Annotated in this window: 48 protein-coding genes; 8 read left to right on the top strand and 40 right to left on the bottom strand. The window is 39.5% G+C overall.

What is annotated here, in order from left to right; all coding sequences use genetic code 11:
- Nucleotides 1-182: 182 nt before the first annotated feature.
- The 16 genes from CWR48_RS06945 to mmgD form a co-directional block, all read right to left on the bottom strand.
- Entirely contained in the window at nt 183-482 is a 300-nt protein-coding gene (locus CWR48_RS06945; RefSeq protein ID WP_115772518.1) for an iron-sulfur cluster assembly accessory protein, read from the bottom strand.
- A gap of 172 nt (nt 483-654) precedes the next feature.
- The gene (locus CWR48_RS06940) at nt 655-1,095 is read right to left on the bottom strand and encodes a hypothetical protein (protein ID WP_115772517.1); all 441 of its coding nucleotides are present in this window, start codon (nt 1,093-1,095) and stop codon (nt 655-657) included.
- 127 nt (nt 1,096-1,222) lie between these two features.
- Nucleotides 1,223-3,529, bottom strand: a complete 2,307-nt coding sequence (locus tag CWR48_RS06935; protein WP_115772516.1) for an outer membrane protein assembly factor BamB family protein — start codon at nt 3,527-3,529, stop codon at nt 1,223-1,225.
- A gap of 542 nt (nt 3,530-4,071) precedes the next feature.
- Nucleotides 4,072-4,449 (bottom strand): cupredoxin domain-containing protein, encoded by a 378-nt coding sequence (locus tag CWR48_RS06930; RefSeq protein WP_115772515.1) that lies wholly within the window; start codon nt 4,447-4,449, stop codon nt 4,072-4,074.
- Nucleotides 4,450-4,493: 44 nt separating this feature from the next.
- A complete protein-coding gene (locus tag CWR48_RS06925; protein WP_115772514.1) occupies nt 4,494-5,660 on the bottom strand; it encodes a peptidase associated/transthyretin-like domain-containing protein in 1,167 nt (388 codons plus the stop codon).
- An 87-nt stretch (nt 5,661-5,747) separates the two neighbouring features.
- A complete protein-coding gene (locus tag CWR48_RS06920; RefSeq protein WP_115772513.1) occupies nt 5,748-7,499 on the bottom strand; it encodes a pyrroloquinoline quinone-dependent dehydrogenase in 1,752 nt (583 codons plus the stop codon).
- A 313-nt stretch (nt 7,500-7,812) separates the two neighbouring features.
- Nucleotides 7,813-9,096: a GntP family permease gene (locus CWR48_RS06915; protein WP_115772512.1), complete on the bottom strand. Its 1,284-nt coding sequence runs from the start codon at nt 9,094-9,096 to the stop codon at nt 7,813-7,815.
- Between the two features lie 104 nt (nt 9,097-9,200).
- The gene (locus CWR48_RS06910; protein ID WP_115772511.1) at nt 9,201-9,977 is read right to left on the bottom strand and encodes a 3-hydroxybutyrate dehydrogenase; all 777 of its coding nucleotides are present in this window, start codon (nt 9,975-9,977) and stop codon (nt 9,201-9,203) included.
- A gap of 19 nt (nt 9,978-9,996) precedes the next feature.
- A complete protein-coding gene (locus CWR48_RS06905) occupies nt 9,997-10,677 on the bottom strand; it encodes a CoA transferase subunit B (RefSeq protein ID WP_281270253.1) in 681 nt (226 codons plus the stop codon).
- Between the two features lie 23 nt (nt 10,678-10,700).
- A complete protein-coding gene (locus CWR48_RS06900) occupies nt 10,701-11,396 on the bottom strand; it encodes a CoA transferase subunit A (RefSeq protein WP_115772510.1) in 696 nt (231 codons plus the stop codon).
- 304 nt (nt 11,397-11,700) lie between these two features.
- Nucleotides 11,701-13,065, bottom strand: a complete 1,365-nt coding sequence (locus tag CWR48_RS06895; RefSeq protein ID WP_115772509.1) for a sigma-54 interaction domain-containing protein — start codon at nt 13,063-13,065, stop codon at nt 11,701-11,703.
- Nucleotides 13,066-13,236: 171 nt separating this feature from the next.
- Nucleotides 13,237-14,013, bottom strand: a complete 777-nt coding sequence (locus CWR48_RS06890) for an enoyl-CoA hydratase/isomerase family protein (protein ID WP_115772508.1) — start codon at nt 14,011-14,013, stop codon at nt 13,237-13,239.
- Nucleotides 14,014-14,067: 54 nt separating this feature from the next.
- Nucleotides 14,068-15,036, bottom strand: coding sequence for an NAD(P)H-dependent flavin oxidoreductase (locus CWR48_RS06885; RefSeq protein WP_115772507.1), 969 nt, complete (start codon nt 15,034-15,036; stop codon nt 14,068-14,070).
- A 400-nt stretch (nt 15,037-15,436) separates the two neighbouring features.
- Nucleotides 15,437-16,333 (bottom strand): methylisocitrate lyase, encoded by an 897-nt coding sequence (prpB, locus tag CWR48_RS06880; protein ID WP_115772506.1) that lies wholly within the window; start codon nt 16,331-16,333, stop codon nt 15,437-15,439.
- A gap of 24 nt (nt 16,334-16,357) precedes the next feature.
- Complete coding sequence (locus tag CWR48_RS06875) at nt 16,358-17,794, bottom strand: bifunctional 2-methylcitrate dehydratase/aconitate hydratase (RefSeq protein WP_115772505.1); 1,437 nt, start codon at nt 17,792-17,794, stop codon at nt 16,358-16,360.
- A 30-nt stretch (nt 17,795-17,824) separates the two neighbouring features.
- Complete coding sequence (mmgD, locus tag CWR48_RS06870; RefSeq protein WP_115772504.1) at nt 17,825-18,931, bottom strand: citrate synthase; 1,107 nt, start codon at nt 18,929-18,931, stop codon at nt 17,825-17,827.
- Nucleotides 18,932-19,137: 206 nt separating this feature from the next.
- On the opposite strand from mmgD, the gene CWR48_RS06865 reads away from it, so the two are divergent.
- Nucleotides 19,138-20,007: a LysR family transcriptional regulator gene (locus tag CWR48_RS06865; RefSeq protein WP_115772503.1), complete on the top strand. Its 870-nt coding sequence runs from the start codon at nt 19,138-19,140 to the stop codon at nt 20,005-20,007.
- Between the two features lie 71 nt (nt 20,008-20,078).
- Here CWR48_RS06865 and CWR48_RS06860 read toward each other — a convergent pair whose 3' ends face one another.
- From CWR48_RS06860 to CWR48_RS06845, 4 genes are all read right to left on the bottom strand, one after another.
- Nucleotides 20,079-20,615, bottom strand: coding sequence for a DUF3995 domain-containing protein (locus CWR48_RS06860; protein WP_245976756.1), 537 nt, complete (start codon nt 20,613-20,615; stop codon nt 20,079-20,081).
- Nucleotides 20,584-21,873: a UDP-glucose dehydrogenase family protein gene (locus tag CWR48_RS06855; RefSeq protein WP_115772502.1), complete on the bottom strand. Its 1,290-nt coding sequence runs from the start codon at nt 21,871-21,873 to the stop codon at nt 20,584-20,586. The genes CWR48_RS06860 and CWR48_RS06855 overlap by 32 nt, the downstream gene beginning before the upstream one ends.
- 103 nt (nt 21,874-21,976) lie before the next feature.
- Nucleotides 21,977-22,858: a UTP--glucose-1-phosphate uridylyltransferase GalU gene (gene galU, locus CWR48_RS06850; protein ID WP_115772501.1), complete on the bottom strand. Its 882-nt coding sequence runs from the start codon at nt 22,856-22,858 to the stop codon at nt 21,977-21,979.
- 198 nt (nt 22,859-23,056) lie between these two features.
- The gene (locus tag CWR48_RS06845; protein WP_115772500.1) at nt 23,057-24,145 is read right to left on the bottom strand and encodes a CdaR family transcriptional regulator; all 1,089 of its coding nucleotides are present in this window, start codon (nt 24,143-24,145) and stop codon (nt 23,057-23,059) included.
- 146 nt (nt 24,146-24,291) lie between these two features.
- On the opposite strand from CWR48_RS06845, the gene CWR48_RS06840 reads away from it, so the two are divergent.
- The 3 genes from CWR48_RS06840 (at nt 24,292) to larA (ending at nt 28,003) form a co-directional block, all read left to right on the top strand.
- A complete protein-coding gene (locus CWR48_RS06840; RefSeq protein WP_115772499.1) occupies nt 24,292-25,506 on the top strand; it encodes a glycerate kinase in 1,215 nt (404 codons plus the stop codon).
- 69 nt (nt 25,507-25,575) lie between these two features.
- The gene (locus CWR48_RS06835) at nt 25,576-26,706 is read left to right on the top strand and encodes a 2-keto-3-deoxygluconate permease (RefSeq protein ID WP_115772498.1); all 1,131 of its coding nucleotides are present in this window, start codon (nt 25,576-25,578) and stop codon (nt 26,704-26,706) included.
- A 19-nt stretch (nt 26,707-26,725) separates the two neighbouring features.
- On the top strand, nt 26,726-28,003 hold the full coding sequence (gene larA, locus CWR48_RS06830; RefSeq protein WP_115772497.1) for a nickel-dependent lactate racemase: 1,278 nt from the start codon (nt 26,726-26,728) through the stop codon (nt 28,001-28,003).
- Nucleotides 28,004-28,197: 194 nt separating this feature from the next.
- Here larA and CWR48_RS06825 read toward each other — a convergent pair whose 3' ends face one another.
- The 4 genes from CWR48_RS06825 to CWR48_RS06810 are packed head-to-tail and all read right to left on the bottom strand — an operon-like array spanning nt 28,198 to nt 32,604.
- Entirely contained in the window at nt 28,198-29,295 is a 1,098-nt protein-coding gene (locus CWR48_RS06825) for a toxic anion resistance protein (RefSeq protein ID WP_115772496.1), read from the bottom strand.
- 57 nt (nt 29,296-29,352) lie between these two features.
- Nucleotides 29,353-30,429 carry a hypothetical protein gene (locus tag CWR48_RS06820; protein ID WP_115772495.1) on the bottom strand — a complete coding sequence of 359 codons (1,077 nt, stop codon included), beginning with the start codon at nt 30,427-30,429 and terminating at the stop codon, nt 29,353-29,355.
- Complete coding sequence (locus tag CWR48_RS06815; RefSeq protein WP_115772494.1) at nt 30,422-31,036, bottom strand: 5-bromo-4-chloroindolyl phosphate hydrolysis family protein; 615 nt, start codon at nt 31,034-31,036, stop codon at nt 30,422-30,424. Before CWR48_RS06815 ends, CWR48_RS06820 begins: the two co-directional genes overlap by 8 nt.
- A gap of 11 nt (nt 31,037-31,047) precedes the next feature.
- Nucleotides 31,048-32,604 carry a vWA domain-containing protein gene (locus CWR48_RS06810; RefSeq protein ID WP_115772493.1) on the bottom strand — a complete coding sequence of 519 codons (1,557 nt, stop codon included), beginning with the start codon at nt 32,602-32,604 and terminating at the stop codon, nt 31,048-31,050.
- A gap of 444 nt (nt 32,605-33,048) precedes the next feature.
- On the opposite strand from CWR48_RS06810, the gene CWR48_RS20785 reads away from it, so the two are divergent.
- A complete protein-coding gene (locus tag CWR48_RS20785; RefSeq protein WP_281270254.1) occupies nt 33,049-33,156 on the top strand; it encodes a 2-keto-3-deoxygluconate permease in 108 nt (35 codons plus the stop codon).
- On the opposite strand, the gene CWR48_RS20390 is transcribed toward CWR48_RS20785, so the two are convergent.
- The 8 genes from CWR48_RS20390 to CWR48_RS06770 all read right to left on the bottom strand — a co-directional run bounded on the left by CWR48_RS20390 (nt 33,136) and on the right by CWR48_RS06770 (nt 41,282).
- Nucleotides 33,136-33,282, bottom strand: coding sequence for a hypothetical protein (locus CWR48_RS20390; RefSeq protein ID WP_170140720.1), 147 nt, complete (start codon nt 33,280-33,282; stop codon nt 33,136-33,138). The genes CWR48_RS20785 and CWR48_RS20390 overlap by 21 nt on opposite strands.
- A gap of 203 nt (nt 33,283-33,485) precedes the next feature.
- Nucleotides 33,486-34,430, bottom strand: a complete 945-nt coding sequence (locus CWR48_RS20780) for an SEC-C domain-containing protein (protein WP_245976755.1) — start codon at nt 34,428-34,430, stop codon at nt 33,486-33,488.
- A 208-nt stretch (nt 34,431-34,638) separates the two neighbouring features.
- The gene (locus tag CWR48_RS06795) at nt 34,639-35,415 is read right to left on the bottom strand and encodes a putative hydro-lyase (RefSeq protein WP_115772492.1); all 777 of its coding nucleotides are present in this window, start codon (nt 35,413-35,415) and stop codon (nt 34,639-34,641) included.
- A 323-nt stretch (nt 35,416-35,738) separates the two neighbouring features.
- Nucleotides 35,739-36,683, bottom strand: a complete 945-nt coding sequence (locus tag CWR48_RS06790; RefSeq protein ID WP_115772491.1) for a 5-oxoprolinase subunit C family protein — start codon at nt 36,681-36,683, stop codon at nt 35,739-35,741.
- Nucleotide 36,684: 1 nt separating this feature from the next.
- Entirely contained in the window at nt 36,685-37,464 is a 780-nt protein-coding gene (locus tag CWR48_RS06785; protein ID WP_281270252.1) for a LamB/YcsF family protein, read from the bottom strand.
- Nucleotides 37,465-37,485: 21 nt separating this feature from the next.
- The gene (pxpB, locus tag CWR48_RS06780) at nt 37,486-38,211 is read right to left on the bottom strand and encodes a 5-oxoprolinase subunit PxpB (protein WP_115772489.1); all 726 of its coding nucleotides are present in this window, start codon (nt 38,209-38,211) and stop codon (nt 37,486-37,488) included.
- A gap of 118 nt (nt 38,212-38,329) precedes the next feature.
- Nucleotides 38,330-39,562 (bottom strand): NRAMP family divalent metal transporter, encoded by a 1,233-nt coding sequence (locus tag CWR48_RS06775; protein ID WP_115772488.1) that lies wholly within the window; start codon nt 39,560-39,562, stop codon nt 38,330-38,332.
- Nucleotides 39,563-40,106: 544 nt separating this feature from the next.
- Nucleotides 40,107-41,282 (bottom strand): hypothetical protein, encoded by a 1,176-nt coding sequence (locus CWR48_RS06770; RefSeq protein WP_115772520.1) that lies wholly within the window; start codon nt 41,280-41,282, stop codon nt 40,107-40,109.
- A 326-nt stretch (nt 41,283-41,608) separates the two neighbouring features.
- Here CWR48_RS06770 and CWR48_RS06765 point away from each other — a divergent pair, with 326 nt between their 5' ends.
- Nucleotides 41,609-42,781, top strand: coding sequence for a M20 metallopeptidase family protein (locus CWR48_RS06765; protein WP_115772487.1), 1,173 nt, complete (start codon nt 41,609-41,611; stop codon nt 42,779-42,781).
- Between the two features lie 443 nt (nt 42,782-43,224).
- Here the strand turns inward: CWR48_RS06765 and CWR48_RS06760 are convergent, their stop codons facing one another.
- The 5 genes from CWR48_RS06760 to CWR48_RS06740 all read right to left on the bottom strand — a co-directional run bounded on the left by CWR48_RS06760 (nt 43,225) and on the right by CWR48_RS06740 (nt 48,423).
- A complete protein-coding gene (locus CWR48_RS06760; protein ID WP_115772486.1) occupies nt 43,225-44,928 on the bottom strand; it encodes a CocE/NonD family hydrolase in 1,704 nt (567 codons plus the stop codon).
- 64 nt (nt 44,929-44,992) lie between these two features.
- Nucleotides 44,993-45,673 carry an ABC transporter permease gene (locus CWR48_RS06755; RefSeq protein ID WP_115772485.1) on the bottom strand — a complete coding sequence of 227 codons (681 nt, stop codon included), beginning with the start codon at nt 45,671-45,673 and terminating at the stop codon, nt 44,993-44,995.
- 1 nt (nt 45,674) lies between these two features.
- Nucleotides 45,675-46,592, bottom strand: a complete 918-nt coding sequence (locus CWR48_RS06750; RefSeq protein ID WP_115772484.1) for an osmoprotectant ABC transporter substrate-binding protein — start codon at nt 46,590-46,592, stop codon at nt 45,675-45,677.
- 22 nt (nt 46,593-46,614) lie between these two features.
- Nucleotides 46,615-47,268: an ABC transporter permease gene (locus CWR48_RS06745; protein ID WP_115772483.1), complete on the bottom strand. Its 654-nt coding sequence runs from the start codon at nt 47,266-47,268 to the stop codon at nt 46,615-46,617.
- A 21-nt stretch (nt 47,269-47,289) separates the two neighbouring features.
- Nucleotides 47,290-48,423, bottom strand: coding sequence for a betaine/proline/choline family ABC transporter ATP-binding protein (locus CWR48_RS06740; protein WP_115772482.1), 1,134 nt, complete (start codon nt 48,421-48,423; stop codon nt 47,290-47,292).
- A gap of 253 nt (nt 48,424-48,676) precedes the next feature.
- Between CWR48_RS06740 and CWR48_RS06735 the strand changes: the two genes are divergently transcribed.
- Nucleotides 48,677-49,216, top strand: a complete 540-nt coding sequence (locus CWR48_RS06735) for a GbsR/MarR family transcriptional regulator (protein WP_115772481.1) — start codon at nt 48,677-48,679, stop codon at nt 49,214-49,216.
- Between the two features lie 408 nt (nt 49,217-49,624).
- On the opposite strand, the gene CWR48_RS06730 is transcribed toward CWR48_RS06735, so the two are convergent.
- Nucleotides 49,625-50,788: a toxic anion resistance protein gene (locus CWR48_RS06730; RefSeq protein WP_115772480.1), complete on the bottom strand. Its 1,164-nt coding sequence runs from the start codon at nt 50,786-50,788 to the stop codon at nt 49,625-49,627.
- Nucleotides 50,785-51,429 carry a 5-bromo-4-chloroindolyl phosphate hydrolysis family protein gene (locus tag CWR48_RS06725; RefSeq protein ID WP_245976754.1) on the bottom strand — a complete coding sequence of 215 codons (645 nt, stop codon included), beginning with the start codon at nt 51,427-51,429 and terminating at the stop codon, nt 50,785-50,787. Before CWR48_RS06725 ends, CWR48_RS06730 begins: the two co-directional genes overlap by 4 nt.
- A 231-nt stretch (nt 51,430-51,660) precedes the next feature.
- On the opposite strand from CWR48_RS06725, the gene coaW reads away from it, so the two are divergent.
- Nucleotides 51,661-52,455 carry a type II pantothenate kinase gene (coaW, locus tag CWR48_RS06720; RefSeq protein WP_115772479.1) on the top strand — a complete coding sequence of 265 codons (795 nt, stop codon included), beginning with the start codon at nt 51,661-51,663 and terminating at the stop codon, nt 52,453-52,455.
- A 251-nt stretch (nt 52,456-52,706) separates the two neighbouring features.
- Here coaW and CWR48_RS06715 read toward each other — a convergent pair whose 3' ends face one another.
- Nucleotides 52,707-54,437: a phospho-sugar mutase gene (locus CWR48_RS06715; protein ID WP_115772478.1), complete on the bottom strand. Its 1,731-nt coding sequence runs from the start codon at nt 54,435-54,437 to the stop codon at nt 52,707-52,709.
- Nucleotides 54,438-54,775: the final 338 nt, after the last annotated feature.

Genomic DNA, 54,775 nt, shown 5'->3' with positions numbered 1-54,775 from the left:
ATCCCATATTCCCCCTATAATGTCTGATATGACGTATTTTTATTATATCCTATTGTCCATTATAAGGGGGTTAAGCACTGTCACTTCCCGAGTCTTGTCGAATCTTGCTGATAAATTAGTTTCTTCACATAAATAAAAATCCCTGTTGCAACAGAGCAACAGGGATTTCCATTAGCCACATCTTAGTGATTGTGGCCGCCTTTTGATGAATTCGTGATTACAAAACCTTCATTATCTACGTAAAAATATTGAATCCAAACACCATCTAGATAATCTTCACGCGAATCAAGTAAAACATCTACATCCTTGTCTGTTTTAACAATTTCGTCAAATTCAGTTGGTGTATCAAGCTTGATTCCGTAATGTGCATGATCGCCGTGCATATGTTCAATGTATACACGAATCATTTTTCCCTCTGCTTCTTCTGTAGCTAGCATTTTATTTAATTCTTTAGCTGCATTACGATTAATTTTACAATTCATCTTCTATATCTCCCTTTCCTAACAAATAAGAATTCATATGATGTATTATCGCACAAAAGAGTCCTTCATGTCACTTATGTTGGTTTATCCCGAATTAAGTGGTTGTAAGACCCCACTTAATGGAGCTTTCCCACATTTATAGGTTTTTAAAACAAAAACGTTAGAATGCAATCTATTTTAAAACTTCCTCATTATATTTATCGACATGCACTTCTTCTCCGCCAACAATATAATATTGATCATTCCCCTTTTGTACAACCCACGTCATAATACGATCTTGATCAACCTTCGCTACTACAAAATGCCATGTATCACCGTAAGTGTCAGTCAATTTCTTGATTAGTTCTGGATTCAGTTTCCGTTCATTAAGCTCGATGGTGTTCATGAAAGCTATTCCTTTCATATTAATCACATCAGCTGTTAAGTCCGTCATGAGTTCATCAATTGGTTTATCTGCTAGATAATCTTCGGAAAAATACGATAAAGCAGTGTCAACATCTTCATTTAATGCTGCCATGTACATGTCTTCCACGATTCGTGCAGTTGCCGAATTCATGCATCCACTTAATGGCAGACAGAAAATAATGACAAAAAATAGCCCCAGTTTTTTCATGATATTGTTCAAACTCCTTATGTATTTACAAATGAATAATCTAATTGTAAGCTATTTCTCTATCATTTCAAACTTTTTATCTAGATAAAAAAGAAAGGGTAGGATACAAAGTATCCTACCCTACCTGTTATTCGTCTAATTTCGCAACGATTTCACTGATATATGATGCTACATCGTTAATTTCTTCTTCGGTTAGAGTTCCTTCAAAGGCTGGCATTGTTTCTCCTCCTGCTTTCACCCTTGAGATTACATCTTCCTTACTGGATGCTACATCACTCTTCTGGAGGTTAGGCCCATTATGTCCGTTAGCACCCTCCGTTCCATGACAAGCTAGACAGTTATTTTCATAGACTGCTAACCCATTTGCTGTCTTTCCCTCTTCAGATGAAACGGATTCACCCTCTGTGGATGATTCGGAATCTGAATCTTCAACTGCTGAAGCATCTTCAGCATTAACCTTGACTACGTCTTCAACAGATTCGTATATTCCATCCAAAGAGAACGTCCAAATTGAATCTCCATGTTTACTACCCGCGAGCGAGTTTCCAGCTGCCATAACCGTGACATACTGTTTTCCATCAATTTCATACGTAATTGGTGGGGCATTCACGCCCGCATCGGTCATAAATTCCCATAGTTGCTCGCCAGTTGTGGCATCATATGCGATAAGTCTTCCGTCATTATGACCAACGAATAATAGATTCCCTTTGGTTGTCATTGCGCCACTGTATGCTTGTGCATCCCATTCTTGTTGCCATGCAATGGTGTTTGTTTTCACATCCATCGCTGTAATTGTCCCCCTAACTGGAGCATCCATTACAGGAGCTATAATACTTCCAATCCAGTAATGCCCTTCTTCAACTGAATCTGGATCATATTCAATATCTTCATGTCTTGAAAACGTTTGATACTGGTCACTTCCCAATACGTAGAAGTATTCTGTATTAGGATTATATGCTGAAGGTGGCCAGTTAGCTCCTCCAGATGCAGCAGGTTTCAAGGTCAACGGTTCTTCCCAAAATGGATCGAATATCTTTCCGAATTTCCCTTCAAATTCTGCTGGAATGTCATTTTTTACATCCTCATCAGTAACTTCTTGTGGAACAAATGAGTCACCTTTTGGATAAGGCTGTGTTGCAGCGGTCTTCTGCCTTTCATCTTGTGGTACTGGTTTCTCCTCAATTCCAATCAATGGTTCTCCATTTGTACGATCGAGGAAATATATCCAGCCAGTTTTCCCTGCCTGACCGAGTCCTTTTCGCATTTCTCCATCAATTTCAACATCAAATAAGACAACTGGGTTAGGGGCATCTAAATCCCAAATATCATGATGGACTTCTTGGAAATGCCAAGCATATTCCCCTGTAGTTGCATCTATCGCTACAATTGATGCTGCATATAGGTTATCGCCTTCCCGATTACTACCGTCAACATCAGGTGCAGCATTACCAGTTGAAAAGTAAATTAATCCCAATTCCGGATCAACAGCAGGTGTTTGCCATACCGGTGCTCCGCCAGTCATCCATGTCTTATTATCTGATGGCCATGTATCATGCCCATTTTCTCCAGGACCAGGAATCGTATAAAAACGCCATAACTCGCGTCCCATTTCAGCATCAAATGCGGTTACACGTCCCCTGATTCCATATTCACCGCCTGCAATCCCGGTATACACTTTTCCATCATAGTAAAGTGGAGCACTTGTAATTGTGTAGCCCTTTTCCCATTCAGCAACTTTTTCCTCCCAAATTACTTCCCCGGTTTTTTGATCCAATGCTACAAGTCTAGCATCTAATAAACCAACAAATACCTTCCCTTCACCGACAGCAACCCCGCGACTTGTCCAGCCACAGCATACGGTTGTAAGTTTTTCCGTAATATGTGGTCTATATTCCCAAATCGTATCTCCTGTAATTGCATCTAGTGCCAACACATCATTCGCCCCTGTAATAACATACATCACTCCATCGTAGACAATAGGCGATGCTTCACCAGAATATTTAAAATCATGTCCAGACCCCATACTCGCAACCCATTCTGCTTTTAAGTCTCCGACATTAGAAGTATTAATCTGGTCGAGCGGTGAGTAGCGTTGATTATTAAGTGTACCACCATTTGTTAACCAATTATTCGTTGGCAGCTCTTGCAATTCTGCAGCTGTAAATGCAGGTGCAACCTCTGCCTCATACGGTTTTAACTGTTTCACTATTGCATCGGTTTCAATGGTTTCTACCTCTCCCGTATCCTCGGTCTCCGCAGGCTCCTCTGATTCTTCTGGCACATTCGTTTCCTCTGCTTCTGCTGGTTCCTCAGAATTTGCTATTGCGGTTGCGGGCTCAGCATTATTGTTCGTTGATAATGCCCATCCCACTACACCCGCTGCAAATAAAATAAAGATACCAATAATTGCCCAAACGATCTTTTTGTTCTCCATTGAAAGACCCCCCTGATATTTGTACGCTGCTTTGTTTAAGTATAAGTTCAATTCCTTTAGATCATTGAAACAGCAACCTTTTGCGCGCAGTTTCCACCCACTGGAAACATACTATTCATCTCTTTGTCTGAGGTTTATGTATTACTGTCTGAAAATAGATGATATCATTTGTTCTTCATTAATATTGTGGCAGGAAACATGTAGAACATCTTAATTCAATATTAATTTACTACATTTTCAATAATGACAACGTTTTCAATTTCATCCTCCTTTTTTAAGCCTACAATTTTTCTAATCGTATAGGTCGATTGAAATAGGACTAACTATATAAAATTTTACATCGGGTAATCGGAATTGTCAATATCATCGTAAAAATCAGTTAAATTTTTCCGTATGTATGAAAACACTTGGACAGATTGCTCTCAGTGTTAAGAAACGTTAAAAGAGGTGGGATACATCAATAATCCCACACTCAAATCCTATTATCTATTCTAAGTAGTAAATCTCTTGTTGGAGCACGAGTCGGTTCGATAACGGTATTACTAGCTTACAATTAATTTTCCTGCCATATTATCATGGCCTACACCACAAAGAATGTTACAATAAAATTCAAACGATCCGCCCTCATCCGCAACAAATTCTATCGTTTCGCCTGATTGGAGTGATACGTCATATCCTTCCACTTCGATACCATGTGTACCAGAATCGCTAACTAGCGTTAATTTAACTGTGTCACCTTTATTTACATTTATTTCATCTTGATCAAATTCAAAATTAGTGGCATGAATCGTTACTTCGACTACCTTACTTGCATCTTCTTCACTTGCTCCCTGATCTGTATCACTTGTATTTCCACCACATGCTGCCAATAAAATAATGGATAGTGATACGATAACGGTTCCAAAAATCTTATGTTTCATTTTCTTCCCCCTCTAATGCAATTTTATATCGATTGTTTATTGTTTTATCCTTCACTTGGGATAATCAATGTCGGTTCATCTTCATTTGGCTCCGGCAAAAATCCAGAAGAAACCATGTCACCCGATTCTTTTCCTTCTAATAAAAACGACTCAAATGTTGCTTGATAAAACGTTGGTGATTCATCCCAGACTGATTTTGGAACCTCCATTATAAAGGTACCATCCCTATTTGGAATCGTCACCGAATATTCAACACCCTTATCTACATGTAATCCAATCATTATCCCCGTATAAAGCGCTCCAGGGGCTGTTTTACTTACAAGGTAGGGCGGTTCATCCGTAATAACTTCCCCCTCATTTGGCAGTTGGATATCCACTTGTACACTTATATCTTCTGGAAATTGAAATACTTTATTATCTGGGAGATGGTAAGTCGTCCCTTCATAAACAACATTTAAGTAGTGGTCCTCATCGTCTTCTGGTAAATACATCATTTGATATTCTCCGTATTCATTGCTTGGGGGCGACACCGTAAATCCTTCCACACCATCCCGTCGTAGATTCACAGTAGCTCCTTCAATTGGATCCCCTTCACTATCAACAATGGTTCCATGTACACTATATTTACTCGTTCCAAATGCTGGGTATTCTTGATTTTCATCAAGGATTGCCTTACCTTCCACAACTACAAGATCCTCCTTTTCCTTTGATGGCTTCACACTACTTATTTCTATCGGATAGTTAACGGTGATATTTTCACTTAGTGACAATAACGCATGTTTCGTTTCATCAGAAAGTTCACTTTCACCTATTTTAGCATCCTCAACATTTACAACTTGGACGATCTTATTCGCTAAATTATTCCGGTCAATCATAAAATTAAATGAACCAGTTTCATCTGTTTTTATTACTCGCTTACCATCCACTTGAATTTCAGCATCACTCACAGGTTTTCCATCTGCAGTCAATACCCCTTTCACTTCTTCCAGTTGTGAATGATCATATTGCCAAGGAGTAACGGATAAATTTTGTTTATCTAAAGATAGGGAAACATCTTGAACAACGCTCTTTTCTCCTTGTTCTTCCTTGCTATCTTTTTGTCCTACTTCCTGTTTATCCACATTTTCAATTTGATCATTACTTGTCTCCTTACAAGCTGCTAATAATAGTAACATCGACATGAAAAAGATGAATAAAAGTTTCTTTACCACTCCTTCTCCCCCTCAGATGAAAGGCAGAGAACAATCTTCTCTGCCTTTTCATAAATCGCTTTGATATACGAACCGAACTCATTTGCACTATTCGCCTTGTGCCTTATCTCCACCTAATGCGAAGACATGGATTTGTGGATCTCTGCCTGCAGATGTAATTGCGATATATTGTTTTCCGTTTTTCGTGAAGATAGATGGTGCTGCAGAAATCGTTTCGCCTGATGTTTGGAAATTCCACAGGTTTTCTCCTGTAGCTGTATCGATTGCTTGCACATTTCCGCTTAATTCTCCAAAGAAAGTAATTCCTGTAGCAGTGCTTGTTAATCCTCCGCGCATCGCGTCATCTGTTTTGATTTGATAAGCAATATCACCATTTTCTAGATCGATCGCTGTAACCGTTCCATAACTTTCCACATCATCTGCTGGTGCAGCATATGATGTACCAAATGCCCACACACTTCCGTTCTTTTCTACTGCTTCTTGTTCATTTCCTGCCACTTTGATGATACTCGGTGCTTCTATTCCTGGAATTAATACCAAATTAAGTTCAGGGTCAAAGGTGTCTGGAGCATAGTTCTGACCGCCTAGAATTCCAGGATATACTAAAGTGCCTTCTTCAGTAGGATCTGGATGATCTATTTTACTGAATGCAATATTTTCATAAACGGTTTCTCCTGTTTCAGCATCCCATGCCCACCATTCTCCACCTTTGCTACCTTCCGCAACTACCCGGCGCTCTTCCCCATTAATTGTTGCAGTAAATATGGATGGACTATCCCCACTATCATAGTCCCAGAGATCATGAGAAACTTGTTGGTTAACCCATTTCATTTTGCCCGTGTCAGCTTCTACCGCAATAATTGAATTGGTATGTGGGTTGTCTCCAGGTCTCTTTTCCCCATAGAAGTCAGGTGCAGGATTCCCAGTTGCAAAGTAGATTGTATTTGTTTCTGTATCTACACTTGGTGGCATCCATACGGCACCACCTCCACCAAATAATCCTTCAGCCAACCATTCTTCTCCTTTTGGTGGTACAGTCCAAAATGGTTCATCCCATGCAGGAGTTAAATCACTTCCATTAAACGCCATTTCAAATCCACGAACACCATTGTCTGAACCAGAGGAGCCTACGAATATCTTGCCATCGTAATAAATTGGTGCGGTCGTTTCATAATAACCATTTTCAGGTGTGAGCGTTGGAAAGTAATCACTTAATAAGATATGATCAACCGTTTCTCCAGTCTCTTGATCGATCGAAACAAGTCCAATATCACCAGTTATCATGAATACTTTTCCTTCCCCTACAGCAACTCCGCGGTTAGTCATTGGCATACTTTGACGCTCTAGCGTATCGATTAAATCTTGCGGTGGTTCCCATCGCCACTTCTCTTCACCAGTAACTGCATCAAATGCAAAGACATAGTTTGCCCCGGTTGTAACATATAGGACCCCATCGATGATAATCGGAAAGCTTTGATTTCCAGCTGGAATGTTTTCATTTAATTCTTTAAATTTCTGAGACCAGACCAATCCTAGATCATTCACATTATCCTTCGTAATTTCGGAAAACGGAACATGACGGGTTAATTCTAAATCATAACCAAATGTTGACCAGTTTTCGTAAGCAGCATCCTCTGGTTCCTCGGTTACAGGTTCCTCTGGTTCCTTTGACTCCTCTGGCTTTTCTGGTTCTTCAGCCTCTTCTGGTTCAGCTTGCTCAACTTCATCTGTCTGTTGAACGGATGTATTATTGTAAATAGCCATTTGCCAAGCAATAACTACAATAATTACAAGTAACGCAAATCCGCCAACCCACCAGATAATTTTTCTGTTTTTCAAGAAAGACACCCCCTGTATTATTTTAAATAATTAGCAGGAAATCTTTTTATAAGCTCACGAAAATAGATCACCCCCCTAGCTGTAAATAGAGTATTTTTCCTTCGTGTTATTTTTCATTATTAGCGTGTATTAAATTATATGCGAAATATTTTTGGTTATTAATTATAAGTGAATTGTTGTGATCAGTATTTTAGAGTAGTAGATGAAGATTGGGATGGATTTCGGTGAGGATCTTGCTGAAATAATAAATCCCAAATAACGGACGAATAAATTTTACGTCCACTATTTGGGATAATTCATGACCTACATCAGATTAATAAATACCCATCGAAGCCAATATAATGGCAACAATTACAGAAATAATTGGAATTAATACCGAAACAACAAAGATATCCTTATAGCTTTCTTTATGCGACATACCTGTTATCGTTAGTAACGTTAGTACCGCACCATTATGTGGAAGGGAATCTAATCCACCTGATGCAAGCGAGGCAACCCGATGAAATGCTTCCGGGCTAATTCCTGTATCCAACGCAAGCTCATAATATTTCGATCCAAGTGCTTCTAAGGCAATTCCCATTCCACCGGAGGCAGAACCCGTTGCACCCGCCAAAATATTAACAGCAACCGCTTCGGAAATAAGTGGGTTTCCTTTTATTCCAAGTAATAAGTCAGTGAGCTGTGAAAATCCCGGCACTTCTTTAACAACCGTTCCAAAACCAACTGCTGCACTCGTGTTAATAATCGCAGTTATTGAGCCGGTCGCGCCACCATTTATCGATTTAACAAAGCCTTTAAATTTATGCAAATTTAGAAGGAGAATTAATATATTCCCTGCAAGTAAAGCGATTACAATATCCCATTTAAATATATTTAGCGTAACAAGTACGGTTACAAGTGGAAGTAATGACAGGATGATATTACGTTTATTATCATCCTGAGCAAAAATCTTCTTATCCTTTGGTTCCTCAAACACTTCGCCAGCAGCTGACAGTTTCTTTTGTCGCCAGATTAAATAGAAATATCCACCTACACCCATAATGATTGCTGCAATAATCCCCATAATTGGTGCTGCCATTGCATCCGTTTCAAAATACTCCGTCGGTATCAAATTTTGTATTTGCGGAGTTCCCGGTATTGCCGTCATTGTAAATGTAAACGCACCTAATGCAACGGTTGCTGGTAATATCTTTCTACTAATGTTTGCTTCACGAAACATTGATAATGCAAGTGGATATACTGCAAAAACAACTACAAATAAACTAATTCCACCATAGGTTAGTACTGCACAGGAAAGCAAAACACCTAACACGGCGCGTTCCTTCCCCATTAATTTTGATAACATAAGTGCGATCGATTTTGCCATACCGCTATCTTCCATCAGTTTTCCAAAGATTGCACTCAACATAAATACTGGAAACCATGCTTGAGCAAAGCCGACAAACCCAGTCATATACGTGTTTGTATAGGCATCTAATAGATCTAGTCCTCCAGTTAATGCAACTACCCCTGCGGCAATCGGGGCCACCCAAATAATCGACCAGCCTAAATAGGCAAGCGCCATTAAAACAATGAGTCCAAGAATAATTCCAAACATAAAACCCCTCCTTGTTTAGAAACAATAAATCAGATTTTACGAGTGTCTCTCTCTTTTTACATAGACACTTCCGTCAGAAAAGCATTAAATATACTGCTTCTTCATTACTGTGCCGTATATCCACCATCGATCACGACTGCTTGACCAGTCACACCCTTAGCCTTATCACTTGCTAAGAACAACGCATAATCAGCAACTTCCTGTACATCTAATAGTCGTTTTTGTGGTACTAATGGATATAGTACTTCCTCAAGTACGCTTTCTAACGGTACATTTCGGGTTTTTGCCAAATCAGCAAATTGACCACGGACAAGCGGTGTGTCAACATATCCTGGACAAAGCGCATTAACCGTAATCCCATGTTCTGCCCCTTCTAATGCCGCTACCTTCGTTAAGCCAATGACGCCATGCTTCGCACTATTGTAGGCTGCTTTTCCGGCAAAACCGATTACTCCATTAATCGAAGCCATATTTAAGATTCGTCCTGATCCTTGTTTCTTCATGATTGGAAACACATACTTCGTTGCCATAAATGGAGCCACTAACATAACCTTAATCATAAATTCATATTTATCTGTTGGAAAATCCTCCAGATCTGCAACATGTTGTAATCCCGCATTGTTAAATAAAACATCCAACCTACCATATTTTTCAACAGTCGTATCAATCGCTTGCTGTAATTCTACTTCCTTTGTTACATCACATTTGATTCCAAAACAATCATAACCTTCATTTTGTAATTGTTCCGTTACTTCATACAACTTCTCTTCATTAATATCCGAGAAAGCTACCTTCGCACCATCTTTCAAAAATGAAACGCCAATCTCATACCCAATCCCACTTGCAGCACCAGTTATAAACACTACTTTATCTTTGACCACTTTATATTTCCCCCTTTATTTAATACGTACCTATTTGAATGCTTTCACTCACATGTAATGCTGCTTCTGTCGATTCCATAATTTCTTCTATGCTAAATCCTTCTGCAACTTCAACAAGCACTAGCCCCTTATCCTCCACATCAATAACTGCACGATCGGTAATAATCCGATTGACGACATTTTTTCCTGTTAGTGGAAGTGTGCAGCTTTTTAAGATTTTCGCCTCACCCTGTTTATTTACATGGTCCATAATCACGACGATTTTCTTCGCTCCGTGGACGAGATCCATTGCACCGCCCATTCCCTTAATCATTTTTCCAGGTATCATCCAATTCGCTAAATCGCCTTTTTCAGAAACTTCCATGCCACCTAGAATTGCGAGATCAATATGACCTCCACGGATCATTGCAAATGACTCCGCACTACTGAAATAAGATGCACCTGTTATCGCTGTTACGGTTTCTTTTCCAGCATTTATTAAATCAGGATCGACTTCTTGCTCGTACGGAAATCTACCAATACCGAGTAAACCATTCTCCGACTGTAGCACAACTTCCTTTCCAGTTTGAATATAATTCGCAACCATCGTTGGCATGCCAATTCCTAGATTCACATAGGAACCGCTTACAATTTCTTGCTCTGCTCGTTTGGCAATCCTTTCTCTAATAAGTGTCTTATCAAACTGTTTCTGTTTTATCACTTTGTTTCCTCCCCATCTAAGTACTATGCTAGCTGTGTTAACGTCAGCTTTTCGATTCGTTTTTCTTGCTTGCCATCAATTAGTCGTTGTACATAAATTCCCGGTGTATGAATTTGGGCTGGATGGAGGTCACCAGGTTCAACCAATCGTTCTACTTCAGCAATCGTCACATTTCCTGCCGCGGCAATGATTGGATTAAAGTTTTGCGCTGTTTTGTTATAAATTAAATTTCCCTGTGTATCTCCAACCGCTGCTCGAACAAGGCTATAATCTGCCTTTAATGCGGTTTGCAGCAAATATTCTTTATTATTAAACGTACGCACTTCAATTCCCTCTGCAATTGGGGTTCCTACCCCTGCTGGAGTATAAAATGCAGGAATACCTGCTCCACCTGCACGAATTCGCTCCGCAAGCGTCCCTTGTGGAACAAGCTCAACTTCTAACTCACCTGATAAAACTTGATGCTCAAACTCTTTATTTTCACCAACATAGGAGCCTATCATTTTATCAATCTGCTTATTCTGTAGTAATAATCCCAGACCCCAATCGTCCACACCACAATTATTAGAAATTACCGTTAAATGTTTTACCCCAGAATCTCTGAGTGCTAAAATAAGATTCTCCGGAATTCCAACAAGTCCGAAGCCACCGACCATGAGTGTCGATCCATCTGTAACGTCTTTTACTACTTCATGAAATGATGTATAAATTTGTTTCATCACAATTTCTCTCCCTTCCAAATATATACTTGCAAAAATCATGCCAACTATGAAAAAACAATTAAATATTATCTATAAGTTATTATTAGCTAGCGCTATATCTTGAGATGACAGCCTTTACTTGCACTATTAAAGTTGGTAGGCTTTTTAGAATCTTTCATCTAGATAAAAATAAAACATACCTACTTTCCAGATTCTTGGAGAATAGGTATGATTCTTTTTAAATAAATTATTGTAAGCCTTTTCAAAAACTACTAATTACTTTTATTCTGGAATTTCGGAATGAATTCCATGTTAGTGGAAATCAAAGATCATATTTATTTATTTTATCATATAAGCTTGATTTTCCGATTCCCAATAATTTCGCTGCAGCTTGCTTGTCCCCATTTGCTTTTTTCAGTGTACGTTCTATTGCCAATTTTTCCGTTTGCTCAATAATCTCCTTTAATGTGCCACTATTCTCATTCGCTACTGCATCTAGCTGCAAGTGATCAGGAAGGTCCTCTAAATGTATCTTCTCCGTGTTTGTTAAATGCACTGCAGACTCAATAACATTTTCTAACTCTCGGATATTGCCCGGCCATGTGTAGCGCATAAAATAATCCAATACCTTCGTATCAAAATCAAGCACACGCTTGCCAGTTACATTTGTTATCTTCTGAAGAATGTATTTTGCTAATACTCGAATATCCTCAGGTCTTTCCCTAAGTGACGGTGTCTGCATCTGAATTACATTTATTCGATAAAACAGATCCTCTCTAAACCGCTGTTCCTCGATTAGTTTCTCTAGTGGCTGATTAGTTGCCGTAATAATTCTAACATCGACTTTCTCTGGTTGAACGGCACCAATTGCTTCCACTTCTCCTTCCTGTAAAGCTCTGAGTATTTTCACCTGCGCATTTACTGGCATATCACCGATTTCATCTAAGAACAATGTTCCCCCATCTGCAAGCTGGAATTTTCCTAGCTTTCCACCCTTTTTTGCCCCTGTAAAAGCACCTTCCTTATAACCAAATAGCTCTGACTCAAGTAAATGCTCAGGGATTGAGGCACAATTAATCGATACAAATGGTTTTGTATGTCGTTCACTTAAATGATGAATACTATGAGCGACAAGTTCCTTACCCGTGCCACTCTCCCCTCTGATTAGTACGGAAGCATCACTCGGTGCGATCTTTTTAATTTTCGTTTTCAATTCCGTTATTTGTGGAGAATTCCCAATGATATCATGCAGGGAATAAGTAGTTCCGTAACGGTCATTTAACTGATTCCGATAATCCTCTAATTCGAATAATAACTCTTTTATGTGACTATTCATGTTCATCCATTCTTTCGTATCACGAAAAAGAACAATCCCAACTGCTCCAACCACACTCTCATTTGCACGCACTGCAACTCGATTGGCAATCATATGGTTCCCACGTATGTACTGTAAATCTGCTATTTCATCCTTCCCTGTACTTGCGACGAGGTGCATCCTTGAATTTTCAATCACGTCGGCAACGTGCTTTCCTATTGCATCCTCTCTTTTAACTTCGAGGAAGTTACAATAATGATCGTTTAAATAAATAATCCGGCCTTCAGCATCGACAATAACTAAGCAATAATAGAGATTTTCAAGGACTGTTTCTAGTATTTCGTTTCGGTATGGACTGATTAGACGAAGCATTGATTCACCTCCAGAATTACATCTGCTTCGATAATTATAGCAATATAGTAGAATTGCAGCCAATATTCTGATTTTTCGAGTTTGCAGAAAGAAAAATCCCCTTCAGATGGGAAGGGGCCCTAATTGAATTGATTTTTATTGAGACTGTGCAACAATAATGAACCCCTTGTTCTATTTCCCTTTAAACACAGGTCTCCTCTTATCAAAGAAAGCTCGTATTCCTTCCTTATTGTCACCAGTCTGCAGTAGCAATGTCTGTATGGCAGTCTCCTGCAAACGATTCGTTTCATTTGTTAATTCATCTGCATGATTGACTAGCTGTTTTACGAACCGATTTGCAAGTGGTGGACCATCGACAATAAATTGCGCATAGTTTGCGGCTTCTGTTAATAAATCACCTTCTACAAGCCGGTTGACGAGTCCTCTTTCATATGCTTCCTTTGCAGATACCGACTTTCCAGAAGAAACCCATTCTTTCACGAGGCCTGATGGCAGCCTTTCCGTTAATGCTTTTATCATGCCTAAATCTGGGATAATACCTACATTGGTGAAACTGCTTATAAATCTTGCTTCCGGACTTGCGACAATGAAATCAGCTGCAAGTGCAATACTGAAGCCTGCTCCAGCCGCAAATCCATGTACCGCACTGATGACGTATTTATCAAGCTTCCTTATCGTTTCTATTACGTCCATAGCCTGTTTCATATACTTCATGATTTCGTGTGAATCGTTTAATTGACTTAATGTTTCTAGATCGCCACCCGCAGAGAAAGCATTTCCTTCTCCAGAGAGAATTATTACGTTGACCTTTTCATTCTGGTCTGATGCAAGCAACGCTTCTAATAGTTCATTTGCCATCCCGACCGATAATGCATTTCGTTTTTCCGGTCTGTTCATGGCTAAATAGGCAATTTTGTTTTCTATTCTTACATTTACCAATTGAGACATATCAACACCTCATCTATTCATATTCCACCGAAATATTTACCGCTTGGTTTATGCTTAATAATTATGAACGATCTTTTGCTTTGCATCTTCATAATGTTCTATTAGCTCACTTGTTAAATTAGCAACGGATTGAATCTTCTTATTTCCGCCAACACCCTGACCTGCACCTAAAATATCCTTCCAGGCATGGAGATCTGGATTTTCTAATTCGGCTAAATCAATTTTCCCTTTTTCAGGTAGGGTACTAGGATCTAGTCCAGAATTTACAATACTAGGAATCAAGTAATTTGCGGGAATTCCACTAAATGCTGGGGTATAAATGATATCTTCAATTGTTGAAGTAGTCGTCATTACCTTATATTGCTTTGTAGCATCACTCTCCTCGGCAACAATGAAATGTGTTCCAATATATGCAAAATCTGCACCAAGTATTTCGGCTGCAAGAATGTCCTCTCCCTTCGACATGCCTCCACCCAATATAACAGGCCCAGCAAAAAACTCCCTCACTTCATGGACAAAGGCAATCGGATTTAGAGTTCCACCATGGCCACCCGCTCCATTTGCAACAAGAATAAGTCCATCACTGCCCTTTTCTAACGCCTTTTTGGCAAATCTAATTGTGGTCACATCAGAAAAAACAAGTCCCTTATATTGATGGACGATGTCTACCACTGGACTCGGGTCGCCTAGTGATGTGATAACAATCGGCGGCTGATGCTTTTCAATTAATTGGAGATCATGCGCAAAACGTTTATTGGATTTATGACTGATAAAATTGATTCCCCATGGCGCTATTTTTTTCTCCGATTTTTCTGCCTTTAGCTTTTTTAACTCATCGTTTATTCCTAACATCCACTGATCAAGAATCTCCGTGCTTCGTGCATTAAGTGCAGGAAAAGTCCCGATAATCCCCGCCTCACATGCACGGATTACCATTTCCGGATTGGATATTAAAAACATCGGTGCCATGATAACTGGAATTTTCATTTGCTGCTTCAGCCGTTTAGCTATTGAATTTTCCATTGGAATAAGCTCCTTTTCGTCGAACTATTTATAAGGTAGGTTTTTAGATTGCTGGTTGATTAGAAAACTCTTCTATCACAAAGCCTAAGAGTGACAACTTTAGGTACGCTTATATGATAGGATGTAATTAGATATTGATATAAAGTGCGGATTAGTTAAATGCGCTAAGGGCTCTTCGGCCAGTCGCTCCAGAAATACACTACGCTTTCCGCGGGGAGCTGGTGAGCCAACTCGCGCTATCGCGCTTCGTTGTCTCACCTAGGCTCTTCTTCCCGCGGAAAGCGACTGCCCGCAGCGGAAATCAACTTTGCTCCTAACTTAGTTATATAAATACCAACAAATCATTAGAAATGTTAAAAGAATCAGCAGTCCACCCACTGATTCCTTCATTAGTAAATAATTACAACACCGTCTTCGCAATACTGCTATCCAATTCCTCAAAATCATCATAACTTATCGTCTTATACAACTCTTTCCTCGTTTGCATATCAGGAACGGCTTCTTCTTGTGAGCCTCGTTCTTTAATTCGTTGGAAAACCCGTTCATATGCTTTTGCAGCAACTCTTAAAGAGGTAACAGGATAAATTACCATGCGAAAACCCATCTCTTCAAATGCTTCCGCAGTGATAAACGGTGTCTTGCCAAACTCTGTCATATTCGCAAGTAGCGGAACATCTATTTTTTCAGCAAATAACCGAAATTCTTCCTCCGTTTGCAGTGCTTCCGGAAAAATCGCATCCGCTCCAGCTAGAATATAGGCTTCTGCCCTCGCAACGGCCGCTTCTATCCCTTCCACTGCCCTAGCATCTGTTCGTGCTACGACAACCAACGTTGGTGCTACTTCTTTAATTGCTTTAATCTTTTGTACCATCTCTTCCGTTGTTACAAGGTTTTTCCCATTTAAATGACCACATTTTTTTGGAAGCTGTTGGTCCTCGATTTGTACAGCAGCGACATTCGCTTCGACCATTTCCCTCGCCGTACGTGCAGCATTGAGTACCCCACCGAATCCAGTATCAATATCGACAAGTAAAGGCAGGTTTGTCGCCCTGATAAGGTCCCTCGCTCGTTCTGCTACTTCTGTTGAGGTGACAATTCCAAGATCTGGTAATCCTCGACTTGCTGTATAAGCAGCCCCTGATAAGTAAAGTACCGAGAATCCAGATTCCTTTGCGATTAGTGCTGCCATTGCATCATGGGCACCAGGAATTTGTAAAATTTTTGTATCCTGAATCAGTGCAGTGAATTGCGCTGCCAATTCGACTTGTGTTAACGGTTTATCAACAATCCATGCCATTTCATATCCAGCTCCTTCTATCTTCTAGTCAATGAAAAGCTCCATAAATTCATTTACACTTAATGTGGTAAGCTTATCATAATCACTTGTTGCTTCTTCTATTTTCTTTCGTTTCTTTTCCGTATAATGTGTTGAAAGATTTGCTGAAAACTTCCGCAATATTTTAGGAATTGCTTCCTCGCGGCGGAACCTATGCCCTAATGGGTATTCACATACAATTTCTTCTGTTACTGTTCCGTCTTTAAAATGTACTTGAACCGCATTTGCGATTGATCGCTTTGTTGGATCAAGATAGTCTTTTGTATATTGCTTATTCTCAACAACAACCATCTTATCCCGAAGCTCGTCGATTACCTGATTCGCAGCAACATCATCCTCATAATCTTCTGCACGAATATCCCCTTTTAACAGTCCAATCGCTGTGATGTACTGAATACAATGATCACGGTCAGCAGGATTATGAAGAGGTCCCTTCTTATCAATAATCCGAATCGCGGACTCATGCGTTGTAATCGTAATCTGGTCGATTTCATTCAGTCGATGGGCGACTTCTGGATGAAGCTGGACCGCTGCTTCTGCGGCGGTTTGAGCATGGAATTCTGCTGGATAGGAAACCTTAAATAAGACATTTTCCATAACATAACTTTCATAAGACTGCTTCGTAATGACTTCCTGTTTGTTAAATAAAACATCCTGGAATCCCCATCCCGGCGCAGTTAATGCGGTTGGATAACCCATCTCACCTTTCATAGCCATCATTGCAAGCCGAACTCCCCTGCTTGTCGCATCACCTGCAGCCCATGATTTGCGGGATCCTGTGTTCGGTGCATGGCGATAGGTACGTAAACTAGAATTATCAATCCAAGCATTTGATAATGCGTTGTTAATTTCTTCTCTTCCGCCACCAAGCATTTTTGTCACAACGGCTGTTGTCGCGATTTTTACATATAAGACATGGTCCAAGCCCACGCGATTTAAACTATTTTCTAGTGCCAATACACCTTGAATTTCATGTGCTTTGATCACCATTTCCAGCACTTCTTGTACGAGAAGCGGTTCCCCGCCTTTTGCTAAACGTTCTCGACTAATATAATCCGCCACAGCAAGGATTCCCCCTAAATTATCGGAAGGATGACCCCATTCCGCTGCAAGCCATGTATCATTATAATCAAGCCAGCGAATCATCGTCCCAATATTGAATGCCGCTTGAACTGGATCAAGTACATAGGGAGTTCCTGGAACCCGGGCACCATTGGGCACTACTGTTCCCGGTACAATTGGACCTAAAAGCTTCGTACATTCCGGATAATTAAGTGCAAGAATCCCGCAGCCAATCGTATCTACTAAAACATAACGAGCAGTTAAAAATGCCTCCTCACTCGTGATCTCTTTATTTAATACATAATCGGTAATTCTCTCAATCAGTTCGTCTGTTTTCTTCTGTTCTTCAACATTTATCATCCCATTCATCCTTTCCATTGATGCAATACACTAGTAAGCCTTGCCGATATAATTAACCCTTGGTCTAAAGATTCGATTATTTTCATGCTGCTCAATGACATGGGCACAGAGACCAGCGGCTCGTGCACTAAAGAAGATTGGCGTATACAATGGGATTGGAATACCGAGCATCCAATAAACTGGTGCAGCATAATAATCCAAATTCGGATAAAGCCCTTTCTCGCTTTCCATCAATCTTTCTCCAGCTTCACACATTTCCAGCAATTGATTATCACCTGTTTTTGCTGATAATTCCTTTAATGCATCTTTCACAATTAATGCTCTTGGATCCATCTTCTTCATATACACGCGATGTCCGAATCCCATAATTTTTTCCTTCTTTTGCAGCTTTTTCAACATTAATTCTTCAAATTCAGCAACTGACTTTGCTTCGTTTAACATGTGCATTACCGCTTCATTCGCTCCACCATGTAAATTCCCTTTTAAGGAAGCAACTGCACCTGTCAATGCACCGTAAATATCAGATTGGGTCGAAGCAATCACCCTTGCTGTAAACGTTGAATTCGGCATTTCATGTTCGCTATATAATAGAAGTAATTGGTCAAAAGTCTTCGTTTCCAGTTCTGTCGGGAGTTTTCCTGTTATCATTGATAAAAAATTCGCGCTATAGGATAAATCTGGTTTAGGTGCAACAATCTCTTGTCCCTGCAACACCCGATAACTATTAACGGTTAATGTTGGGAGCTTTCCTAAAATCTGGAATGCTCGATGTTTATTAGCACTAGGCGACCTGTCATCGAGATTATCGTCATAGCCCGCAAGCATCGAAATACCGGTGCGTTGTGCATCCATCGGGTGTGTTTGTTTTGGCAAAAGCTTTAATAGCTCAATTACCGCATCTGGTAAATCATAGTCTTTTTTAAGCTTATCCTCTAAAACTGCTTTTTCAGACGAACTTGGGAGTTCCCCCTCTAATAACAGGTTCACAACATCAAGATAATCATTACTTTTTGATAGCGCTATCAAATCTTGACCTTTAATGATTATTTTTTCCTGTACGGTATCAAGAAATGAAATTGCAGTCTCTGATGCGATAACCCCTTCTAGTCCAGGTATGTACTTTTCCTTTATTGTCATAAAATCCCTCCTCTTTCAATAGATATTTTAGTTTTATAGAAAGTTTACATTTCATTAGAAGAAACACGTTCTTCTTTCTCTTTGACTCTATTATAATATTGATTTGAAAATTATAAAAATATATAATAGTAATAATTAGCGATAGATTTTTCCGATAACTAATATGACGATTCACGGGAAACTTTAATGCGAGGGGGAAATATTAAATGGACTTTCAGGATTGGGAAATGCTCGCAGCTTTACATAAAACGGAAAATATTACACAAGCAGCACAACGATTATACTTGAGCCAGCCAACGTTAACATCGCGGATGAAGAAATTAGAGGATCATTATGGTGTACAAATTACAATGAGAAAACGGCGAGGAATCACCTTTACTCCAGAAGGAATGAAGCTTGCGGAACATGCAATCAGAATGCTGCGGGAGCAACGGGAAGTTGAGGAAAAGCTAAATAATATGAAGCATCAGGTGGCAGGTACACTCCGGGTAGGGGTTTCCAATTTCTTTGCATTAAATAAAATGCCAAAATTGCTTCGGTTATTTAAGCAAGAATATCCAAATGTCGAGTTCCAAGTAGTAACAGGCTGGAGTAGTGAAATGCATCGATTAATCCTCAACCACGATGTCCATCTTAGTTTTATCAAAGGGGACTATCCATGGAAGGAGCAAAAGGAGTTGCTTTATGAAGAGGAAATATGCATTGCCTCCCCTTGGGAATTCGAGTGGGAAGACCTTCCTTCGCTTCCACGGATTGATTACTATACAGACGAAAACATGAAAACGATTGTCGATAGCTGGTGGTATCAACACTATAAGCAAAGACCGAACATCAATATACAAGTTAACCAGGTGGAAACATGTAAAGAAATGGTCATTAATGGACTAGGCTACGCCATATTGGCAAATTTAGTTGTAAGACCATATCCTGAGCTGATTATTAAGCCGATATTGAAGCCTTCCGGTGAGTCGATTACACGAAAGACGTGGATGTATTACCATGAAGATTCATTACAGTTAAATATAGTGAAGGCGTTTATCCGGTTTATAGAGGGATTGGATGTGAAAGCGCTTTGAGATACCTAGTCACTCCCCGGGTTTTGTCGAATTTTACGGGAAGCCATCTATTCAACTGCAACCTCACTTTCTTATTTTGCCTTATTAATAGTGAAAAAGTAAATTATACCGCCAAACATCCAGAATGGCTCCCAAAATAATAATCTCCAAAAGGTTGCGTAGCTGTCTAATTGAAATTCTAGAAGGTCTACGGTACTCAATGTTATCGTAATGAAATTGAGTGAACCATATAAAAATAGTAATACACCAGTTATCTTTATTATGAGATAAAGTATCATTCGTATCCTAGATTCTCTCCACTTAACCAATAACATCAAAATCAGCAAGGCTCCAAGTAATTTAATAAATCCAGTCATCCAAACAATGGTAATGAATGACGGTTCTGGATCTAATGCCTGTTCATAGATAGCACCACCCAAAGATCTAACACCAATCATGCCGCCCATTGCCCAGTAGAAACTCATTCCAGCAAATAATATTGTCCATATAACACCAATGTATACATAATATTTATTGACTTTCGTTTTAGCCGTGCCTGCCACTCCCTGAACTTTGTCGAATATTAGCGAAATATTTCTACCTCCCCACCGACCAATATTCCACGCCACTGTCCCTCATTTTCTCTACAGAAAAACAATTCCTTCCATCGAAAACGATTGGGCTTTTCATCGCTTGAAAGCCAGAAGGATCGGCATTTCGAATTTCATCCCACTCCGTTAACACAAGTGCTGCATCTGCATCTTCTAAAGATTCTTCCACACTTTCAGCATAAATGATATTAGAATGTAATAGCTTCTTGGCATTCTCCATTGCTACCGGATCATAAGCAATTACCGTTGCACCCTGCTCAATTAATATTTCCGTTACAATAATCGAAGCAGCTTCTCTCATATCATCTGTATTCGGTTTGAATGCAAGCCCCAATACAGCAATGCGCTTATCAGCTAATGTAGCAAATCTTTCATTCAATTTATCTACTAAAAGTGCCCGTTGCTTCTGATTAACATTGACGACCCCTTTTAATAGCTCAAAATCATAGGCAACATTCCCTGCTATTTGGATCAATGCTTTCGTATCTTTCGGAAAACAAGAGCCACCATAGCCGATGCCTGCATTTAGAAATTTCTCACCGATTCGCTGATCCATTCCCATACCTTTTGCAACATGTTCCACATTTGCACCTACACGTTCACAGATTGCAGCAATTTCATTAATAAAACTAATTTTCGTTGCTAGAAATGCGTTGGAGGCATATTTTATTAATTCCGCGCTGCGAATATCGGTATGATAGATTGGAACACCAAATGGCTCATTGACTTTTTCAATCATGCCTGCTGCATAATCATTGTTCGCACCAATGACAATCCGATCGCCATTAAAGGAATCCTTTAATGCTGAGCCCTCTCTTAAAAATTCCGGATTGGCGACAATATCAATTTGCATATTATGTATCTGGTTTTCTTTTATTATTTCTAGAATTCGGTCGTTTGTGCCAACGGGGACGGTACTCTTCGTTACCACAATCGTATCCTTCGTAATATGCTTCGCAATATCCCTTGCCGCCTGCTCAACAAATGCTAGATTGGCAGATCCATCCTCATTCTCCGGGGTGCCGACCGCAATATAAATAACATCTGCATGACGAAATCCTTCTTGATGATTGATTGTAAAGGACAGGCGCTCTGCTTCAATATTCCGTGACATTAACTCATCTAAACCCGGCTCATAAATAGGTGAAATTCCTTGCTTCATCTTCTCCACCTTGGCTTCATCGATATCAACACAAATTATATGATGACCAATTTCCGCAAGACTAACACCTGTCACTAAACCAACATATCCCGTACCAACAACAGAAATATTCATGAGTAACCCCCATTGCAAAGTAATTAATTATACCCGAATTGATTGTTTGAAATAAATTCAATGCAATCTAGCAGTTCAAACGAATTCCCTTTCTTATTGAACCTTATCTAACATTCTCCTGCTCCATTAGTAACTCGTGTAACATCTTTCTGACTTCATCGCCGAATTCCTCATTTTGCAAAGCAAATTCCAAATTCGTGCGAATAAACCCTAGCTTTTCACCAACATCATAACGCTTCCCTGCAAAATCGTAGGCATACACATCTTGAATTTGATTCAATTGCTGAATCGCGTCCGTAAGCTGAATTTCACCACCAGCACCCACTTCTTGCTTATCTAAAAACGTGAATATTTCTGGGGTAAATACATATCGGCCCATAATTGCCAAATTCGATGGTGCTGTTCCTTTTGTAGGTTTTTCAACGAAGTTCTTCACCTGATAACGTCTGCCCTCAGATGAAAGGGGATCAACAATTCCGTAGCGATGTGTTTCATTATCCGCAACTTGCTGCACCCCAACAACAGAACATCCTGTTTTTTCAAATTGATCCATTAACTGACGAAGACCTGGAACTTCTGCTTGGACGATATCATCTCCAAGAAGTACAGCAAATGGTTCATCACCGATAAATTTACGTGCACACCAAACAGCATGGCCTAGTCCTTTTGGTTCCTTTTGGCGAATATAGTGAATTTCAACCTCGGATGTATGTCTTACCTTTTCCAGTAGTTCAAATTTCCCTTTTTCCATTAAGTTCTGTTCCAATTCAAAGTTATTATCAAAGTGGTCTTCAATCGCACGTTTTCCTTTTCCAGTAACGATAATGATGTCTTCGATTCCAGATTCGATTGCTTCCTCAACGATATATTGAATGGTCGGCTTATCGACGATTGGCAGCATTTCTTTTGGCATTGCCTTAGTCACTGGTAGAAATCTCGTACCTAATCCTGCTGCTGGAATAATTGCTTTCTTAATAGTTTTCATTCCAAACCCTCCATTTAATTGATAAATATTTTATGGCTAAACGTTATAGCAGAATGCATCTAGTTAAGAAATGATTGGTAAACCCTCTCTCTTCATGTTACTACACTTAGGTATGAAAATATGTTAAGAATAGGTTGATTTTTTAGGACGCTTGAAGCAAGCTTTGATACACTCGCCCTGAGTTTTGTTGAATTCTGCCTACTTTCTGTAGTACCTTATCCACATTGCAATTTGCAAAATCAATGCATCTGAAAATTTTCTTGGGTCATAGCCAGTCTCCTCCATAATTTTATGAAGTCGATAGATGAGTGTATTGCGATGTAAAAATAATGCGTCAGCCGCTTTTTGGATGTTCAAATCATTTGCGAAAAATGATTCCAATGTTTCCGCTTGATTTGCATTGAAGCTCTTCAGCACCCGCCCTGAAAACCGCTTCGCGATATCTGCATCTAGTTGATGGACTAGTGCTTTTACTTCTACGTGTCCAAATGATATGAAATCCATGTTTGAATCACTAATTTTTAATGCTAGTTCGCAATCATAATACGACTGCTGGAATTTCTCTAATTCTTCAAATGGAAGACTATAAACCATTCTAAATTTCCAATTCTGTTTTTTTAGTAAAGCGTATACACTATTTAATTTACCAATTGTATTCACTTCATTAAGACCACTAAATGCTAGAATCAACTGATTGAAATTAATGAAACCTGCGATCACATAACTTTCACCAATTAGAGCTTCTATTTTTTGAATGAGGGATTGTTTTTGAATTTCCCCATCTGAAATTTGAATAATTGCCGTCATAAATGGTGGGTCCAATTGAAAATGCAATCTACTTAATCCCCGCTCAACCTCATGGGAATAAGGGTTATTTTCTAAGAGTTGTTCAATAATGATTTCTTGTGTACGCTGCTGCCATTCTAGTTGTGTAGCGAGAAATACTTGATTGATCATTAATTCTGTTGTCATCTTTACCAATTCGCCAATATCACCCATCATCTCCGGGTTTCCGGTAATACCAATAACACCAATTATTTTTTCTCTAAAAATGATTGGGAGATTAAGCCCTGGCTGACTCCCATCCCATCTTTCACTTTCACTCTGAAAAATTTCCAACGTCTTTCCACTTCTTAGGACCTCTACTGCTCCTTCATGAATCGTATTCATTCTTGATGGCTCCATTGTCGCAATGATAATGCCATTAATATCCATAATATTGACATTTCGATTGATTCGCAGTGAGGTTTCCCTGACAATTGCAGTTGCGATTTCCTTTGTTAGCATGATGGCTTCCCCCTATTTGGTTACCTTTTACAAAAATAGATAGAAACTACCCTTCGTTTTCATATGGTATAGCTATATACAAATCTCGTCAAGATTCGTATAATTTAGTAAATACAATTGTTAACGTTTACAAAGGAGCTGTTTAAATGAAAATTATTATTGCTCCAGATTCCTTCAAAGGGAGTCTGCGTGCAGTTGAAGCGGCAAATGCAATGAATAGCGGAATTAAACGGGCATTTCCTAATGCCGAAACAGTTCTTCTACCTGTCGGTGATGGAGGAGAAGGAACGATGGACACATTAGTTTCTGTAACCGATGGTACAACAAAAAATGTACCAGTTATTGGGCCTCTAGGTAATGAAGTCACAGCGAAATACGGCATCTTAGGCGATAAAAAAACATGTGTCATTGAAATGGCAACCGCATCTGGACTCGATCTTGTTCCAAATGGAAAGCTTGCACCATTGGAAACGACAACATTTGGGACAGGGCAATTGATCAAACAAGCATTAGATGATGGGTATACCTCATTTATTTTAGCAATTGGTGGGTCTGCGACGAATGACGGCGGGGCCGGAATGCTCCAGGCACTCGGATTAAAAATCCTTGATGAGAATGGGAATGAAATTGGCTTTGGGGGTGGTGAGCTACATAAAGTTGCTAAGCTTGATGTGCGTTCTTTTGACCAAAGAATAAAGAATAGTAACTTTCTAATTGCGTCTGATGTAAAAAATCCACTGATTGGTCTGGATGGTGCTTCACATGTCTTCGGTCCACAAAAGGGAGCAACCCCTAAAATCGTTCGCATACTCGATGATAATCTCACCCACTGGGCAAATGAAGTTGCAACTGTGACTGGCGTTTTCCTACATAATCTACCTGGTGCTGGTGCAGCAGGGGGAATTGGTGGAGCTTTTCTGGCATTTTTCTCTGCAGAAATGAAACGCGGCATCGATGTCGTTCTTGAATATAGTAAGTTCGCTAGCTTTTTGCACGATGCAGATCTCGTCATTACAGGCGAAGGAAAAGTGGATAGCCAAACCGCCTCTGGAAAGACGCCTCTGGGTGTTGCTGAAGCGGCCAAGCTACAGGGTGTTCCAACAATCATTATTGCTGGGACCGTTGGAGATGGGATAGATGTGCTCCACGATCATGGCGTGATTAGTGTACACAGCATCATGAATAAACCGATGAACCTAGAAGAATCAATGGAAAACGCAGCAGAACTATTGGAGTTAAGTACTGAGCAAGTAGTACGGGCATGGGGTTCAAATCCATTCCACGCCAGCGCACATGTGGTGCCTGTCACTTCCAGAGTTTTGTCGAATATCAGCAGTAGGAAAGGAAGAGTGAGCGAATAAAACAGTACATTGCTATTTTCACTTTTACAATAGAGTATTCCATTGCTAATAATTGAGAGGAGCTTTCATTTGAGAATTATAGACTCGGTTGAAAAAGTACCTGGAGGCATGATGGTTGTTCCGCTTCTGCTTGGTGCGACGCTAAACACCATTGACCAAATGCATCTTCCAGTCGTCATGGATTTTCTAAAAATGCTTGGTGCACCACAAACAGAAACAGGTTTTTATGAATTTTTACGGATTGGCGGATTTTCACAAGAATTATTCAAGGATAGTGCGCTCGTGCTTATCGCCCTATTTCTCTTCTGTGTAGGCAGTCAAATGAATTTAAAGGTTGGAGGTAAAGCGCTGAAGAAAGGTGTTCTGCTTACAGGTTCGAAATATTTTGCTGGTGTAGCGGTCGGAATGGCATTTGGCTATTTCTTCGATCCGATGAGTGGGCTGTTTGGACTCTCGACACTTGCACTCATTGCAGGGATGACGAATAGTAATAGTGGGATGTACGCAGCCTTAACAGGGAAATTTGGAAACCGTTCAGATGTTGGTGGACTTTCGATTCTTGCAATTAATGATGGTCCATTTTTGACTCTAGTTGCTCTAGGAGTTCTAGGAACCGCTTTTCCGCTCATTGCATTTATCGCTGTTTTATTACCAATCGGAATTGGCATGTTTTTAGGGAATTTAGATCCGAAAATACGTGCGTTTTTAAAACCTGGTGAATCCCTTACCATTCCATTTTTTGCGTTTGCTCTTGGAGCCGGAATGAATTTAGCGAACTTCTTTAATCCTGAGGTATTAGCTGGTGGATTGACACTTGCCATTCTTACCTTTGTATTTTCAGGTGGAACAGGCATCCTTGTATTTAAATTATTTAAAGAAAAAAGCTATATTGCGCCTATTTCTGAAGCATCAACAGCAGGCAATGCCGCGGCAACACCTGCAGCAGTTGCAGCAGCCGCGGCAGTTGCAGCTGGAGCTGGTGCAATGTCAGTAGCAGAGCTCGAAGCAATTCAGAGCATCGTGCCAATTGCCACAGCTCAAATTTCAATTTCAACGATTACGACTTCCTTGCTCTGTCCACTAGGCGTTATTGTGGTTGACAAGCTCCAACGAAAAAGGGGTATTATTGGGACAAGAGAAGATTTGGGACTGAAGCAAGAGGCAGTAGAAACATTAACGAAGCAAACGGTTAACAGCTAAAATGATGGGAGGATGAATCGTGAAGACAGACATATTATATGGAAAACATGGTATTTCCGTAGACCTACCAGATAATGCTTTTATCATTGAACCAACAAACTTACCAAAAGTTTCAGATGAAAAGAAAGCAATAAGACAAGCATTAAGAAATCCCATTAACAATATTCCATTAAAAGAAGCCGTAAAATCAACGGACAAAGTATCGATTGTAATCAGTGATATTACGAGGCCCACGCCAAATCATCTAATGGTACCGCTTTTAATTGAGGAATTAAGTCATGTTCCCTTGGAAAATTTCGTCATTATAAATGGAACAGGAACCCATCGCGATCAAACGAGAGAAGAGTTTGTCCAAATGCTCGGGACATGGGTTGTTGATAATATTCGCATCGTTAATAATCAATGCCATGACAAGGATTCCCTTGTTAATCTTGGGAAAAGTAAATTCGGTTGTGACGTCTATTTAAATAAAGATTATGTGGAATCCGATTTTCGAATTGTCACCGGGTTTATTGAGCCACATTTTTTTGCAGGGTTTTCGGGTGGACCAAAAGGAATCATGCCAGGGATTGCTGGAATCGAAACGATTTTGACGTTTCATAATGCAAGAATGATTGGTGACCCACTTTCTACTTGGGGAAATATGACGAATAACCCAGTGCAAGACATGACCCGAGAAATTAATTCAATGTGTAAGCCTGATTTTATGTTGAATGTCACGCTGAATCGTGAAAAGGAAATTACGAATGTCTTTGCTGGCGAGCTTTATGAAGCACATGACCGCGGCTGTGCATTTGCCAAGGAGCATGCAATGTTCCGTTGTGACGAGAGATTTGATGTCGTGTTAACATCGAACTCCGGTTACCCGCTCGACCAAAACTTATACCAGGCTGTTAAAGGAATGAGTGCTGCACATAAGATTGTCAAAGAAGGTGGATCCATTATTGTTGCATCCGAATGCTCAGACGGACTTCCAGATCATGGGAACTATGCGGGAATTTTCAAAATGGCAGATAGTCCAGAGTCTCTGCTCGATATGATAAATGATCCAGAATTTAAAGTGTTCGACCAATGGCAGGTGCAAAAGCAAGCAGTTATCCAGGTTTGGTCAGATGTATATGTATACTCAAAACTGACAGATGAACAGGTGACAGGAACGATGTTAAAGCCAAGCCATAACATCGAGCAGACATTGAAAGCATTAAAAGAGAAATACGGAGAAGACATGACGATTGCTGTTCTCCCTCTTGGACCTCTGACAATACCATATGTGGAGGAGAAAGCTAGCGTTAATTAGGGATGCTTGCGCGTGAGAAGTGTCTGTGTGTTGCCTAAAGGGTGCCACAGACTCTGTACACATATACTTCTATAGGCGAATGAGGTCTGTCACCAAACAGCCTTAATTGCACTTATGTAGTAAGAAAGTATAACGACTTTCTTACCCACCTGAAAAATCAGCACCTTTAAAATGGACGCTGATTTTTTATCTGTCTATTGAATCCCGTACCCTTTATTACTATATTCAACTAATTTATGTTGGAAATCTTTTTCCATTTGCAGCAATTCAATCTCCGCCTCTTCGCGTTTCTTTCTACCAACTTCTTGAATCTGCAATGTTTCTTCGAGTGTTTCGATTAAGTTTGCTTGGGTTGCTTTTAAAATTTCAATATCTACAATCCCCTTTTCCGTGTCACGTGCAATCTCGATAGATCCTTGCTTCATCATTTCTGAATTCTTAAGCAATATTTCGTTGGTCGTTCTCGATACTTGCTGTTGCATCTGTAATACTTGTTGCTGACGGGCTAAACTAAGGGCAATGACAAGTTGTTGTTTCCAAAGCGGAATCGTTTGTAAAATAGAACTTTGGATCTTTTCTGCTAACAATTGATTATTATTTTGAATGAGCCTGATTTGTGGTGCTGTTTGAAGTGATATCGTTCTGCTCAATGATAGATCATGTAATTTCTTTTCAAATCGGTCGGCAAATTGACTCGTGTCACGTAATTCTTGAATATCTTCTGGATTATTGCTTTTCTCAGCCTTATCATTTATATTTGGAATCGTTTGCTCTCGTAATTCTTTGATTTTTAGCTTTCCCGCTTCGATATACATCGTTAGCTCATTGAAGTATCGTTTGTTTTTTTCGTATAGTCCATCAAGCATCGTAATATCTCTTATTAACTGAATTTGTGATTTCTCTAATTGTTGGGTGATGCGTTCTATTTGTATCCCAACTTTTTCATACCGGACAGCAAATTTCTTTGCTTTATTGAACATGGCCCCAATAATCGGCAGTGAAGCAAGCCACCCCTTTTGATTTAGATTATCTGCATCTACTGCTCTTATTGTTGTCATCAAGTCTGTTATTATTTGCCCCACTTCACCACTATCTTTTGCCCTTACATGTTCCAGTACCTTATCCGAGAATTGTGAAACGTCTTTTTGTGATTTGGCACCATATTCAAGAACCGCTGTCGAATTCGTGAAGGTAATTTCATTTGCTATATTTTCGATTCTTTCGCTTTCCTCAGTACTAAAAGCTTTCTTATTCTCAAAAGCATCTAATTCCGTTGGTATCGCTTGTTCCATTCACCAAACCTCCATTACATGTTAATGCCTTCCAAGGCCGTCAACCTTCCAAGGAAATTATTTTAAACGATTGATGATTTCGTCCATTACATCAGGAGTCGGCATTGGAATAATCGATTTAATTGTTTCAGGCAATCCTTCCAAATTTACATCCTCCGGGTTATTCTCAATCCCACTTAACCCTGTACGGAATCCGTGCTCTTTCCATGCTAATTCTTGTACTTCTGGATCAGACAAGATGTCAATTAATCGTTCGCCTTCTTCATTTAATGCGATAACTGGATGTTCACTCCATACGGTTGGTTTAGGGTAAATGATGCAGATGTTATCTTTCACTCTTTCCCATGTCTCTTGATTTTGTGTAGCGAATTCAACCAATTGATTTTCATAACCGGCGATGATTGGCTTTGCACCCATACCTGTTTTTAAAAATTGCTCAAATAAATCTCCAGATGAATTTTCTAAGTACCCTAGCTTGATGAAGAATCCTTCTATTACTGGTAAAATAGTAGGTAGCTCAGCTTTTGTTACTACCTTTCCATCGTTCATCATATTAGCCAAAAGACCTGCAAACATATTCCCTGAATTAGATTTGACTGGATCCGTTGAAATAATCGATACCTCGCCATATAAGCTGGGAAGGCCAACATCAGCCCAATCCGAACCTTCGATAATTTGCTGTAAAAATTGCTGCGTATCGACAATATAATAGGCATCATTTTCCTTTTGTACGATGCCCTGTTTTTCAAAAGCATCGACAATTTCTCCCCAAGAGATAAAAACAATTGGAGAATTTAGTACCGTTTCACTCTTTGTGATATGTTCGCCCTGTTTCATTACTATTAATTCCTCTGCCACTTGACTTGAGGGAAATAAATAATCCAGTTCTGCTATATCTCGATCAGCCATTTCAATACTACCTGATTTAGCGAAATTTACTGTTGTATTGTATTTTTCCTTGGCGATTTTCTTGAACTTCTCATTTTCTAATAAGGGTATCTTCTCCCCTCCGACTAGACCATCAATTGTTATAGCAGGATTCCTCTCATTGCTTGTATAAATGAGTACTCCTATAACAATAACGACTACCAAAAGGATTGTACCAATAAGTGTTCCAATTGTTTTCTTACTCACTACTTGATACCCCCTCAGATTTCAACATTTTTTGCAAGGTTTGTAGCTCAATATCTAAATCAATAACGTCGTCTTCTAACAATTTGTTCCTGATTGAGATAAATAAATCATGCAAAAGTTCCAAGTTTTGCGCCACTCTTTCCTCCATTTTTTCTATATCATTTCCTCTTAATTCGTTTCTAGAAATCTGATTATATTTTTTTAAGATAGTATGTAGCGCATCTAAATAATATGTAAAAAATTGACGAACGGTTTGGATATCTTGTAGGTTTTCTTCTAACTCTTTGAAAATTTGATCGCAAATACGGAGTAACTCGTTTGCCTGCGTCCGAATTGAATCCTTTTGTATATTCGTTACTTCATTTTTAATCGTTGCTAATTTAGCATGGCCTTCATTTAATATATTCAAGTAAAAACTACTTGTTGCAAGCTGCGTCTCCTCCTCCACCGTTTTAGATGTTAAAGAATGAAAGATCAATAGGGTTGCAAGAAAGGAGATAATTCCGATAATAATACTGATGATGGTACCCGCATCTAATACAAATAAAAATAGAATAAACAAAATTGCGCCGATAGCTCCTGATATTACTCCTTTAATAAGGTTCATATCATCCCCCCTTAGTTGTACCCTTTGGCGCTTTTGAACGCTTGAATTAAATCATCTTTCCCATCAAACGTTCTTCCTCTAGTGAGTTCACTGATCTCTAATAATTGATCATCAGAAGCATCACCAAACGTAATACTGAATACTGGAATATCCTTATTTAAGTCATGGTAATAAGCTTCTAATTCTCCGAGGTCCCCCTCTGATTCACCATCGGTCATTAATATTACTGCAGGGTTGTATCGGTTTGTATCGACGTCTTTTAAAATCTCTAGGCCATAAATAACAGGCTGATAAATATCTGTTCCTCCACCAGCATCAAAAGATTCCACTGTTTGATACAAATTGTCGTATTCCGATAAATTACTTGCTTCCCAATGTGCTAGCACTTGATCATTAAATGGAATAATGACTATTTTGTCCTCATCAGATGATTGTAGTAGGTATTGTTTTGCTTCTTCTTGATTGAGCAGGATTCGAATCGCCTCCTCCATTTCCTCTTCACCCGTGCCAGACATACTACCAGAGTAGTCCAAAGCAAATACTGTGTAGGAGGGCTTTTTGAAATCTGTTTGATATAATGTCAGTGCTTCATAAATCACATCTTCTGCTGGAAAGGAAATTGAAGCAAGTGGTGTATCGGTTTCGATTCCCCAATCAGGATTAAATATCGTATCATTCGGATTTTCAACAAGACCACCTAAACCTGTCCTTCTACCTAAATCTTCAATATTTGCTTGAGAATCTTCTGACAGCAGAAAATCTTGCAAGGAAAGAAAGAACGCTTCCTTATCAGCTTCCCCATTATCAATATAGCCTAATGTATTATCTGCTATCGTTAAGCCATCTTGTGGATAGATAACAAACAATGGTTCCTTCCCTTGTTCCATTAGTTCTTGATTGGCTTCAATGATGACCGCTTCATAATTAACCATTGCATCGTAATCACCTTTTAAATACAAATCCTTGAGCCATCCCGAACTGCCAGATGACCGGTTAATACCCGAAAATAATTTACGAATATCTTCTTTTAATGTAGGGTTCTGCAAATCTTCCTTTGTAATCATATTTGGATTTCCAAGTAATGCGTATAAAAAGCCAATATACGCACTTGCGCCCGAATTGGATTGAGAAGCGCTTGTCATCATGAAGGTTAAATCTTTATTCTCCACAGCATGCAAAATATCCTCAACAAGCACGTCGTTATTTGTAAAGCCTAACGCTTCTGCTTTTGATTGTCTTATCCCAAATACAACAGGGGAGGTGAACATGGATTTATCGTGTTTTACAACATGCTCCGTATCCCCCATCGAAATCCACATGCTATTAGGTAACCAAATTCCATCATAACTATTCGGATTTTTTCTTAGTTCTAACATACTATCAACAGATCCTTTATAGATCATGTTTAATTGATAGCCACTTTTTTTGGCATAATTTGTGAGCATCGGTTCTAGTGGTTCATTTTCAGATCCAGATAAAATAGTAAATGTTTCCTTAGTACCTGAGCAACTTGCTAAAAGTAAGGTGAAAAATAAGCTGAGCAATAGTAGTAGGATGGATTTTTTCATCACAATAAAACTCCTTTGAATTTCATATCTATTTTAATAGACCTATTTAAGTACTAAATCAATAGTCTAGTGAGCTTATTCGCAATTATTTTAGAAGGAAATATTGCACCAATTTATTTGTTATTACTTATCTTGTTCACCAACAAAGGCAGAAATGGGATTATCCTAAAGATGTGCAAACATTTGTAATAATTATAACATATACATGGCTCCAAGAGTGTTGTTACCCCACGAAGTTTGTATTTTTTTGTCATTGGGGCGCCTGGCACTTCCTGAGTTTTGTCAAAAAATGTCGATGAGTACCTATTTAGGATCTTGAATGGAACGCCAAGTCATGAGTTGGAGCTATTTACCTGAGTTATAACGTTCCGGACCTTTTGTGGCATTCTTTTGTAATGAAATATTGAATTGATAATAACAAAGAGGAGCTTTCGTATAAGAATTATGGACGCGGTTGAAAAAGTACCTGGAGGCATGATGGTTGTTCCGCTTTTGCTTGGAGAAACGCTTAACACTATTGACTTCTTGCAATCAATGATGGTCCTTTCTTAATGAATCAACAAATTTACCAAAAGCAGCAGATAAATACGGAGATGACATGACGATTGCTGTGCATCCCCATGGACCTTTGAAAATACCGTATGTAGAGGGATAGAACGTCATTTCTCGAACCATCATTATTGCAACCTTTTACATACCATTTTTTTGAAAGTCAGCGGGATTTTCCCACTGACTTTTTTCATGAAATTTATCCCGAATTAACTGGCTGTAAGACCCCGACTTAATGAAGTTTCACTTTATTAAGTTCGGAAATCATGTTAATAAGCCCTTTTCATTCGATTAATTCTAGAATTTATAGTTAGCTATGCCTTCAAGATTTCCTAGTACACATTTTCTAATTCATACAACCGATCTGATGCAACGTCACGATCCGATGCATCTACTGCAACTCTAATGGCATCTTTATACAATGTAATTGCGCTTCCTTTATCTGCTGTTTTTGAATGCATCTTAGGATTATACAAATCTCCCCAGTGTATATATGTCCATGGATTATTAGGATGTTTCATCACATACTCTCTAAATACATTATCCGCTTCATTTATTTTTCCTAAGTAAAATAAAGATTCACCCATTGCCACGGTCATATTCGCAATGATAGATTCATCTGTGTCTGGGAATTGCTCAAGGAATTCTTCCGCAAAGATAAGCCTTGTTGGGATAAATTGCCCATCTGATAACCTTGCATTTGCAAGACCTAACTCGAAGTCCTGCACCCAATTGTAGAATAAATTACTCATGGAAGAACTCGTTATTTCATCTAATTCGCCAATCGAAGTAATGTTTCTATCCCCTATCCACTTTGGCAAATGCTTCCACACTTTCCACCATAACAAAGATGCATGAATATGATCATTAACTTCCGCAAATTCATACCCTTCATTCATCCAATCATCCAAATACTCAAGGAGCAGATGCTCCGGAGTCAATCGTTTTGCTAATACTTTGATAGCTAGTAAGGTAAAATCACTCAGATGATTTCTAATATCTAGTTGATAGTTTTCAATCCATAATTGAACCAATTCCTCTGCAGATGAAAAATTCTCTATTTCGGATATAAAGTAATCTTTATCTACTGGTATACCAAATTCCTGAAGCAATTCTAGAATAGCTTCTGTTTCCATTTGCTCTACATCTTCAAGCGTCCACATCTTGCTGGAAGGTTGTATCTTTACCTCTTGACCTGCGACTTGATTATTTAAACAACATTTTTTATACTTTTTTCCACTCCCGCAAGGACATAGATCATTTCTTCCTATTTTCACATTTGCTCCCCCTTCTATAGCTGAGGATATACTCATCTATGAATACATGCTGTATAATTTTCTACTAATATATTTCTTCGACATCATGGAAATCTATTCCTTTAATTTACGGAGCATTTAAGTCGTTAAGCCTTGATTCATCTGTTAAAAAATCCCGTCCACAAGAATAGGTGAACGGGATTCCTTATTTTCTTCTTTACTTCAAATCTTATATCACAGCATAATGTTCATCGCGAACATCCGTAATAAACATATGTCCAGGTGCGTGGGTAATAACAAATTCCGGTTTACTTGCCATCACTGCTGCTTGCGGCGTCACGCCACATCCCCAGAAAACAGGAACCTCGCCACCGCGAATGGTGACAGCATCACCGAAATCAGGTTTGTTTATGTCCTTAATACCAATTGCTGCTGGATCACCGATGTGTACTGGTGCACCATGAACGGATGGAAATCTCGATGTAATTTGTGTCGCGCGAATTGCTTCGGCTGGTGTCATTGGGCGCATACTAACAACCATTGGTCCACTAAATACACCGGCAGATGCACATGGAATATTCGTACTGTACATCGATACGTTGCGACCTTCCTCAATGTATCGAATTGGAATTCCATTATCTAAAAGCGGCTTTTCAAATGTAAAACTGCAACCAATTAAAAACGAAACCAAATCATCCTGCCAATATTCCGTTATGTCAGTAACTTCATCAACTAACTCGCCATCACGAAAGATACGATATTTTGGTATATCTGTCCGTAGATCCGCCCCTTGAGCTGTTCCTTTAGGCTCTGGTGAACCAACATCCGTTACTTCAATTAATGGGCATGTTTTCGGATTTCGAATACAAAATAGTAAAAAATCATATGCATATTTCTTCGGTAAAATTACTAGATTTGCCTGTGTATATCCTGGTGCAAGACCTGCTGTTGGCTTTGTCCATTCTCCAGTTCTAATACTATCTCGAACATCTTTAGCTGTATTCATGGTGCACTCTTACTCCCCGAGTTTTGTCGTTTTCTAATCATGCATGCATCAAATCATTGCTAATCATTTCAGTCTTCATTTCTAAAAACATACGAAAGCTAATTCTCGTCCAAGAACAAAAGCGCAAGCGCCCGTTTAGCAACGTACGGACTGGACTGAACCGAAGGAGATAAAGGAAACACGATGAGCGTAAGCGAATCGATGTTGACTTATCGTACGAAGGTGAGGGAAGTCTCGCTAGTTGCTGGGCGCTGGAGCTGGACGTGGCTATACTCGGTAATTAAGTTATCCACAACGTCCAAATTTTATAGTTTCCTAAGCAATCAAAAAGTCCCTGCAGCGACACTCAATGTCTGTAATAACAACTCCTGTTCAACATATAGCCGCTGCGCTTTTTCCACGCTGATTGCTTCAAATGCTAGTTCATTTCCTGGCAGCATTTGTGCGACATATGGCAAATCGACTGTGATTACCGTAGCAATCCTCGTATAGCCACCTGTTGTTTGGCGATCTGCAAGTAAGATAATTGGCTGTCCGTTTGCAGGTACTTGAATCGTTCCAGGGAAAATTGCATCTGAGATTATATCAGCTCCACGCAATAAAGAAAGACTTGGTCCTTCCAAACGCGAGCCCATCCGATCTGATTGCGAGGTCAATTTATAGTGCTCAGACAGAAATCTCTCCACACTTTCACCACTGAATGCGTCATGGTCTGGTCCCAAAATCACTCGAATTTTTCTGCCGGAACGATAATCAGGAATTTGTCGTATTGGCAAGCCAATTCCTGCCTTCACCATAGAACTTGGCTTACCGAATGCAATCTTGTCACCTTTTTGCAAACTGCGACCCTCAATGCCGCCAATTTCCGCCTTCGTATAGGTAGCCTTACTCCCCATAATTAGCGGTGTATCGATTCCACCAGCAACAGTAATATAGGTATATCCTCCATTTACAGGCTTGCCGAACGTTAGGGTTTGCCCTGCTTTTACGACCAATGATTTCCACATTGGGATGGATTCTCCATCGAGCTTAGGTGAAAGATCCGCACCACAAATCGCTATCACATGATCAGCAAGCACACGTAATGTTGGACCCATGATTACAACCTCAATCCCAGCCTCGTCGCGCTTATTGCCAACAAGAATATTTCCAACCTGTAAGGCGAATGCATCCATCGCGCCCGAAACAACAACACCATATTGCTGATAACCCGTTCTGCCGAGGTCCTGGATTGTTGTTGTTAAACCTGGCTTTACTACTTCAAACATACTATTTTCCACCTTGAATCCCTACTCTTTTTATTAGAATTCCTTTTTCCGTTAATCCTGCTCGCAGGCGTTTAACAAATTCTAAGGATTTCGCTTCATCGCCATGCACACAAACCGTATCCGCAGTGATAGCAATATCGGTTCCATCGACCGCTTCCACTTTCCCCGACGATACCATACGAATGACACGATCAACTGCTTCGTTCGCATCCACAATCATTGCATTTTCTTCTGTTCTTGCTGTTAATGATCCATCTGGTTGATATGTCCGGTCAGCAAACACTTCTTCCGCCACCTGTAAGCCTACTTTTTTCCCCATGTGGATTAGTTCCCCACCAGCGAGTCCAAATAAAATAAGCGATGGATCAATATCGTAAACCGCCTGTGCAATCGCATGTGCCATTTCTTTATCTTTACTAGCCATATTGTATAATGCACCATGTGGTTTCACATGATGCAGCTTATTGTGATTGATCGTTGCAAAAGCTTGAACAGCACCAATTTGGTATGCAACTAAGTTATATATTTCTTCACTGTCCACTTGCATCTTTCGTCTCCCAAAACCACTTAAATCCTGAAAACCTGGATGCGCACCAAGGCCAACATTATTTTCTGTTGCTTTTCTAATTGTATGCCTGATTGTATTATGATCACCTGCATGATAGCCACATGCAATATTTGCGGAGGTAATAAACTCCATCACTAAATCGTCCTGGCCCATTTTATATGCGCCAAAGCTTTCACCTAAATCACTATTTAAATCGACAACGTTTTTAGCCACTAAGTATCCTCCTATCATTGTCTACTTTTCTTGATAAACTTCACGTTTCGGCTGATATGTTCCCTGCTTTATTTTCGCTTCGATTGTCTGATATTCCTCTTCTGTGATCCTCACAAAACGAACATAATTTCCCGCTTGTAAAAGAATTGGGTCCTGTCTACTAGAATCAAATAATTTTACCGGTGTTCTTCCAATCAATTGCCAACCACCAGGCGTCTCCATTGGATAGACCCCAGTTTGTGCACCGGCTATCCCCACAGAACCGACTGGGATTTTCAGACGTGGTGTCTCAAGTCTTGGTGTCGCAATTTTCTCCGACATTCCACCAAGATACGGAAAACCGGGCGTGAAGCCCATCATATAAATTAAATAATCAGTGTCAGCGTGGATATTGATCACTTCGTCGGCACTTACTCCATTATGGCTTGCGACTGTCTCAAGATCTGGTCCGCACTCTCCACCATAACAAACAGGGATGTGAACGACCATTGCAGGTGGTAGTTTTACTTCGATCATCGACTCACTAAGATCCTCTATTCTTTTTTTTAGTTTATCATAAGAAATAATATAAGGGTCATAGGAGATGGAAATGGCAGTATAGGTTGGAATCCATTCGATGATTCCAGGTATTTCCTCCTTTTCCAAGCATAAGGCTAGGCTTCGAATCTTATTATTCGTTTCTTTAGAAATTGTCGCGCCTAATTGAATCCTGAGCCCCATATCGCCATAAGCATCTATTCGTAACATATGATTCCCCCTTAATATATTAGAAAACTAGGTTGCCACCCATCCTAAAGGAAGGTGACAACCTAAGTTGTAAGTTTTCAATGAAAAAGCTCGCAAACTTTCTTATCTACCATAATTATTAAAACAGCTGCGGTAACATTTGAATTAGGGTACGCACACCTAATACTGCAGTCAAGATTACTACGATTATTCCAGATACAGTCAACCAAAGCGGGTGTTTGTAGTCTCCCATGATTTTTTTATTATTTGCTGCAAGTAGCATTGATCCAAGTGTTAACGGTAAAATCAAGCCATTTAAGGCACCAGCCAGCACGAGTAAAGTTGCTGCATTACCAATAAACACGAACACTACTGTTGAAAATATGATAAAACCGATAATCCAGTAATTCTTATATTTTTCGATTTTTTTGCTAAATGATGTCAAAAACGATACTGAGGTATAGGCTGCACCTACTACCGATGTTATACCAGCCACCCAAAGTACTAAGCCAAATAGACGGAAACCAATCTCACCAGCCGCATACTGGAAAACGGTCGCTGCGGGATTTGTTGGATCCAGACTAACTCCTTTTGAAACAACTCCTAATACAGCTAAGAAGAGCATTATACGAACAAGCGATGCGACACCAATTCCCATTATCGATGTTCGATTTACTTCTGGAATACTTTCTTTCCCTGTAATACCCGCATCTAACAGTCGATGCCCACCAGAGAATGTAATATATCCCCCGACTGTACCTCCGACAATCGTAATAATTGCGTAAATATCAAGTTTAATTGGAACAAAGGTACGTAAAACAGCTTCACCAACAGGTGGTTGGCTAACGATCATCACATATGCAATCAGAATAAGTAAAATCCCACCAAGCCATTTGACGATTTGGTCCATTGCAGCTCCAGCTTCTTTTGATAAGAAAATAAATATTGCTAACGCAGCTGAAATTACTGCACCAATTTTAACATCTAACCCTAGCATAGCATTTAAGCCTAATCCAGTACCACCAATATTACCAATATTGAAAGCAAGTCCACCGATAACAATAAACACGGCAACAACATAGCCAAGTCCTGGTAAGACTGCATTGGCGATATCCTGTCCTGGCTTTCCGGAAACCGTAATGATGCGCCAAACATTCATTTGTGCCCCAATATCTAGCAAAATTGAAACTAAAATTACAAAACCAAAGCTTGCAAGTAATGATTCCGTAAATACAGCCGTTTGCGTTAAAAATCCAGGGCCAACTGCTGAGGTTGCCATTAAGAAGGCTGCTCCGATCAGTGCCCCGCTACGCTTTTTTTTCTCGTTTGAGGATAATAATTGATTTCCTGCCCCTTTTTTCTTATTTACCATATATGTATAACTCCTCTATATTTAAGTTTTGTTTTAGCAAAAAATAATGTTGACCTGGCCATATAGGCTCCCTCTTATCGTTTGCTATCTTCCTATAACTATTCTTGGAAATCATTCCATTTACTTGTTGAAAATCACGCAGCTAATTTTGACGCTCATCCGTCAAGAAGTGATTAAACCAACCTAACTAAGGCTAAGGGTCTTACGATGTGGGAGTTCAGAAGTTAATAAATTATACCATAATTCCTATTTAAAATGCTCTAATTATGTTTGAATTTGTCTTTTTTGGTAGTTGAGTAATTTTTCTAATTATTTGCATTTATTGTGAATTCATTGGCGCTTTTTTTTTGGAGAACTTTAGCGTAGGTGTCAAGAACAAAAGCGCAAGCGCCCGTTTGAGCTGTGTACGGACTGGAGCTGGACGTGGCTATTCTCGGTAATTAAGTTATCCACAACGTCCAAATTTTATAGTTTCCTTAGCAAACAAAAAGCTGCTATTTCTTCTAGGTCTATAACTAGAAGAAATAGCTGCCATTCAAACGGATTATAAGAAACTCATCAAAATACTCGCGATGACAACAGATGAGATTGTAACAGTTGTAAATCCACCGATTAACATCGGGGTGACAAGATCATTAAAGATTGTCTCCTGTTCTTTCTTCGTTTTCCCAAGGCTTCGACTAACCTCTTCACAAAGAATATAATCACCAGGGAAGCCAAACAAAGCAGTTAGAGCAACAGGCATTCCTTTATTAGTGTCCCATTTCAGAAGTTTCGAACTAAAGAATCCACCTACCATAATCCCAATTACACCAACAACCATAATGAAGATAACGGCTGGTAAATGTTCTGTAAACATGGATGGTGTAATGCTGTTCATCGAAGACATGACAACAACGATTAATAATGCCATCGTAATTCCAAATGAGTTGGCTCGCTCCATCACCTTCCCGGGGTAGAAGCCAATTAAACTACCAATAATCCCAATTGCGAGTGCCCATAAGCTGTAGTTAATTCCTGTAACTGTACCTAAGACAGTTGCAATTGCCCCTCCAATAAACACTTGAAATAGTAAGATTGTGCTTGTTTTATATCGCTCTGGAATTCGAAGTTGCCATTTTTTCTCGCCCACATCTTGTTCCTCTTCTTTACTTGCCTCACCTTGATAGGTTCCAGCATGTATTTCCTTCTGGATCGTTAATCCGCGTTTACGAAGGAAGTACGCTGCTAATGGCATACCGACGAAATTTTGAATTCCTAAAATAAGGGCTGGTATTGTCACTAAGCTAACAAGTCCTAGCTCGCTTAGTTTTTCTGCACTTATAATATAAGCAATGATTCCACCTGTTAACGGTCCTAGTGCAGAGGCAGCCCCGGCATAGCCAATAATTGGCGCGACAATCGCTAAAACGAGTATAACTGCAACAATTACACCAGAAAGAGCGATAATTACCGCTTTATATTGTTCCTTTAATTGTTTAAATGGAATCAACGTTCCCATGTGGACGATTAGCACCGCTGGAAGCATCGATGCGAATGGAACGAAGTATGACTTTTCCGCAATATCTGCTGGAAATACGCCTGTCCATAATAACATTAAGTAACCAAAGAAAACGATAAATAGCATCGGAATTCTCGCCTTCGTGGCAACGGAAATAATTTCAGCTATCGCAAATAACGCAAAGATCATCGCGGCAGCAACTAATGGTTCATTAAACATATTGATCAACTACTTTCTCTTAAGATGTATTTTTTTCACTTCTGCCACGCTTTATTAATCATGAAGAGTTACTACTTTTCTATTTTTACCGGTAAAGTTGTTTACCAAATCTGAAAACTCCCTTCGTGTAATTGCGTGTATTGTATAGATTATCCGTATTATAAATTGATTTTTCTCTATTAACAATACTTTTTCCTATAGTTTAATTATTGAAAATAATGAATGCGTTTTATTATTGTCTGATTTATTGAACTGTAGGAAATTATATAACAATTTATATTTAAAACTGTTATAATAAGTAAAAAACATCTTGGAGGTTGTTCATATTGTTGAATAAAATTTCAGAATCAATCGATAAATTATATCCAGAAACAGTCGAAAGACGCCGCTATTTGCATCAACATCCAGAGCTTTCATTTAAGGAAACAGAAACAGCGAAATACATCGCTAACTTTTATGAAACTCTCGGAATTCCATATGAAACAAATGTTGGCGGAAACGGTGTAGTCGCAACATTAGAAGGTGGAAAACCTGGTAAGAAGGTTGCATTACGAGCAGATTTCGATGCCCTACCAATTGACGATGAAAAGGATGTTCCTTATAAATCCACTGTACCTGGCGTGATGCATGCTTGTGGTCATGATGGCCATACTTCTACATTACTTACCATCGCCAAAGCATTATTTGAGCATCAAGCAGAACTACCGGGAACAGTCGTATTTGTCCATCAGCATGCAGAGGAACAATTACCTGGTGGAGCGAAATCTATTGTCGAATCAGGGATATTAGATGATATTGACGCAGTCTTCGGTACACATTTACAATCACTCGTGCCACTTGGAGAAATCCAAACATCAAAAGATGTCCTTATGGCTGGTGCTGATGCATTTGAACTGACAATTCAAGGTAAAGGTGGTCATGGTGCCTCACCACATGAAACAAAGGATGCGCTTGTAATTGCCGCTAATGTTGTCTCACAGTTCCAAGAAATTGTAAGCAGACGAATTGATCCACTTAAGACAGCAGTTTTGACAATTGGTACGTTTAATTCAGGAAATAATTTCAATATTATTGCCGATAAAGCGAAATTAACTGGAACTGTCCGTCACTTGGACCTCGATGTACAGGCAAAAGTTATTGAGGAAATGGAAAGAATTCTTACAGGCGTTTGTCTTGCAAGCGATGTAACCTATGAACTTAACTATACAAAAGGATATCCACCAACAAAGAATCATGTACAAGAAGCAGAGATTGTACTTGAAGCAGCGAAAGAGGTACAAGGAGTTGAAACTGTTAAGGAAGTTGTTCCTGTCATGGGTGGAGAGGATTTCTCTTATTATACAATCCATAAACCAGGTGCATTCTTCTTCACTGGTGCAAGAAAAGACGATAACCTTTACCCGCATCATCATCCACATTTCGATTTTGACGAAAGAGCGATGCCAATTGCTGCCAAGACTTTAGTTGCAGCATATTTAAAATACCAAGAGCAAGCGTAAATAATGCAACATTAAATGCCAGTGCCCAATTTGCAGGAAATTGGGCACTGGCATTTGTTTTGCCTTTAATTTTATATATTCAACTATTGATATAAAGTGTGGACTAGTGACAATAGTGATTTCAGAATTAGACTGCAGTTGTCGTTCACAAGTGAGTTTTCATTCTTTACTTCAATCAACGTCAACTCTAAGTGGTAAGTAACTCTTTATATGTGACTTTATTCAATCCCAGCGGAAGAAATACACGAACACTCCTGCGGGAAGAGCCTAGGTGAGACTATGAAGCGCGATAGCGCGAATGGCTCACCAGCTCCCCTAAGGTGCGCGAAGTGTATTTCTGGAGCGACTGGTCCGAGAGCACTTAACAAATTAACTAGTCCGCTCTTTATCTAAATTGCGATAAACATACAAATAAGCACTTTATAAACAAACCTCTTTTACCACTAAACAATCGGCAATAAAATATACGACGGATGTGCCGCATCATGATACACATGCTGAATTGCCTGCACTGATTCCGCACTCTCAATCATCGTTTTCCCAGTATTTAGATTGGCATCAAATCTAGGGGAATTACTGGAAGAGATTTCTACCCGAAGACGATGACCAATCAGGAAAACATTACTTGTCGGCCAAAGCTCGATTTCACAGTGAATAATGTTATCTTGAATCTTCTCATTCACTTGATGACTCAACCGAACAATCCCATCTGTCAGATTATATGCTGTTCCATCTGGTAGGACATCGATTAATTTAGCAGTAAAGTCGGTGTCCACTGCATCCGTTTTCACCCATATACTTACTTTAATTGGACCTGTAACCTCAAGCTCTTCTTCTAAACGTGCAGACGTATAGACTAGCACATCTTCTCTTTCTTCAATCATACGTTGATCAATGGGACCTATTGCTTTTGATCCCGAACTTCCGCCAAAGGTCGGTACGGGGTCTTCTGGATCATAGTGGAAAATATCTGAAGGCTGATGTTCCGGTTTATTTGTATATAGCTCTCCATCTCCAAACCTTGTATTTGCCCTACCATTACTATGAAGATAATAAGGAATATAGTTCGTACGTGCAAGTGGCCATTCATATTCGTCACGCCACACATCTTTTCCCATAACGAATAGTTTAATTGGCGCTTCTTCCTCTTGCTCTGCTCCTTTTAACCATTTGTCAAACCAGCGGATATGTAGTGCTGTTAAATCATCCTTCAAATCAATCCAGTCCTCTGACGCGTGGATCCCGAAGTTTCGATCTCCTAATGTTGCATGAAAAACCCCATGCCCCCACGGTCCAATAATCAATTTCTGTGGTGTATTTTGCTGAGACACGAGCTCCGTATAATTGTCTAACGTTGACTTGAGCAAGCTATCATACCATCCAGCAATATGGTAAGCGGGAACATTAATTTGTTCATATTTATCGGTGATTCTCATTTTCTCTAACTTTACCTCTTCTACTTCATTGGCTAAAAAATCAAAGAAGAAATCAGCAACACCAAGCTCCTTCAGTGGTGGCCACTCTTTTGCTGGTTTATAATGAAACCATTCATCCAATTGATCATAAAATGCTGCCATTTGCTTGAGCTTTTCACTTTGGTTTTCCTTACTCTTATATTTCCGTTTAATCAAATCCGGTGCGGCTGACTCTAGTGCCCATGTTTCAGCGCCAGCAAGCATAAATTTCCCGTTATGATAAATCGTATTTGCATACCAGTCATTTAACGTCATTGCTGGAGCAATTGCTTCTAGATGTGGCGGACGCTCTGTTGCTGCTAGCAGCTGCGTGAACCCGTAATAAGAAAGGCCGAACATCCCAACTTTTCCAGATGAATATGGCAACGATGCCGCCCATTCGACCGTATCATAGCCATCTGTTGCTTCATATAGAGTAGGATAAAACTCCCCCTCCGAAGCATACCTGCCCCTTACATCTTGAATAATGATAACATAGCCATGCTGAACTATGCGATTCGTATCAAGATAACGATGAGAGTAGTATGGTAAATCTTTATTGTACGGGAGTCTCGTAATTAAGACAGGAAATTTTCCTTCTTTATTTGGTCGATAAACATCTGCCGCTAATATCGTACCATCTCGCATCGTACACGTAACATTTTTTTCGAGAATGATTTGTTGTATTGTCATTTCTGTTTCCTCCTTTAGCAAAAATCCATCCCGAAAATCTTGGGATGGATTTTAATCATTATAATTAAACAGTAGCCTCATCTTGGCTAAAGATGCCTTTCTTCTTTTTACCTGGTGTTAGCTTCCGTTCCAGCCAGCCAAATAGAGCATCGGCGATAATCGCCATCAATGCTGTCGGAATGGCACCTGCAAGAATGATTGCTGTTCCGTCAGTTGCATTGGTTCCTCGAATAATGATATCCCCTAAACCACCTGCACCAATAAAGGTACCGATTGTCGCAACACCAATTGTAACAACAACTGCAGTACGCAAACCTGCCATAATAACCGAAAGTGCAAGCGGGAGTTCAACCATTCGTAATACTTGGAATTTCGTCATTCCCATTGCCTTCCCAGATTCAAGCAAGGCATGGTCAACATTGCGAATTCCGGTATACGTATTTTTAATAATCGGCAATAAAGAATAGAGAAATAGAGAAAAGACAACTGTATTCGGTCCAAGTCCCATTACTAGCATTAGTACAGATAGCATCGCCAGAGCTGGAATCGTTTGAATAATATTTGCTAGGGAAAGTACCCATGGGCTTAATTTATTATAACGGGCAATGAGAATTCCAAGCGGAATTCCAACGATTGCACCGAATAGTACACCATATGCAGCCATAAGGAATTGCCTGTAAAATTGCTCCCACACGTACCAGGCATTATCTGCGTAATATACGATTAAATCCTGAATGAGTTGCATTTTACTCAGCCTCCTCGAAATAATGATGTTCTTCTAAAAAGTTTCTCGCAACTACAGCAGGTTCTTGTAAATTGCCATCTGCTTCATAATTTAACTGTTGCATTTTTTCCGTATCAATCTTCCCAGATAATTTCTGTAATATGCCTTCCAATTCTGGGTGTTCTTCCAATATTGCATTATTTGCAACGAGCGACGTATCATACGGTGGGAAGAATTGTTTATCATCTTCTAAAATCTGCAAATCAAATGCAGCAATCCGACCATCGCTTGTATATGCAAGTACAACATCCATCTCATCGTTAGCTAGCGCTTGGTAGACAAGTCCAATTTGCATTGGAAAAATATTTGGAAATTCAAATTCATATTCTTCAATAAAACCGGGATACCCGTCCCCTGCTCGCTGTATCCAAGAGTTATCGACACCAAATCGCACATCAGCGGCGATAGCTTCAAGGTCAGAAACCGTTTCTAATTGATACTCTTCTGCAAATTCCTTCGATACAGTAAATGCATAGGAGTTATCAAATCCATATGAATCAAACCATTTTTGATCCCATCGTTTTGCAAATTCACGTTGTACGATTTTCATTGCCTCATCTGGATCCTTCACAGGCTCCATTCCTAACGCACCTGCTAAATCCGTACCGGTATAGCGTGTAGCTGTGATATCAACCTGATCTTCAGTCATCGCCTGATGTTGCACGACAGATGACCCTAGGTTATTGACCATTACGACTTCAAGCTCTGTATAATGTTCAATCAATTGTCGTATCATTTGTCCCATAATTTGTGACTCTGATGTCCCTAATGTTCCGATTCGAACAGAATCCCCTGACGCTCCACCAAGGCCTGGGAGCGAACAGCCTCCAAGCATCAAAGTCATCGTCAACATGATGGTTCCAATTATTCGTTTTGGCATTGATCTCGTCCCCTCCTTCGACTTAAGCATTTACTTTCAATTTCTTCATTCCTGTTGGTGTGACCCAATCTTCCACCTTACCCAATAGTAAGTCGGTTAGTAAAGCTAGAATCGTAACAGGGATTGCACCTGCAAGAATAAATTCTGTTTGATAGAGGTTTAACCCACTGAAAATATAATCACCAAGACCACCTGCACCAATATAAGAAGCAAGGGTCGCCCAACCAATTAGATAAACGGTTGATAACCGAATTCCTGCCATAATAACTGGGACTGCGAGCGGTAATTCTACCTGAACAATTCGTTCCCAATTTGTCATGCCCATTCCTTTTCCTACCTCAAGTAGATTATTACTTACGCCACTTATTCCTATGTACGTATTACGCAAGATTGGCAGGAGTGAATAAATAAATAAGGCAACAATCGCTGGTACCTTACCAATCCCTAGAATTGGAATAAATAGAACTAAGATTGCAAAGCTTGGTATCGTTTGAATAATACTAAGAATTCCCATGATAAATCCTGCAATCCTCTTTATTCTTGTTAGCGCAATCCCAAGCGGAACGGCAACAATAACTCCGAGCCCCGCAGCAGCAAGTGAAATATATAAATGTTCCCATGTTTTTACTAATAAATCCATCCCATTTTCACTTAAGAAACTAATCATCGTATCCATCCCTTCCCTGTCATTTCGGTATTATGATGTAATTTCCTCATCGCCCCAAATCGAATCGTACACAACATCAACGAGGTTTGCTCTCGTCACAATCCCTACTAAACGCTCGTTTTCGTCAACGACAGGCACATATTTAATTGCTCGATTTAGGAATTTACGAATAGTATCTTTAACTAATGTACCAGTTTCCATCTTGAGCATCTTACGCTCCATCACCTCTGATACTAGATTTACTTTCGTCCGCTTCTGGTCAATCATTTCTACATCAATATATCCTTGCAATACTTGATCCTCATTGATAACAAGTAAGGTATCCACTCGGCGTTCCTTCATTAATTTAATCGCCGCTGATAAGGTCTGATCTCCCATCACAGTCACTGGTGCTAGGTTCATGATTTGTTCAACCGTTTGAATATTCGGTCTTGCTTGCACTAGACGCTCTTGCCCGATAAATTCTTCCACAAATTCATCCGCAGGGTTTCGTAAGATTTCATCTGGTGTATCGAATTGAACGATTTTTCCATCACGCATGATCACAATTCGGTCTGCAAGCTTTAGTGCCTCATCCATATCATGGGTAACGAACACAATCGTTTTATTTAACTTTCGTTGGAGTTTCTTAAATTCCTCTTGTAGGGAATCACGTGTAATTGGATCGAGTGCGCCGAATGGTTCATCCATTAAGATTAACGACTGATCAGCCGCTAGCGCCCGGAGCACCCCAATTCGCTGCTGCTGTCCACCACTAAGCTCATGTGGGTATCTTTCCAAATAATCTGGAGTCATATCAACTAAGGTGAGTAATTCTTTTGCACGTTCTCGCCGTTTTTCTTCCGGCCATTTTAATAATTTGAGGACAAGTGAAATGTTTTGTTCGATTGTCATATGAGGAAATAAACCAATTTGCTGGATAACGTAGCCTATTTTCCTTCTCAGTTCAACGGGATCCACCTTCATGATATCTTCCCCATCAACATAAATACTTCCCTCTGTCGGTTCAATCAAACGGTTAATCATTTTCATTGTTGTCGTTTTGCCACAACCACTCGGCCCGATAAAGACAATGAATTCTCCCTTTTCAAATTCCATATTCAAATCACTTACCGCATGTTTTCCGCCCTTATATACTTTTGAAACATGATCGAATTTCAACAATTATCATGCACCTCCACGTTTTTATGTATTTGTTTACCTTTCTAATGATAAAGTAAAGTTTGTAAAATATAAAGTTTACAATGTTTACATATTGTATCATTTTTACGCATTTTACACCGTTTTTCAGATAATAACTACTGATTTCTTAAAATTGCTAAAGAATACTCCGATTTACACCAATAAATCCATATTGGGTATTTTGACAATTTGTGATAAAGTAACCTATATGTTTAAAAATTGGTAGGTGACCTTTATGAATGAAGACCCATCAGCAAAGCTTATGCAAATCGAAGAAAGGTTTGTTGATAGTATTGCTGAAAACATGCGTGCGTACGGTATTTCACCAACTGTCGGCCGTGTCCTTGGCATCATCTATATGAATCGTAACGCCATGACACTTGATGAATTGTCCCAGGCAACTGGGATGAGCAAAACACGGATGAGCCAAGTTGTACGTGAAATGGTTGATGTGAATATCGCGGAAAAGGTTTTTGAAAAAGGCGTGCGAAAAGACATATATGACGTGGAGCAGGATTATTACCAAACATTCATCTCCTTATTCACTTCCAACTGGGAGAAGATCATAAAAAAGAATAGGCTGCTAGGGAAGAAGCTTTCCGCAGAATTGGCGATACTCCTAGAAAATGAAGCAATCAATGCAGAAATCGAAGCAAAAATAAATGAATTACTCATTGAAACAAAAAAATGGCTTGATTACTATGACTGGTTAAACCGATTAGTCGCGTTCTTCGATAGCGGTGAAGTGTTTAGACATGTACCGAAGTCGGAATAGCGATGAACGTTAGAACGATTACTGTTTCCAATAATGCCCTTCATCTTGCGCTTGATTATGACTTACTGTTATCTAGCGGAACAAAAGCTTAAAGCTAGTTTGAGCTGTGTACAGACTGCGCCCCATAGAACGTGGGGTGGTTCGACGTTGCCACACGAAGTGGCGAACTTAGTCGAACATTCCTTTGAAGGAGATAAAGGAAACTCTTTGGGAGCGTAAGCGGTTGACTTAGATTACGGAGGTGAGGAAAGTCTCGCTACAGCTTTAGCGCTGGAGCTGGACGTGGCTATTCTCAGTAATTAAGTTATCCACAGCATTCAAATTTTATAATTTGCTAGACAAGAACAAAAGCTGCTCGTCTTAATGGTGTCCCATTAAAAACGAGCAGCTTTTGTTTTCGTTTGCTAATCATCTTAGTTCTAATAGTTTTTGCTTCAATTGATTTTCCATACTTTCTAAATCGCGCTCGGCTTGATAACGTTTTTCCCTACCTTCCGTTTGAATACGAAGCGTTTCCTCGATCGTTGAAAGTAAATGTTCTTGGGTTTTCTTCAAGGTCTCAATGTCAACAAGCCCACGTTCATTTTCCTTCGCAGTTTCAATCGTATTTACTTTTAACATTTCTGCATTCTTCAACAATAAATCATTCGTCGTTTGAGATACTTGTTTCTGTGCTTCAACTGCATTTCGTTGACGCAACAGCGTGAGTGCAATCGCAATTTGGTTTTTCCACAGCGGGATTGCTGTTAAAATCGAAGCTTGGATTTTCTCTACTAATGCCTGATTCGTATTTTGAATTAATCGTATTTGTGGTGCACTTTGCATTGTGATTTCTCGGCTTAATTTCAAGTCATGCATTCGTTTTTCTAGCCGCTCGGCAAATTGCATCATGTCATTTACGTCCTGATAATCCATCTGACTTTGACTTATCTCAGCCTTTTGTTTAAGTGCTGGAATCGTGATTGTTTCCAGTTCTTCCATTTTCACTTCACCAGCAGCAATATAAATATTCAATGCATCATAATAATCGCGATTTTTATCAAACATTTGCTCGAGACTCCGATTGTCTTGTACTAATGTATTTTTACTTCGGTCAAGCTTTACACTAATCCGATCAATCTGCGCACCAGTTTTTTGATATTTTGAAAGCACCTCATTTACTGAGTTCGAAATCCGACCGAACATCCGTGCAAATATGCCTCGTTTTTCCGGTTGGAGCTCATCTGGGTTCACATGCTCAAGTTTCTTCATCAGGTCCTTTAATATATCGCCAATTTCACCTATATCTTGATTTTGTACCTGATCGAGCATAGAATGTGAGAAATTGAGTAGCTTGGATTGTGCTTCCGTACCATACATAGAAATTGACTGTGCTTCTTCCGGGTCAATTTGTTTTGCTAATTGGATTGCCTTTTGTTTATTTTCCTCTGACATCCGATCACCCAGACGCTTTGGCTTGTCCGATGTTTCTGGGCTAATTGTCGTGGAATCCGTTATCTCTGTCTTGCCAAAAGGATTCGCTAATAATTCATCAAGTTCATCTCGTTGTTTTTCCTCTTTTTGTTGATTCATTTCAATACCCTCCAGTCATTTTTCTTCGATTTACTGATTGACCGTTTTGCCACATCCAGCTCATAATGCAATGTGTCGATGTCATCATCAAGCATGATATACAGATCCTTTTTGACCGTTTCACCAAGAATTGCAATGGTATGCCGTGTATCTCTTAAAGAGTCCATCATTTCACGGTTTTTCACTGGCTGTGACGATAGAAACGCATATTTTTCAGCTAATTCTACCAAGGAATCTAAATGATTATAGTAGAAACCTTCTGCTTGGTAAAACCGCTTTGGTTCTTTTTTTGTATTCGAGTAAATCTTTTTTACAGTACGAATGATCTCGATATTCTGCCTCGCCTGATCGAAACTGCGAATATTCATCAACGCTCTATTTAAACGGGAAATCTTATCCTTTGCTTCCTGTAAATTATTGTCAATAAATTTATATTCTCTTCTCGTTAATCCAACTCTTCGCAAATTGTTGAAATTCGTCAGTTGTTTTGCCGAATAGAAAACGACTACTCCACCGATAATCGCGAATAGACTTGAGAGAAAGAAGGTTTGTCCAAATGAAAAGAAACTAATCAAGCCCGTAGCCACGGTCGCAATACATGCCAATGTTCCTCGTAACATAAATTGTAAAAATGAAAGCAAATCTATCAACTCCTATACCAATCCAAAATTTTTGTTGGATCCAACAATACTTACGAGTACCCTAGTAAAAAGGTTTCATTTAATTCTATTTTACGCGATATAGCCCCGAAATGCCAAATTAGAAAAAGAATGTGCATAATATTTGTCCTCGTAAGCCCTTTCCTTTATGATTTCAAGTATAAAGTAAAACTTCATTAAGTGGGAGTCTGACAGACAGGGGGAATAGATTCTATGGTATCAAAAATTGGAATTGATGCTGGCGGTTCGCTAATAAAAGTAGCATATGAAGATAATCGTGCGTTGGTTTTCAAAACATTTTCCGAAATGGATTTATTATTAGAGTGGTTGAATGGCATTTCATTAGAAACTGAGCTCTATTTAACAGGTGGAAAAGCCGGTTACTTGCAACAGATCATAAAGCAGAAATCCCATATTAAAGAAGAATTCCAAGCCATTGTAGATGGTGCACGCCCATTGCTTGTGCAAGAGCATGGAAGCATTCCTGACAATTTTCTCATCACTAGTATTGGTACTGGAACATCTGTCTTCCATGTTACAGATGGATCATTCAGCCGACTACTTGGGAGTGGCATTGGCGGCGGGACTTTAATGGGACTCGGGAAACTCCTTAGTGGTAAGACGGCATTTCATGACATTGTTGCACTAGCGGCGAAAGGCAATCATCAAAACAGTGATCTATTGGTGAAGAATATTTATGCACCAAGTGAGGCACCATTATTGGGCGATTTGACCGCAGCAAACTTCGGCAAAGCTCATATAAATGAACAAGCTACTGTGGAGGATCATTTAGCAAGTCTCATTCAATTAATTGGTGAAACAACCATTTCTCTAGCTGGACAAGCGGCTGTAGCAACAGGTGTTGAAAAAATTATTTTTGTTGGCAGTACTCTCAATGGAAATGAACCTTTGAAAAAGGTACTAAGTAGTTTTCAAGAAATGATGTCATATGAGCCTATTTTTCTGGATAATGGTGCATATGTGGGGGCGGTTGGAAGTTTGATTTAGTGGTTGCGTGTTCTGTGTTCCATGTTCCGTTGGATGTAGAGAGAACGGAACTCTAGTACTTGGAGTTGGGACGCGCACAATAATAAAGTGAGAACATATTAATCTTCTAGCATATATTCTGAATCTAGATTACCTATCCAACGCTTCCATAAATAGTCATCTCATTAAAAAATGGTTAGCGATAATTATCGCTAACCATTTTCATTCGTTAAACTTCGAAAAGTAACAGGAACCTGCTTGCACAGATGCACCTACTTGCTTACTTTTTCCATTACTGCGTCTTTCAATTCTGCTAACTTGTTTGTGCTTGCTTCTAGTGAATCGTCTTTAACACCGAAATAGAATTTAATTTTCGGTTCGGTTCCAGATGGCCTTAAGCAGAACCATGATCCATCCGCTAGTTGATATTTTAGAACATTTGATTTCGGTAAGTGGATTTCTTCTTCTACTTTATCCTCTACTAAAACTCGCTTACTGGATTGATAGTCTTCAATGACGGATACCGAATTTCCTGCAACCTCTTGTGGAGGATTATTACGGAATGCAGCTAAAATAGCATTAATCTGCTCGATTCCAGCTTTCCCTTTTAATGTTAGTGATTGCAAGCCCTCTTTATAGTAGCCATACTGTTCAAATACAGCTAGAAGTCCTTCATATAACGTCATATTTTTCGATTTATAATATGCGCCAACTTCGGCAAGAAGCATGCAAGCTTGAACCGCATCTTTATCACGAACAAAATCACCAATTAAATAACCGTAACTTTCTTCATAGCCAAATAAGAAACTGTGTTCCCCTGTTTTTTCATATTCTTTAATTTTTTCACCAATAAATTTAAAACCGGTCAATGTATCAATCGTCTCTAATCCATTTGCAGCTGCAATGTCACGACCAAGCTCCGATGTCACGATTGTTTTCAAAACAACAGCATTGTCTTTAAGAGTTCCTTGTTTCTGCTTTTCCGTTATCAAATAATGGAGTAATAATGCGCCAACCTGATTTCCAGTTAACACCTCATATGCTCCCTCACTATTACGGACAGCAACACCAACGCGGTCAGTATCTGGATCTGTTCCAAGAAGCATGTCTGCGCCGTACTTTTCACCATATTGGATGGCAATTTCAAATGCGGCATGTTCCTCAGGATTCGGTGATTTTACTGTTGGGAAATTCGAATCTGGAAGCTCCTGCTCTTTGACAACTTGTACATGTTTAAATCCAAGCGCCTTCAAGCCCTTTCTGACAGGGATATTTCCCGTACCATGTAAAGGTGTGTAGACAATTTTAAAATCATCTGCAACTTGTTTAATCACATCTGGATTAACATTTATTGTTTGCAATTGTTTTAGGTAAGCATTATCAACCGTTTCGCCGATTATATTAAGAAGTCCAGCTGCTTTCAGTTCTTCTTCTATACCTACTACAACCTCTAACTCATTTTCCACTTCATTTACTTTGGCAATAATTTCTTCTGCCACTGCTAATGAAATCTGTGCACCATCTTCACCATAAACCTTATAACCATTGTATTCAGGAGGGTTATGACTAGCTGTAATCACGATTCCACTATATGCATGCAAATATCTAACCGCAAAGGAAAGTTCTGGTGTGGAACGTAATGATTCAGAAACATATGTATGTATGCCATGTTTACCAAGCGTTTTCGCCGCTTCCATTGCAAATTCAGGTGATTTAAAACGTGAATCATACGCAATTGCTACACCGCGACTTTTCGCTTCCTCACCATGCTCCTCGATATAGCGAGCAAGACCTTCTGTCGCTTTACGGATTGAATAAATATTCATCCGATTTGTTCCTGGTCCAATCTCTCCGCGAATCCCACCTGTACCAAATTCAAGCGTTTTATAAAAACTTTCCTCCAACTGCTTTCGATCATTCGCAATTTCATCTAGTTGACCTTTTAATTCCTCATCCAGATTCTCAAATCGTTGCCATTTCTCATAATTTGTTTGCCAGCTCAAGACATAACCCCCACGTTAAAATTATTGTTTTCTAAATATTACTTCAACAAAACACCTTAGACTCATTATACTAAGGAATCCGCATTAAATCAAAGCTTTATCTTGTGCCTGCCACTTTCCAAAGTATGACGAAAATAGTCGAATAGTCTGCAAGCCTGCTCTGATTAGCATTGGATACATAAAAAGGGAAAAGCCTGTGTATTTTTCTAAACACACAGGCAGAATTATTTTATTGATTCGACAAAAAACGGGAAGTGACAGTGCTTAACCCCCTTATAATGGACAATAGGATATAATAAAAATACGTCATATCAGACATTATAGGGGGAATATGGGAT

The sequence above is a fragment of the Oceanobacillus arenosus genome, assembly GCF_003369575.1.
Classification (GTDB): domain Bacteria; phylum Bacillota; class Bacilli; order Bacillales; family Amphibacillaceae; genus Oceanobacillus; species Oceanobacillus arenosus.
Note: the sequence above shows the minus strand (reverse complement) of the source record. Positions and strands in the feature narration are given on the sequence as shown.

Bases quoted from the DNA above. Each gene is read 5' to 3' on its own strand.
- CWR48_RS06945 (WP_115772518.1), bottom strand. From the start codon at position 482: ATGAATTGTAAAATTAATCGTAATGCAGCTAAAGAATTAAATAAAATG.
- CWR48_RS06940 (WP_115772517.1), bottom strand. From the start codon at position 1,095: ATGAAAAAACTGGGGCTATTTTTTGTCATTATTTTCTGTCTGCCATTA.
- CWR48_RS06935 (WP_115772516.1), bottom strand. From the start codon at position 3,529: ATGGAGAACAAAAAGATCGTTTGGGCAATTATTGGTATCTTTATTTTA.
- CWR48_RS06930 (WP_115772515.1), bottom strand. From the start codon at position 4,449: ATGAAACATAAGATTTTTGGAACCGTTATCGTATCACTATCCATTATT.
- CWR48_RS06915 (WP_115772512.1), bottom strand. From the start codon at position 9,096: ATGTTTGGAATTATTCTTGGACTCATTGTTTTAATGGCGCTTGCCTAT.
- CWR48_RS06900 (WP_115772510.1), bottom strand. From the start codon at position 11,396: ATGAAACAAATTTATACATCATTTCATGAAGTAGTAAAAGACGTTACA.
- CWR48_RS06895 (WP_115772509.1), bottom strand. From the start codon at position 13,065: ATGCTTCGTCTAATCAGTCCATACCGAAACGAAATACTAGAAACAGTC.
- CWR48_RS06890 (WP_115772508.1), bottom strand. From the start codon at position 14,013: ATGTCTCAATTGGTAAATGTAAGAATAGAAAACAAAATTGCCTATTTA.
- CWR48_RS06885 (WP_115772507.1), bottom strand. From the start codon at position 15,036: ATGGAAAATTCAATAGCTAAACGGCTGAAGCAGCAAATGAAAATTCCA.
- prpB (WP_115772506.1), bottom strand. From the start codon at position 16,333: ATGGCATGGATTGTTGATAAACCGTTAACACAAGTCGAATTGGCAGCG.
- CWR48_RS06875 (WP_115772505.1), bottom strand. From the start codon at position 17,794: ATGATAAATGTTGAAGAACAGAAGAAAACAGACGAACTGATTGAGAGA.
- mmgD (WP_115772504.1), bottom strand. From the start codon at position 18,931: ATGACAATAAAGGAAAAGTACATACCTGGACTAGAAGGGGTTATCGCA.
- CWR48_RS06865 (WP_115772503.1), top strand. From the start codon at position 19,138: ATGGACTTTCAGGATTGGGAAATGCTCGCAGCTTTACATAAAACGGAA.
- CWR48_RS06855 (WP_115772502.1), bottom strand. From the start codon at position 21,873: ATGAATATTTCTGTTGTTGGTACGGGATATGTTGGTTTAGTGACAGGT.
- galU (WP_115772501.1), bottom strand. From the start codon at position 22,858: ATGAAAACTATTAAGAAAGCAATTATTCCAGCAGCAGGATTAGGTACG.
- CWR48_RS06845 (WP_115772500.1), bottom strand. From the start codon at position 24,145: ATGCTAACAAAGGAAATCGCAACTGCAATTGTCAGGGAAACCTCACTG.
- CWR48_RS06840 (WP_115772499.1), top strand. From the start codon at position 24,292: ATGAAAATTATTATTGCTCCAGATTCCTTCAAAGGGAGTCTGCGTGCA.
- CWR48_RS06825 (WP_115772496.1), bottom strand. From the start codon at position 29,295: ATGGAACAAGCGATACCAACGGAATTAGATGCTTTTGAGAATAAGAAA.
- CWR48_RS06815 (WP_115772494.1), bottom strand. From the start codon at position 31,036: ATGAACCTTATTAAAGGAGTAATATCAGGAGCTATCGGCGCAATTTTG.
- CWR48_RS06810 (WP_115772493.1), bottom strand. From the start codon at position 32,604: ATGAAAAAATCCATCCTACTACTATTGCTCAGCTTATTTTTCACCTTA.
- CWR48_RS20785 (WP_281270254.1), top strand. From the start codon at position 33,049: ATGGACGCGGTTGAAAAAGTACCTGGAGGCATGATGGTTGTTCCGCTT.
- CWR48_RS20390 (WP_170140720.1), bottom strand. From the start codon at position 33,282: ATGATGGTTCGAGAAATGACGTTCTATCCCTCTACATACGGTATTTTC.
- CWR48_RS06795 (WP_115772492.1), bottom strand. From the start codon at position 35,415: ATGAATACAGCTAAAGATGTTCGAGATAGTATTAGAACTGGAGAATGG.
- CWR48_RS06790 (WP_115772491.1), bottom strand. From the start codon at position 36,683: ATGTTTGAAGTAGTAAAGCCAGGTTTAACAACAACAATCCAGGACCTC.
- pxpB (WP_115772489.1), bottom strand. From the start codon at position 38,211: ATGTTACGAATAGATGCTTATGGCGATATGGGGCTCAGGATTCAATTA.
- CWR48_RS06775 (WP_115772488.1), bottom strand. From the start codon at position 39,562: ATGGTAAATAAGAAAAAAGGGGCAGGAAATCAATTATTATCCTCAAAC.
- CWR48_RS06770 (WP_115772520.1), bottom strand. From the start codon at position 41,282: ATGTTTAATGAACCATTAGTTGCTGCCGCGATGATCTTTGCGTTATTT.
- CWR48_RS06760 (WP_115772486.1), bottom strand. From the start codon at position 44,928: ATGACAATACAACAAATCATTCTCGAAAAAAATGTTACGTGTACGATG.
- CWR48_RS06755 (WP_115772485.1), bottom strand. From the start codon at position 45,673: ATGCAACTCATTCAGGATTTAATCGTATATTACGCAGATAATGCCTGG.
- CWR48_RS06750 (WP_115772484.1), bottom strand. From the start codon at position 46,592: ATGCCAAAACGAATAATTGGAACCATCATGTTGACGATGACTTTGATG.
- CWR48_RS06745 (WP_115772483.1), bottom strand. From the start codon at position 47,268: ATGGATACGATGATTAGTTTCTTAAGTGAAAATGGGATGGATTTATTA.
- CWR48_RS06735 (WP_115772481.1), top strand. From the start codon at position 48,677: ATGAATGAAGACCCATCAGCAAAGCTTATGCAAATCGAAGAAAGGTTT.
- CWR48_RS06730 (WP_115772480.1), bottom strand. From the start codon at position 50,788: ATGAATCAACAAAAAGAGGAAAAACAACGAGATGAACTTGATGAATTA.
- coaW (WP_115772479.1), top strand. From the start codon at position 51,661: ATGGTATCAAAAATTGGAATTGATGCTGGCGGTTCGCTAATAAAAGTA.